Source organism: Pseudomonas sp. NPDC090208 (genome assembly GCF_044746785.1).
GTDB lineage: Bacteria > Pseudomonadota > Gammaproteobacteria > Pseudomonadales > Pseudomonadaceae > Aquipseudomonas.
Map to the genome: position 1 here is coordinate 1 of NZ_JBIVCU010000016.1, position 57,671 is coordinate 57,671.

At 62.7% G+C, this 57,671-nt stretch carries 43 protein-coding genes and 1 pseudogene (1 of these 44 running past the window's edge); 20 read left to right on the forward strand and 24 right to left on the reverse strand.

Features of this window, described 5'->3' with window-relative positions:
- Positions 1–1,080: 1,080 nt before the first annotated feature.
- Positions 1,081–2,208 (reverse strand): DUF2817 domain-containing protein, encoded by a 1,128-nt coding sequence (locus tag ACIPL0_RS23430; RefSeq protein ID WP_400603029.1) that lies wholly within the window; start codon positions 2,206–2,208, stop codon positions 1,081–1,083.
- A 278-nt stretch (positions 2,209–2,486) separates the two neighbouring features.
- On the opposite strand from ACIPL0_RS23430, the gene ACIPL0_RS23435 reads away from it, so the two are divergent.
- The 10 genes from ACIPL0_RS23435 (at position 2,487) to ACIPL0_RS23480 (ending at position 15,380) form a co-directional block, all read left to right on the forward strand.
- Positions 2,487–2,612: a hypothetical protein gene (locus ACIPL0_RS23435; RefSeq protein WP_400731613.1), complete on the forward strand. Its 126-nt coding sequence runs from the start codon at positions 2,487–2,489 to the stop codon at positions 2,610–2,612.
- Between the two features lie 810 nt (positions 2,613–3,422).
- On the forward strand, positions 3,423–4,247 hold the full coding sequence (locus ACIPL0_RS23440) for an energy transducer TonB (protein WP_400603028.1): 825 nt from the start codon (positions 3,423–3,425) through the stop codon (positions 4,245–4,247).
- 45 nt (positions 4,248–4,292) lie between these two features.
- Positions 4,293–5,000 carry a MotA/TolQ/ExbB proton channel family protein gene (locus tag ACIPL0_RS23445; RefSeq protein ID WP_400603027.1) on the forward strand — a complete coding sequence of 236 codons (708 nt, stop codon included), beginning with the start codon at positions 4,293–4,295 and terminating at the stop codon, positions 4,998–5,000.
- A complete protein-coding gene (locus ACIPL0_RS23450; protein WP_400603026.1) occupies positions 5,000–5,401 on the forward strand; it encodes an ExbD/TolR family protein in 402 nt (133 codons plus the stop codon). The genes ACIPL0_RS23445 and ACIPL0_RS23450 overlap by 1 nt, the downstream gene beginning before the upstream one ends.
- Before the next feature lie 198 nt (positions 5,402–5,599).
- Positions 5,600–8,332 carry a TonB-dependent receptor gene (locus ACIPL0_RS23455; RefSeq protein ID WP_400603025.1) on the forward strand — a complete coding sequence of 911 codons (2,733 nt, stop codon included), beginning with the start codon at positions 5,600–5,602 and terminating at the stop codon, positions 8,330–8,332.
- 199 nt (positions 8,333–8,531) lie between these two features.
- Positions 8,532–10,400 carry an extracellular solute-binding protein gene (locus ACIPL0_RS23460; RefSeq protein ID WP_400603030.1) on the forward strand — a complete coding sequence of 623 codons (1,869 nt, stop codon included), beginning with the start codon at positions 8,532–8,534 and terminating at the stop codon, positions 10,398–10,400.
- A gap of 1 nt (position 10,401) precedes the next feature.
- Positions 10,402–11,469, forward strand: a complete 1,068-nt coding sequence (locus ACIPL0_RS23465) for a microcin C ABC transporter permease YejB (RefSeq protein WP_400603024.1) — start codon at positions 10,402–10,404, stop codon at positions 11,467–11,469.
- A complete protein-coding gene (locus tag ACIPL0_RS23470; RefSeq protein WP_400603023.1) occupies positions 11,469–12,491 on the forward strand; it encodes an ABC transporter permease in 1,023 nt (340 codons plus the stop codon). Before ACIPL0_RS23465 ends, ACIPL0_RS23470 begins: the two co-directional genes overlap by 1 nt.
- A 21-nt stretch (positions 12,492–12,512) precedes the next feature.
- Complete coding sequence (locus ACIPL0_RS23475) at positions 12,513–14,108, forward strand: ABC transporter ATP-binding protein (protein ID WP_400603022.1); 1,596 nt, start codon at positions 12,513–12,515, stop codon at positions 14,106–14,108.
- 216 nt (positions 14,109–14,324) lie between these two features.
- A complete protein-coding gene (locus ACIPL0_RS23480) occupies positions 14,325–15,380 on the forward strand; it encodes a permease (RefSeq protein ID WP_400603021.1) in 1,056 nt (351 codons plus the stop codon).
- A 171-nt stretch (positions 15,381–15,551) separates the two neighbouring features.
- Here the strand turns inward: ACIPL0_RS23480 and mnmH are convergent, their stop codons facing one another.
- From mnmH to ACIPL0_RS23520, 8 genes are all read right to left on the reverse strand, one after another.
- The gene (mnmH, locus tag ACIPL0_RS23485) at positions 15,552–16,652 is read right to left on the reverse strand and encodes a tRNA 2-selenouridine(34) synthase MnmH (RefSeq protein ID WP_400603020.1); all 1,101 of its coding nucleotides are present in this window, start codon (positions 16,650–16,652) and stop codon (positions 15,552–15,554) included.
- Positions 16,652–17,686 carry a selenide, water dikinase SelD gene (gene selD / locus ACIPL0_RS23490; protein ID WP_400603019.1) on the reverse strand — a complete coding sequence of 345 codons (1,035 nt, stop codon included), beginning with the start codon at positions 17,684–17,686 and terminating at the stop codon, positions 16,652–16,654. Before selD ends, mnmH begins: the two co-directional genes overlap by 1 nt.
- Positions 17,687–17,864: 178 nt before the next feature.
- Positions 17,865–18,518 (reverse strand): ATPase, encoded by a 654-nt coding sequence (locus tag ACIPL0_RS23495; protein ID WP_400603018.1) that lies wholly within the window; start codon positions 18,516–18,518, stop codon positions 17,865–17,867.
- A gap of 111 nt (positions 18,519–18,629) precedes the next feature.
- Positions 18,630–19,778 (reverse strand): MFS transporter, encoded by a 1,149-nt coding sequence (locus ACIPL0_RS23500; RefSeq protein ID WP_400603017.1) that lies wholly within the window; start codon positions 19,776–19,778, stop codon positions 18,630–18,632.
- Positions 19,779–19,993: 215 nt separating this feature from the next.
- The gene (treS, locus tag ACIPL0_RS23505; protein WP_400731614.1) at positions 19,994–22,063 is read right to left on the reverse strand and encodes a maltose alpha-D-glucosyltransferase; all 2,070 of its coding nucleotides are present in this window, start codon (positions 22,061–22,063) and stop codon (positions 19,994–19,996) included.
- Between the two features lie 1,685 nt (positions 22,064–23,748).
- Entirely contained in the window at positions 23,749–25,092 is a 1,344-nt protein-coding gene (locus ACIPL0_RS23510) for a c-type cytochrome (protein WP_400601221.1), read from the reverse strand.
- Between the two features lie 11 nt (positions 25,093–25,103).
- Entirely contained in the window at positions 25,104–26,873 is a 1,770-nt protein-coding gene (locus ACIPL0_RS23515) for a GMC family oxidoreductase (RefSeq protein WP_400601222.1), read from the reverse strand.
- A gap of 36 nt (positions 26,874–26,909) precedes the next feature.
- Entirely contained in the window at positions 26,910–27,629 is a 720-nt protein-coding gene (locus tag ACIPL0_RS23520) for a gluconate 2-dehydrogenase subunit 3 family protein (RefSeq protein ID WP_400601224.1), read from the reverse strand.
- 735 nt (positions 27,630–28,364) lie between these two features.
- Between ACIPL0_RS23520 and ACIPL0_RS23525 the strand changes: the two genes are divergently transcribed.
- Positions 28,365–28,646 (forward strand): hypothetical protein, encoded by a 282-nt coding sequence (locus tag ACIPL0_RS23525; RefSeq protein WP_400601226.1) that lies wholly within the window; start codon positions 28,365–28,367, stop codon positions 28,644–28,646.
- An 11-nt stretch (positions 28,647–28,657) separates the two neighbouring features.
- Here ACIPL0_RS23525 and ACIPL0_RS23530 read toward each other — a convergent pair whose 3' ends face one another.
- The 3 genes from ACIPL0_RS23530 to ACIPL0_RS23540 form a co-directional block, all read right to left on the reverse strand.
- The gene (locus ACIPL0_RS23530; protein ID WP_400601228.1) at positions 28,658–29,146 is read right to left on the reverse strand and encodes a GNAT family N-acetyltransferase; all 489 of its coding nucleotides are present in this window, start codon (positions 29,144–29,146) and stop codon (positions 28,658–28,660) included.
- A 53-nt stretch (positions 29,147–29,199) separates the two neighbouring features.
- Positions 29,200–29,835, reverse strand: coding sequence for a LysE family translocator (locus ACIPL0_RS23535; RefSeq protein ID WP_400601230.1), 636 nt, complete (start codon positions 29,833–29,835; stop codon positions 29,200–29,202).
- Positions 29,836–30,102: 267 nt separating this feature from the next.
- Entirely contained in the window at positions 30,103–30,543 is a 441-nt protein-coding gene (locus tag ACIPL0_RS23540; RefSeq protein ID WP_400601232.1) for a carboxymuconolactone decarboxylase family protein, read from the reverse strand.
- A gap of 196 nt (positions 30,544–30,739) precedes the next feature.
- On the opposite strand from ACIPL0_RS23540, the gene ACIPL0_RS23545 reads away from it, so the two are divergent.
- Complete coding sequence (locus ACIPL0_RS23545) at positions 30,740–32,173, forward strand: PLP-dependent aminotransferase family protein (protein ID WP_400601234.1); 1,434 nt, start codon at positions 30,740–30,742, stop codon at positions 32,171–32,173.
- A gap of 671 nt (positions 32,174–32,844) precedes the next feature.
- Positions 32,845–33,006 (forward strand): annotated as a pseudogene (locus ACIPL0_RS23550) (PLP-dependent aminotransferase family protein); the annotation flags it as partial.
- Between the two features lie 774 nt (positions 33,007–33,780).
- Here the strand turns inward: ACIPL0_RS23550 and ACIPL0_RS23555 are convergent.
- Positions 33,781–34,203, reverse strand: coding sequence for a carboxymuconolactone decarboxylase family protein (locus ACIPL0_RS23555; protein ID WP_400601236.1), 423 nt, complete (start codon positions 34,201–34,203; stop codon positions 33,781–33,783).
- Between the two features lie 277 nt (positions 34,204–34,480).
- On the opposite strand from ACIPL0_RS23555, the gene ACIPL0_RS23560 reads away from it, so the two are divergent.
- Positions 34,481–36,064, forward strand: coding sequence for an aldehyde dehydrogenase (NADP(+)) (locus tag ACIPL0_RS23560; RefSeq protein ID WP_400601238.1), 1,584 nt, complete (start codon positions 34,481–34,483; stop codon positions 36,062–36,064).
- Between the two features lie 137 nt (positions 36,065–36,201).
- A complete protein-coding gene (locus tag ACIPL0_RS23565; RefSeq protein ID WP_400601240.1) occupies positions 36,202–36,540 on the forward strand; it encodes an FKBP-type peptidyl-prolyl cis-trans isomerase in 339 nt (112 codons plus the stop codon).
- Between the two features lie 193 nt (positions 36,541–36,733).
- On the opposite strand, the gene ACIPL0_RS23570 is transcribed toward ACIPL0_RS23565, so the two are convergent.
- The 6 genes from ACIPL0_RS23570 to ACIPL0_RS23595 form a co-directional block, all read right to left on the reverse strand.
- Positions 36,734–39,118, reverse strand: coding sequence for a response regulator (locus ACIPL0_RS23570; protein WP_400601242.1), 2,385 nt, complete (start codon positions 39,116–39,118; stop codon positions 36,734–36,736).
- Positions 39,119–39,186: 68 nt separating this feature from the next.
- On the reverse strand, positions 39,187–39,645 hold the full coding sequence (locus tag ACIPL0_RS23575) for a response regulator (RefSeq protein WP_400601244.1): 459 nt from the start codon (positions 39,643–39,645) through the stop codon (positions 39,187–39,189).
- 21 nt (positions 39,646–39,666) lie between these two features.
- Positions 39,667–41,889 (reverse strand): ATP-binding protein, encoded by a 2,223-nt coding sequence (locus ACIPL0_RS23580; protein ID WP_400601409.1) that lies wholly within the window; start codon positions 41,887–41,889, stop codon positions 39,667–39,669.
- A 260-nt stretch (positions 41,890–42,149) separates the two neighbouring features.
- A complete protein-coding gene (locus ACIPL0_RS23585) occupies positions 42,150–42,425 on the reverse strand; it encodes a DUF1652 domain-containing protein (RefSeq protein ID WP_400601246.1) in 276 nt (91 codons plus the stop codon).
- 289 nt (positions 42,426–42,714) lie between these two features.
- Positions 42,715–43,836 (reverse strand): DUF1615 domain-containing protein, encoded by a 1,122-nt coding sequence (locus ACIPL0_RS23590; RefSeq protein WP_400601248.1) that lies wholly within the window; start codon positions 43,834–43,836, stop codon positions 42,715–42,717.
- A gap of 26 nt (positions 43,837–43,862) precedes the next feature.
- Positions 43,863–44,891 (reverse strand): GlxA family transcriptional regulator, encoded by a 1,029-nt coding sequence (locus tag ACIPL0_RS23595; RefSeq protein WP_400601250.1) that lies wholly within the window; start codon positions 44,889–44,891, stop codon positions 43,863–43,865.
- A 104-nt stretch (positions 44,892–44,995) separates the two neighbouring features.
- Here ACIPL0_RS23595 and ACIPL0_RS23600 point away from each other — a divergent pair, with 104 nt between their 5' ends.
- Positions 44,996–45,550: a cysteine hydrolase family protein gene (locus ACIPL0_RS23600; RefSeq protein WP_400601252.1), complete on the forward strand. Its 555-nt coding sequence runs from the start codon at positions 44,996–44,998 to the stop codon at positions 45,548–45,550.
- A 1,228-nt stretch (positions 45,551–46,778) separates the two neighbouring features.
- Here ACIPL0_RS23600 and ACIPL0_RS23605 read toward each other — a convergent pair.
- The 4 genes from ACIPL0_RS23605 to ACIPL0_RS23620 form a co-directional block, all read right to left on the reverse strand.
- The gene (locus tag ACIPL0_RS23605; protein ID WP_400601254.1) at positions 46,779–47,843 is read right to left on the reverse strand and encodes a YncE family protein; all 1,065 of its coding nucleotides are present in this window, start codon (positions 47,841–47,843) and stop codon (positions 46,779–46,781) included.
- Positions 47,843–50,245: a TonB-dependent siderophore receptor gene (locus tag ACIPL0_RS23610; protein WP_400601256.1), complete on the reverse strand. Its 2,403-nt coding sequence runs from the start codon at positions 50,243–50,245 to the stop codon at positions 47,843–47,845. The genes ACIPL0_RS23605 and ACIPL0_RS23610 overlap by 1 nt, the downstream gene beginning before the upstream one ends.
- 142 nt (positions 50,246–50,387) lie before the next feature.
- The gene (locus ACIPL0_RS23615) at positions 50,388–51,368 is read right to left on the reverse strand and encodes a DUF4880 domain-containing protein (protein ID WP_400601258.1); all 981 of its coding nucleotides are present in this window, start codon (positions 51,366–51,368) and stop codon (positions 50,388–50,390) included.
- A 3-nt stretch (positions 51,369–51,371) separates the two neighbouring features.
- Positions 51,372–51,896, reverse strand: a complete 525-nt coding sequence (locus ACIPL0_RS23620) for a sigma-70 family RNA polymerase sigma factor (RefSeq protein WP_400601259.1) — start codon at positions 51,894–51,896, stop codon at positions 51,372–51,374.
- Between the two features lie 498 nt (positions 51,897–52,394).
- Between ACIPL0_RS23620 and ACIPL0_RS23625 the strand changes: the two genes are divergently transcribed.
- The 3 genes from ACIPL0_RS23625 (at position 52,395) to ACIPL0_RS23635 (ending at position 55,633) form a co-directional block, all read left to right on the forward strand.
- Complete coding sequence (locus ACIPL0_RS23625; protein ID WP_400601261.1) at positions 52,395–53,798, forward strand: sodium:solute symporter family protein; 1,404 nt, start codon at positions 52,395–52,397, stop codon at positions 53,796–53,798.
- Between the two features lie 67 nt (positions 53,799–53,865).
- Positions 53,866–54,819 (forward strand): 2-hydroxyacid dehydrogenase, encoded by a 954-nt coding sequence (locus tag ACIPL0_RS23630; RefSeq protein WP_400601262.1) that lies wholly within the window; start codon positions 53,866–53,868, stop codon positions 54,817–54,819.
- Between the two features lie 166 nt (positions 54,820–54,985).
- Positions 54,986–55,633 (forward strand): HAD family hydrolase, encoded by a 648-nt coding sequence (locus ACIPL0_RS23635; protein WP_400601264.1) that lies wholly within the window; start codon positions 54,986–54,988, stop codon positions 55,631–55,633.
- A gap of 626 nt (positions 55,634–56,259) precedes the next feature.
- Here ACIPL0_RS23635 and ACIPL0_RS23640 read toward each other — a convergent pair.
- Positions 56,260–57,147 carry a LysR substrate-binding domain-containing protein gene (locus tag ACIPL0_RS23640; RefSeq protein WP_400601266.1) on the reverse strand — a complete coding sequence of 296 codons (888 nt, stop codon included), beginning with the start codon at positions 57,145–57,147 and terminating at the stop codon, positions 56,260–56,262.
- Between the two features lie 141 nt (positions 57,148–57,288).
- Between ACIPL0_RS23640 and ACIPL0_RS23645 the strand changes: the two genes are divergently transcribed.
- Positions 57,289–57,671, forward strand: partial view of a peroxiredoxin-like family protein gene (locus tag ACIPL0_RS23645; protein WP_400601268.1) — the 5' portion only. It continues 286 nt past the right edge of the window; 383 of the gene's 669 nt are visible here — the first part of the coding sequence; the start codon lies at positions 57,289–57,291; its stop codon lies beyond the right edge, outside the window.

Consider the following 57,671-nt stretch of genomic DNA (forward strand, 5'->3'; position numbering starts at 1 on the left):
ACAGGGTGAGATGGAAGTCTCCCAACGGTCTGTACTGGCTAGAGTCAGATTCGGCTTTCCGTCCTGCCCACCCCATCAAGTCTAAGCATACAAGCCGGCTTGCTGGCGAACATGGCAGATCAGATACCGTGAGGCTGATTGACCTGACGCATTCGCCAGCAAGACGGCTCTCACGGCCTTCGGTCAGAAGCAAACAGCTGGTTTTGCGCCGCACCTGTAGGAGCGCGCTTGCCCGCGATGGCGGTGTGTCAGCCGGTACAGGTTTGTCTGGATTGACGCCATCGCGAGCAGAGCTGCCTCCCACAGGCAATTAATTGTGTTCCGCTGTTCTGTAGCAGCCCGGCTTGTCGGCGGTGGCGATCTTTAGGACGCCTTCGCGGGCGAGCCCGCTCCCACAAGGAATCTGTGTATCGCCGGCTTTTGATCTGGCTTTTGATCTGGCTTTTGATCTGGCTTTTGATCTGGCTTTTGATCTGTTTTTGATCTGGGGCCCCGTCCCAGAAGGCCGAACGCAGGCGATGCGTAGTGGGCCAAGCGGCATGGATGCCGCGAGAGCCGCGTGGGCCATGGATGGCCCATTCGCGGCGAGCCCACGGAGCATTGCCGGAGTGAGGGTATGCCGAGCCTAGGCGAGGCACCGTATGGCGGGGTAAGAAGCCCTTGGTTACTTGGGGCTTTTCCAAGTAACTCGCCGTGAGGCGAAACAGGCTGCGTTAGCAGCTACAGCGTCAGGCCAGACACACCGAGTGCACAGGTTTTACGACGACTTCGTCGCCGCTCGCAGGGCAAGCCAGCTCCTACAAGGGTCCGCGTAAAGTGCCGAGGGCGAAACAGGGCTGCGTTAGCAGACTCGGCGGAGTAACTGACACACCGAGTGCGCAGGTTTACGACGACTGCGTCGCCGGTCGCAGGGCAAGCCAGCTCCTACAAGGGGCCGCGTAAACTGCCGAGGGCGAAACAGGGCTGCGTTAGCAGACTCGGCGGAGTGTCAGACACACCGAGTGCGCAGGATTTACGACGACTTCGTCGCCGATCGCGGGCAAGCGCGCCCCTACAGGAGCTCGCAGGGCAAGCTAGCGCCTACAGGAGATCGGTAGCGCCCGGCTCGATCGTCGGCAACGCCGCCAACGCCCGCTCCCAGATATCCCGCGTGCGCAACCACACCACCGCCTGCCAGTCCGGGTCGGCCGGGTAGAACTGCTCCAACAGGCCGCGCTTGATACCGGCGCCGGTGGCATCCAGCGGATCGCCATGCATATGCAGCCAGTGATCGTCACGCAAATGCTCATGCACCGCCGGCCCCGGATACGTCCCGCACTCAATCACAAACGGCATCAGATACACACCCGGCAAAGCGTCCAGCAAACGCTGCGAGGTATACCCGGTGGACGTCGCCGCCACCCCGGTTTCACTGGTGCGATTGGCACCGGTGACCAACGTGAACAACCACGGCCCGAACAGCGCCCTGGCCTGATCCAGCGCCGGATAGGCCCGCTCGACAATGCTCATCAGCATCGGATGGCCGTAATCCCCGGCGCCGGTGTGCAGATCGAAACTGGCCACGACCTCGCGCCCACTGAGAAAACGCTCGGCAATGCTGCCCAACGTACGGTTCGACCAACTCGGCGCCGCACCGCCATAAAACAGGCCATCGGCAAATTCATACTGCCCGGCCTCGACCACCGACATCACCTCTGCCCAGCCACGCTGATCGATCTCGCTCTGCAAGCGTGCATCGGCACGATCCCGCAGCGGCCCGCGCAGTTCGCGGCAGGCGTAGATGTCATGAACATCCCGGTAGGCGGCGTTGACCGGCAGCGGCCTGGTGAAATCCAGATAGTTACGGTTCTGGTCGAGGTTGCCCTCGTTGACCCGGCGCATCCACGCCGTGCCCCACGGGTTGATCAGGTGAATCATCAGAACCGCCACGCCCTCGGGCAGCGCACGCCCTTTCAACGACTCCAGCCAGCGGCTCTGGCAATCGGAGCCGTAATAGCCCTCCACACCGTGGGTACCGCTCAGCGCCACCAACACCTTGCGCGCATCGGGATCGCCCAGCCAGGCGACGTCGGTAAACAGCGCCTCACCGAACGGCCCCGGCAGCGGATGGGCGTATTCGCTCAACTGCGCGCCTACCGCCGTCGCGGCAGCCAGAAAACGTTCGCGCAACGCGCTGAACCCGGGTTGCTGCGGAAAAAACTGACTCATCGAAATCCCCATGAACAAAGGCCGGAAACGCACCGGGACAACCGTCAAATGGCCGTCGCATCAAAAATGTTACAAACAGACATCTTTTTGGCACATTTCTTCCTTGTGGAACGCCAGTACCACAAAAAGACCCGCGCCTACCCAGCAAAACCGTGAGTCTACGCTGCCCATCGGTGCGCAACACGCACCAAAGTGCAGGAAACGGACAGCACCCTGTCCATTAACAGTGCAGGACGCCCCACCAAAAGTCCGGCGTCCGTCGATAAGGAATTCGATTCGTGTCCGATTTGTCGCTGTCCCGTCATCCGCTGCTCTGCCCATCCTCCTGCGCTCACGCCTCCTCGCTGTCCGACAAGTCCCGCTCGTTGGTCTCACTGATCATGCGTCTGCGTTCCAGCGTCTGATTCCTTAACTGCAGATTGACCCGACGAGCAGCGGAGACGCTTGCCCGTTGTTTTTCTTTTTTCGCTCGTATTCTTTCTTATTGAACCTGAACACTCGACGGGATATTGCCGACCGCCAGAACATATAAAAACAATCGGAACATTTCCGCCCGACACTTCAACAAATATTAAATAGCCATCATTTTCCGATGGACGCTTTAGCTCACCCTGGAAACTTCCAGTTTCATTAAATGACTGACAAGTCACACAAGCCCGGATAACACGCGATGCGGAATTGATAGTGGGTGCACCAATTCGAACCTTGAATATCGAGTTTGGTGCACGGTCATCGAGGTTTATAAACACGGCCCTCTGCGAAGTTTATTCGCCAGGTTCGACGGCATCGCTCGGCCCGTTTTTTTGTTTGTCGGCGAAGGCTGAATATCCAGAACAACGCATTTTTAGTGAGAGTCGATAAAAAATTACAGGAATGCGACATTCCCGCAAAAACGCCGGAAAATGCCAGAACAGACGCTTTTGCTGGCACAGCGGTTGCAATTTCGACGACAGGAACTGCCGGATTCTCCCAGGCAGGCCCGTTGCGTCATTGATGAAAGCCCACCTATTCATTTACCAGCACAACAACAATCAGGAACTTGCGATGCCGTCCCCATAACCCGAACTGCAACCCTTCTTCCGTTAACGAGCTGACGGTCTTACGCCGGCTCACAGGTGTTTTGCGCCATTGAATGTGCAGGCATCAGGCATTCGAACATTGCTGCAATGTTTGAACGGAGTCTTATTGCCCTTCAACACACCGAGGGAGCTTTAATGAATGACGCGGTAAAAACGAAAGCCGTACCCGACCCGACACTTGAACAACTTGTCAGTGACTGGTCGCGTATTCCTTTCAAGGAAAACACCTCACGGCCTGGTGGTTTGAACAGGTCGCACGTGCTGTTATTGATTGCCGCTTCAGTGCTTATTCACGGCGCCGTCTGGTGGTACATGCAAAGTGCTAAATCCGAAGTGCCGGAAGTTGCCCCGAAAGTGCCGGAGATGACGGTCGAGTTGAGCAGCCCGACACCTCCTGCGCCGGAGCCGCCGCCACCGGAACCTCCGCCGCCACCACCTCCACCTCCACCGCCGCCGGAACCCGAGCAGCCGGTCGAAGACCCGGACGCCCTCAAGCCGCCACCCAAACCGGTGGAGAAGCCGAAGGTGGAAAAACCCAAGCCGGTGAAAAAGCCGGAACCGGTGAAAAAACCAACGCCGCCAGCACCGTCCGTGCCCGCTGCGCCGACCCCGACTGCGCCCCCGGCAGCCGCACCGACACCGCCGGCTCCTGCCGCGCCGGCAGCACCGGTCAAGGAAACCGCTGCGGTTTCGGGCCTGGCCAGCCTCGGCAACCCGCCACCGGAATACCCCGGCGCGGCACTGCGCAAGGGCATGGAGGGTCGGGTGATCCTGCGCATCAAGGTGCTGCCCAACGGCCGCGCCGGCAGTGTCGAGGTGACCAAGTCCAGCGGCAAGCAGGTGCTGGACGATGCCGCCATGGAAGCGGTGCGCAACTGGAAGTTCATTCCGGCCAAACGCGGCGACACGCCCATCGAGGGCTTCGCCACCCAGACCATCGATTTCAAGCTGCCGGAATGACCCGGCCAGCCACTGACAACTTTCATTAGCAGGTGAGGTGTAACCATGAACGAATCGCTGTCTTCCATGATTGTTCCCGGCGTGCTCTGGGCCCTGGTGTTTTTCTCCGTGCTCAGCTGGGCGCTGCTGTTGATCAAGTCGGCGCAATACCTGCGCCAGAAGACCCAGAACAAACAGTTCACCAAAGCGTTCTGGACCGCCCCGGACCTGCTCACCGCCGCCGAGCACGCCACTCAGTACCCCGGAGCCCTGGCACGCATCGCCAACAGCGGCTTCGAAGCCATGGCGGTCGAGGACACCCCACGCACCACCCAGCAACTGGCCCACACCATCAACCGTTCCGACCGCCTGGAGCGCAACCTGCGCCAGCAGATCCAGAAAGAACGCCGGGCCCTTGAGGCCGGTCAGGCGATTCTCGCCAGTATCGGCAGCACCGCGCCTTTCATCGGCCTGTTCGGCACCGTGTGGGGAATCATGGAGGCACTGCAGAGCATCGGCGCCAGCGGCTCGGCCAGCCTGGAAACGGTGGCCGGCCCGATTGGCCATGCGCTGATCGCCACCGGCGTCGGCATCGCGGTCGCGGTGCCTGCGGTGCTGATTTACAACTTCTTCCTGCGTCGCCTGAAACTTGCCGTGGCCGACATGGACGACTTCGCCCATGACTTCGATGCCCTCGCCCAGCGCAGCGCTTTCGCCGTCAGCCGCCAGCCGATTGCCCACAAGCAGGCTCACTCCGTGCGGGAGGCGATCTGATGTCGTTCTCCACTCAAGACAGCGATGATGTGCTCAGCGAAATGAACGTCACGCCGCTGGTGGACGTGATGTTGGTGTTGCTGGTGGTGTTCATCGTCACCGCGCCGCTGATGACCAACGCAATCAAGGTCAACCTGCCGAAAACCGACGCCGTGGCTCCCGCCGAGAAAAAGGATCCGGTGGTGGTCAGCGTCGATCAGGACGGCAAGTTCTATCTGGCCAAGTCGGAAATCGCCCCGGAATCGCTGGAAGTCAGCCTCAAGGACGTCAAGGCCAAGGACCCGGAAGTGCGCGTCCAGTTGCAGGCCGATACCAGCGTCAATTACGGCCAGGTGGCCAAGGCGATGGCCTCCATCGAACGCTCGGGGATCACCAAGATTTCGGTGATGACCAGCAAATGACCCACCGATGACGCAAGGGCTGCGCCCGGCGCAGCCCCGTACACCCTACTCCCGATGACACAGCCGGCCGCGCCATTTCGGCGCGGTGGGGAGCGGCTTGCTTGAAGAAAGTGGATTTCCCGACCGCCACAACCGCGTCGGAGCAACGAGGGCTCACAAGGCCATTTCAATCACATCTGGAATAAGTCGGAAATTACCATGCTGATGAGTTTTCCCGGTTTTACCCTCAAGCCCCTGGTCCTGGCCGTACAGCGGCATCCACGCGCATTGATCTGCGCGCTGGCCGTGGGCATGAGTCCGGTCTATGGGGCTGAAAGCAGCGAAGGGGCGGCGGATGCTGCCAGTGAGACAGCACCTGCAACAGCCGCTGCCGCAGAGCCGGCTACCACCCAGCTCAAACGGGTGGAAGTCACCGGTTCGGCGATTCGTCGGGTCGACGCGGAAACGGCCGTGCCGATCACCATCATGCGCACCGAAGACCTCAAGAAACAGGGCGTGACCACCACCGCCGAAATCGTTTCACGCATCACCGGCAGCAACTCCATCGACAACGCCGCCGGCTCCATCGGCAGCGCCACCGGCGGCGCCTCGTTCGCCGACATGCGCGGCATCGGCGCGAACAAGACGCTGATCCTGCTCAACGGCCGCCGCCTGGCCAACAACTCGATGTCCGGCACCCACTCGCAGGGTGGTGCGGTGGACCTGAACACCATCCCGTTCGCCGCCATCGACCGGGTCGAAGTGCTGCGCGACGGCGCCTCGGCCCTGTACGGCACTGACGCGATCGGTGGGGTCATCAACTTCATCACCAAGAAATCCCTGACCGAAGGCAACCTGTCCCTCGGCGGCAGCATGGCCGACGCCAGCGGTGGCGGCGGCACCAAGGACATGAGCGGCAGTTGGGGCTTTGGCGACCTGGAGCAGGACCGCTTCAACGTCATGGGCGTGTTCAACTACGCCACCCAGCAAAACCTCGATGCCAACGACCGCACCTTCGCCAGGGACTACGTGCCGGGTCGCGGTCTGGACTCGACCTCCCCTACCCCCTTCCCGGGCAACTACAGCCAGAATGGCGGCCCCAGCACCAACCCGCTGGCATCGAGCAACTGCAACGGCCCGAACCTGATCCCCGGCCAGGGCAACTGCAACTACAGCACGCGCAATTCCATCGACCTGGTCCCACAGACTGAAAAGACCTCGTTTTTCGGCCGTGCCACCGGCAAGCTCGCCGATGACCATAACGTCAGCCTCGAATATTTCTGGGCCCGCAACAACAACGCCACCACAGTCGCACCGGCACCGTTGACCGGTGTCAGCCTGCCCAACACCTCGCCGTTCTATCCGGGCAACGGCATCACTCCATTGCCGAACAATTTCACCCTCGACCCGAACGATCCGGTGGACATCCGCTGGCGTGAAACGGCTGCCGGTGATCGTCAGCAAAAAGACCAGAACACCGCGCAACGCTTGCTGCTGTCGTTCGACGGTAATGTCTCGGGCTGGGATTACAACGTCGGCGCCTCCTACAACCAGAGCAAGGTGGTCAACAGCGTGAGCGGTGGCTACGCCAGCGACGCCGCCATGACCAACGGCATTCTGAACGGCATCCTCAACCCGTTCGGCCCACAGACGCCGGAGGGTCAGGCCTACATCGACGCCGCCCAGTACCACGGCGCGTTCAGCACCGCAGTGGGCCGGGTCAGCGCACTCGACGGCCGCATCAGCCGGGAAATCGGCGACTGGTTCGGTGCCGGTGAAGCAGGCCTCGCCCTGGGGGGCGAATACCGCAAGGAGAAATTCCACCAGAGTATCGAGGCCTTCGCGGGTGATCTGGACAGCCTCGGCGTCGACCCGGATGGCAGCGTATCCGGTGACCGCAGCATTCAGGCGCAATACGCCGAGCTGAACGTGCCGGTACTCGACAGCCTGGAACTGTCGGCGGCAGTGCGTCACGACAAATACAGCGACTTCGGCAGCACCACCAACCCGAAATACTCGTTCCGTTTCCAGCCGTTCAAGGAGCTGGTGGTCCGTGGCGCCTACAGTGAAGGCTTCCGCGCGCCATCGCTGTACGAGCTGAACAACCCCAACTACACCACCTACAGCGTCGGCAAATACAACGACCCGCGCCTGTGTACCGGTGGCGTGGTGCAACCGGGCGGCAACGCCGGTCGTGACTGTGGCCTGCAGTTCTACAACCGCACCGGCGGCAACAAGGATCTGCAACCTGAAACCGCACGCAACGTGACCTTCGGCTTCGTCTATCAGCCGGTGCGTAACCTGTCGGTGGGCCTGGACTTCTGGTGGGTCAAGATCGCCAACCAGATCGAAGAGTTTCCCGAGTCCTCGGTGTTCGAGAACCCGGACCTCTATGCCGACCGCATCGTACGCGCGGCCGACGGCTCCATCGACCATATCGTCACGGGCCTTGCCAACCTGGGCAAGGTCAAGACCAACGGGGTCGACGTCAGCCTCGACTACCTGTTCCCGAACACGCCGTACGGCCAGTTCGGTGCCAACCTGCAAGGCACCTATGTCGACCGTTACGACTATCAGGAAACCATCGGTGGCGCGTACATCGACCGGGTCGGCGACTATCAGGGCACCGGCGTTTCGGCGCGCTGGAAGCACAACCTGACCGGCACCTGGAACCTGGGGTCATACCGTGCCTCGATCACCAACCGCTTCACCACCGGCTATTACGACCAGGACCGCACCACCAATTCACGGGTCGCGTCCTACTCGGTGTGGGACCTGTCGGCGGGTTACACCTTCGACAAGGCGCTGGATATCGATGTCGGCATGAAGAACATGTTTGACCGCAACCCGCCGTTCTCCAACCAGACCGATAACTTCCAGACCGGCTACGACCCGCGCTACACCGATCCACTGGGCCGCACGCTGTTCGCACGCCTGAATTACCACTTCTGAGCCTCCCCCGACGCGCTCACGCTCCGGCGCGTCGGGCCTCCTCTGCGAAATCGCGCCCCCGGCTTGCAGGTCTCATCCACCTTCCCCGGCCGGGGGATTTTTTCGGCGCTGCATGAACACCGAGGATTCATCGAACATGTGCGGTTCCCCTCTTTCATTGCGACGCCTGCTGCCTGGCATCGCGCTGCTGTACACGGTGATGTTTTTCATCGCCCTGCTGGCCGACGTGCCGCTGGCGGTCGCCACACCGGTCCACGCCCTGACCGTGTACGGCGAGGCCCCGAAGTACCCGGCCGGTTTCCGGCATTTCGATTACGTCGATCCCTATGCGCCCAAAGGCGGCTCGCTGAGCCGTGCGTCCGAGGAAATCGGCCAGTACAACTACCTGACGCCCTACGTCGATCAAGGCATTTCCGTGAGCCAGATCGACGCCTGGGTCTACTCGCCGCTGGCCTATCGCTCGCTGGACGAGCCCTACACGGTCTACGGCCTGGTGGCAGAAAAACTGGAGCGAGACCCGGGCAACCTGTGGGTGCGCTTCTATCTCAATCCCAAGGCACGTTTCGACGACGGCACACCGATCACCGCCGAAGACGTGCTCTACACCTTCAATACCCTGATCACTCAAGGCAGCTTCAGCTATCGCCCGCTGTACGGCGACGTCAAGGACGTGGTCATCGAGGCGCCGGGGCAGATTCGCTTCGACTTCAAGAACAACCTCAACCGCACGTTGGCGCTGGACCTGGCGAGCATGCGCATCGTTCCCGAGCACTGGTGGAAAAGCCGCGACTTCAGCAAGGGCGGCGGTTTCGAAGCGCCGCTGGGCAGCGGACCCTACCGCGTGTCGCGGGTCGATCCGGGGCGCAGTGTCAGCTTTCAGCGGGTCAGGGACTGGTGGGCCAAAGACCTGCCGGTCAGTCGCGGGCTGTACAACTTCGACAACCTGACGGTGAATTTTTACGGCGACACCGACGTCGCCCGGCAACTGGTGCAGGCCGGCAGCTTCGATTTCAACCGCGAGTTTTCCTCGTCCGGCTACGTGGTCGGCTACAGCGCGCCTAGCCTTGCGGACGGGCGGCTGCAAAAAACCATTCTGGCCAAGCAGCGCCCCGTGGCCGGGCAAGGTTTCGTGTTCAATCTGGACCGGCCGATGTTTCAGGACCGCCGGGTGCGTGAAGCGCTGGCGATGCTCTGGGATTTCGAATGGGTCAACGGTCAGATCATGCGCAATTTCTATGTGCGCGAGCAGAGCTACTTTCCGAAAAGCGACATGGCCGCCACCGCGCTGCCGGATGCGCAGGAGCGGAACATCCTTGAACCGCTGCGCGGGCAGATCCCCGATGAAGTCTTCACCCAGGTCTGGCAGGCGCCGAAGACCGACGGCAGCGGCTACATCCGCGACAAGCAGCTCAAGGCCCTGAAGCTGCTGGCCGACGCTGGCTGGCACGCGCGCAACAACCGCCTGGTCAACGCCGCCGGGCAGCCGCTGGAGTTCACCTTTCTCGACGGTCAGGGCGGTTTCGAGCGGTTGGTGCTGCCGTACAAGCGGGTGCTGGCGCAGATCGGCATCACCCTGAATTTCCGCCGTATCGATTCGGCGCAGTACATGAACCGGCTCAACGCCCGGGACTACGACATGATCGTGGTCAGCCTGCCGAACAACGGCAACCCGATCCTCTCCCCCGGCCGCGAACTGTACAACCTGTTCGGCTCGCAAAGCGCCCGCCAGGTCGGCAGTTCCAATGCCATGGTCCTGCGCGATCCGGCGGTGGATCGCCTGATCGACGGCCTGGTCGCCGCCAACAGTCGCAACGACATGCTGCATTACGCCCGCGCCCTGGACCGGGTGCTGCTGTGGGGTTTCTACATGATTCCGAACTACTACTCCCAAGGCACCCCCGTGGTGTTCGCCAACCGTTTTGGCCGGCCGAAAGTCGAGCCGATCTACGACATCGGCCTGGAAAGCTGGTGGCAGGTCAGCCCCGTTGCGCTGACCAATAGCGAGATGACCGCGCGCCTCGCGCCGCAGGCCAGCGTGACCACCACCGCACAAACGGAGGGCCGTTGAGATGCTGGCGTATACCTTGCGGCGTCTGCTGCTGATCATCCCCACGCTGTTGTGCATTCTGCTGGTCAACTTCTTTATCGTGCAGGCCGCACCCGGCGGCCCGGTGGAACAGGCCATCGCCCGGGTTCAGGGGCTGAGCCCGGCGGGTATCGGCGGTGGTGGCGGCGAGATGGCGGCGGCCGGCACCCTGAGCCATAGCGCCCAGGGCCTGGACCCGGCGCTGGTCGAAGCGATCAAGCACCAATACGGTTTCGACAAGCCGCTGCACGAGCGCTTGTGGCTGATGCTCGCGCACTACGCGCAGCTGGATTTCGGCGACAGTTTCTTCCGTGGCGCTACGGTCACCGGACTGATCCTGCAAAAGCTGCCGGTCACCCTCTCCCTCGGCCTGTGGGCGACCCTGATCACCTATCTGGTGTCGATCCCGCTGGGCATCCGCAAGGCGGTGCGTCACGGCAGCCGCTTCGATGTCTGGAGCAGCTCGCTGATCGTCGTCGGCTACGCAGTGCCGGCGTTTCTGTTCGCCATTCTGTTGATCGTGGTGTTTGCCGGCGGCAGCTACCTGAGCTGGTTTCCGGCCCAGGGGCTGCTGTCGGATGACTTCGACAACCTGTCAGCCGGTGGCAAGCTGCGCGATTACCTGTGGCACCTGGTGCTGCCGGTCAGTGCGCTGGTGATCGGCGGTTTTGCCACCCTGACCATTCTGGTGAAGAACAGCTTCCTCAACGAAATCAGCCGCCAGTACGTGGTCACCGCAAGGGCCAAAGGCCTGAGCGAACGCCGCGTGCTCTACGGCCATGTGCTGCGCAATGCCCTGTTGCTGGTGGTGGCCGGCATTCCCCAGGCGCTGATCGAGGTGTTCTTCGCCGGCTCCCTGCTGATCGAAACCATCTTCGGCCTCGACGGTATCGGCCGCATGAGTTACGAGGCGGCGGTCTCCCGCGATTACCCGGTGGTGTTCGGCAGCCTGTTCCTGTTCACCCTGTTCGGTCTGCTGATCAAGCTGCTGGGCGACCTCTGTTACACGCTGGTCGACCCGCGTATCGACTTTTCCGCGAGGAGCGCCTGATGTTCGAGCTGTCCATTCAAGGCCGGCGCCGCCTGGCGCTGTTCAAGGCCAACCGGCGCGGCTGGTGGTCGCTGTGGATCTTCGTCGCGCTGTTGGTGGTTTGCCTGTGCGGCGGTCTGATCGCCAACGACCGGCCGTTGCTGATCCGCTACCACGGCAATCTGTATTACCCGACCCTGCACCAGTATCTGGAAACCGACTTTGGCGGTGAATTGCCGTTCGAGCCGGATTACGCCAGCGATTACGTCCACAAACTGATCGAAAACCAGAGCGGCTGGATGCTGTTCGCGCCGATTCCGTTCAGCGCCGACACGGTCAACTACGACCTCAAGGAACCCTCGCCCAGCCCGCCCAGTGCGCGCAACTGGTTGGGCACCGACGATCAGGCACGGGACGTGATGGCGCGGGTGCTGTTCGGCATGCGCGTATCGATGCTGTTCGGTTTGCTGCTGACCGCCATCAGCACCGTGATCGGCATCTTCGCCGGCGCGATTCAGGGCTATTACGGCGGCCTGGCCGACCTGTTCGGCCAGCGCCTGCAGGAAATCTGGTCGGGCCTGCCGGTGCTCTATCTGCTGATCATCCTGTCCGGCTTCGTCGAGCCAGGGTTCTGGTGGTTGCTGGGGATCATGGCGCTGTTTTCCTGGCTGGCGCTGGTGGACGTGGTGCGCGCCGAGTTCCTCCGTGGCCGTAACCTGGAATACGTCAAGGCAGCCCGCGCCCTGGGGCTCGGCGACGGCGCGCTGATGCTCAGGCACATCCTGCCCAACGCCATGACCGCCACCCTCACCTACCTGCCGTTCATTGTTACCGGCGCCATTGCGACCCTGACCGCGCTGGATTTTCTCGGCTTCGGCATGCCGGCCGGCAGCGCCTCGCTGGGCGAACTGATAGGCCAGGCCAAACGCAACCTGCAAGCGCCATGGCTGGGCCTGACCGCGTTCTGTGCGCTGGCACTGATTCTGTCCCTGCTGGTGTTTATCGGCGAAGCCTGCCGTGACGCCTTCGACCCGCGAAGCTGAGGAATCCCGATGGAAAACAGCATGAACACCGCCAACGACACGCTGATCGACATCCGCCAGTTGCGGGTCGCCTTCAACGGCCATGAGGTGGTACACGGTATCGACCTGACCATTCGCCGTGGCGAATGCCTGGCGCTGGTCGGCGAGTCCGGCTCCGGCAAGTCGGTGACGGCCCACTCGATCTTGCGCCTGCTACCGGCAAAGACCACCCGCACCCAGGGCAACATCTGCTACGACGGCATCGATCTGCTGAACGCCAGCGATGCGCAACTGCGCAGCCTGCGTGGCAACCGCATCGCGATGATCTTTCAGGAGCCGATGACTTCGCTCAATCCGTTGCAGCGGGTCGAACAGCAGATCGGCGAAATCCTCGCCCTGCACAAGGGCCTCAAGGGCCAGACGGCGCGGCGTCGTACCCTGGAATTGCTCGAACTGGTGGGCATACACCAGCCGCAGGAACGGCTCAGGGCCTACCCGCACCAACTTTCCGGCGGCCAGCGCCAGCGGGTGATGATCGCCATGGCCCTGGCCAACGAACCGGACCTGTTGATCGCCGACGAGCCAACCACCGCGCTGGACGTGACCGTGCAGGCGAAGATTCTCGACCTGCTCAAATCGCTGCAGGCGCGGCTAGGCATGTCGCTGTTGCTGATCAGCCATGACCTCAATCTGGTGCGCCGCATCGCCCAGCGGGTCTGCGTGATGCGCAATGGCGGAATCGTCGAACAGGGCGACTGCCAGACCCTGTTCAGCCAACCCCAACATGAATACAGCCGGCAACTGATCAATGCCGAGCCGGACGGCCAGCCGGTGCCCAGCGCCCACCGGCAAACCCTGCTCAGCGTCGATGCGCTGAAAGTCTGGTTTCCCTTGCCAAGGCCGCTGTTCAGCCGCCAGCGCCAGTACATCAAGGCGGTGGACGGGGTCAGTTTCGAACTGATCAAAGGCAAGACCCTGGGGATTGTCGGCGAATCCGGCTCGGGCAAGTCGACCCTGGGTCAGGCGATCCTGCGCCTGATCGATGCCGAAGGCAGCATCCGTTTCGGCAACAAGGAACTGAGCCTGCGCAGTCAGCGCCTGATGCGACCGCTGCGCAAGCGCATGCAGGTGGTGTTTCAGGACCCGTTCGGCAGCCTCAGCCCGCGCATGACCGTGCAACAAATCATCGCCGAGGGCCTGCTGACCCACGGCATCGGCACGCCGGCCGAGCGCGAGCGCACGGTGATCCGGGTGCTCGGTGAGGTCGGTCTGGACCCGGACAGCCGCCATCGCTATCCCCACGAGTTCTCCGGCGGCCAGCGCCAGCGCATCGCCATCGCCCGGGCGCTGGTCATGGAGCCGGAGCTGATCCTGCTCGACGAACCCACCTCGGCGCTGGATCGCACCGTGCAAAAGCAGATCGTCGCCCTGCTGCGCGACCTGCAAGTGCGCCATGGCCTGACCTATCTGTTCATCAGCCACGACCTGGCGGTGGTCCACGCGCTGGCCCACGATCTGATCGTGGTGAGGAACGGCAAGGTGGTCGAGCAAGGTCCATCGCGGGACGTGTTTGCCCGTCCGCAACAGGCGTATACGCAAGAGTTGCTGAAGGCGTCGGGGCTGGAGTTCAGACCGTAACAGCGACGATTATGCCATCACCCTTCCTCTGTAGGAGTGAGCTTGCTCGCGATAGCGGTAGGTCAATCATCGCTGTGTTGGCTGACCCAACGCTATCGCGAGCAAGCTCACTCCTACAGGGAACACCTCGGCATTCCGACACACATTGCAACAACTACTACACTGAAACCCGGTCGCGACTCCTCATGCCTTGTCTCTCATGCCCGGGTACTCATCATGTCTACACTCCCGCTCACGTCTGAACGCCATGGCTGGTCTTTCTGGTGGAAACCGCTGCTGTTTCTGCTGGTGGCCGCTGCCGGCCTGTATTACGTCAAATGGTCGCCGTATTACCTGAAGTCATTCGTGGCCGCCGACACCCACAACATTGGCAATTCGATCATCAACGACAACCCCGCCAACCCATGGGCCGCCGCGTTGGCCTATGCGCAGGTGTATTTCCTGGCGATCTGGAAGGCCGCCGTGCTGGCGGTGATCCTCGGTTCGCTGCTGCAGGTGCTGATCCCCCGGGACTGGCTGTTGCGCATGTTCGGTCGTGCCGGCCTCGGTTCGACCGTGCGTGGCGGCCTGTTTGCTCTGCCCGGCATGATGTGCAGCTGCTGCGCGGCGCCGGTGGCCGCCGGGCTACGCAAACAGCGGGTGTCGGTGGGCGCGGCACTGGCGTTCTGGATCGCCAACCCGGTGCTCAATCCCGCCACTCTGGTGTTCATGGGCTTCGTGCTGGGCTGGGGTTTCACCGCCCTGCGTCTGGTGGCCGGCATCGTGCTGGTGGTCGGCGTGTCGCTGGTGGCGCAGCGCATCTCCCGTCCTGAAATGCTGCCCGAAGAAGCCGTGGAAGCGGTGGCCGAAGCCGAGATGCCGGCCCAGGGCGACCTGCTGGTACGCTGGGCGAAAACCCTCTGGCAATTGTTCTGGACCACCATCCCGATCTACGTGGTCGCCGTGTTGGTGCTGGGTGCCGCGCGGGTCTGGCTGTTCCCCCATGTCGACGGCGCGATGGGCAACAGCCTGCTGTGGCTGGTGCCACTGGCGATTGTCGGCACGCTGTTTGTCATTCCAACGGCAGCGGAAATCCCCATCGTGCAGACCCTGATGACCCTCGGCCTGGGCACCGCCCCCGCCGTGGCGCTGCTGATGACCCTGCCGAGCGTCAGCCTGCCGTCGCTGCTGATGCTGCGCAAATCCTTCGACAGCAAGGTGTTGGTGACCGTGGGTGTGTTGACCATGGTGATCGGGGTGATCAGCGGATTGATCGGGGCGGCGGTGCTCTGATTTCGCCCCCTGTAGGAGCTGGCTTGCCCTGCGAGCGGCGGGGCACCCGTCGTAAAACCTGCACACGCGGTCTTTCTGGCACGCCGCGTATACCGATTTTACGACTGCTACGCAGCCGCTCGCAGGACAAGCCAGCTCCTACAGGGGACCGCAGGCCCCAATTCGTTCTGGTTACCTGGCCTTGCGCTGCCTCAGATACTCGACCACCGCCTGCCGGTCCCCGGCAAATTCGATGCGCTCGCGCTTGGCGTCGCGCTGGTAGGCGTACATCGGGTCGTAATACTCGCTGAGCATGGCGCTGATCCAGCTGCGATGTCCGTCGACTTCACCGCTGCGGGCCTGTTCTTCCAGGGCTTGATCCATGATCGCGGCCAGGCGCTGATAGCGCTCGCCGCCCAGGCGCCGGACGATCCCCGCCAGGCTGTGTTGCAAACGTTCGGCATAGGCAGCAAAACCACTGTCCTCGCCTTGAACGGCCACGAACTCGGCGCACAGGTCGATCACGTAATCCTTGAGAATCCGCTCCACACGGCTGGCGAAACTGTCTTCCAGCCATACCAGCGGCGCCACCTGCATGCTCCGATACAACGTCAGCGGCACCGCACGACTGCCGACGATGCGGCCTTCGTCCTCGATCACGAACTGATGCAAGTGGCGGGCGCGTTTCTTGAGGATGTCGATGGCCAAGGTATTTTCAAAATCGATCTGTCCCGGTTGCGCCGTGGCGCGCTTGCCGAAACTGGAGCCACGGTGGTTGGCATGGCCTTCCAGGTCCAGGGCGTTGTCCAGTTGCGGCAGGATTTCGGTCTTGCCGGTGCCGGTCATGCCGCCGAGCAGCACGAAATCGCATTCGGCCACCGCCTGCTCGGTGGTGCCGATCAAAAAGTTGCGCAAGGCCTTATAGCCGCCAATCACCCGCGGGTACTGAATGCCCGCCTCGTCCTTGAGCCACTGCTGGGTGATCTGCGAGCGCAGCCCGCCACGAAAGCAATACAGATAGCCGGCGGGATGACGGCGGGTGAAGTCGGACCAGGCGTCGATGCGTGCCTGCTTGAGCGCACCGGACACCAGTTGATGCCCCAGTTCGATGGCGGCCTGCTGGCCCTCCTGTTTGTAACAGGTGCCGACCTTCTGCCGCTCGTGGTCATTCATCAGCGGCAGGTTGATCACACCCGGAAAGGCGCCCTTGGCGAACTCGACAGGGGCGCGTACGTCCATCAGCGGCAGGTCGTGGAGAAAGATGTCGCGAAAATGAGCGCTGTTGTCGCGCATCAGAGCACCTCGACAGCGAGTCGCTGTCGTTCCACCAGCTCGCCGATAGGCGCCAGATCCAGCCCCAGTTCGCCGGCCATCGCCAGAAACGCGGCCTCCTCGTCCGGTTCGACGGCGACCAGCAGGCCGCCGCTGGTCTGCGGGTCGCACAGCAACAGTTTCTGCGCTTCGCTGAGGGCGCCGATACGTTCGCCGTAACTGTCGAAATTGCGGTGGGTACCGCCGGGAATGCAGTTCTGCTCGATATAGAAGTCGACGCTGCCCAGACGCGGTACCGCTGCGCCGTTCAGGCGTGCCGTGAGCCGGCTGCCATCGGCCATTTCCACCAGATGGCCGAGCAGGCCGAAACCGGTGACATCGGTCATCGCCGTGACCCCGGCCAGTTTCGAGAAACGACTACCTGGCTTGTTCAGCGTACACATCACGTCACGGGCCAGGCCGATGTCTTCGTCGCGCAACAGGCCCTTTTTCTCGGCCGTGGTCAGAATGCCGATGCCCAGCGGTTTGGTCAGGTACAACCGGCAGCCGACGGTCGCGGTGTCATTGCGCTTCATGAAGCGCTTTTCCACGAGCCCCGTGACCGCCAGACCGAAGATCGGCTCCGGCGCATCGATGGAATGCCCACCCGCCAGCGGGATACCGGCAGCATCGCAGACCGCGCGACCGCCACGGATCACCTCGCGGGCGATCTCCGGGGCCAGCACGTTGACCGGCCAGCCGAGAATGGCGATGGCCATCAGCGGATCGCCGCCCATGGCGTAAATGTCGCTGATGGCGTTGGTGGCGGCGATGCGACCGAAATCGAACGGGTCGTCGACGATGGGCATGAAGAAATCGGTGGTGGAGACCACGCCCTTTTCGTCGTCGATGGCATACACCGCCGCATCGTCACGGGAGGCATTGCCGACCCACAACCGCGGATCGAGGTTCTGCGCACCGCTGCCGGCGAGAATGGTTTCCAGGACTTTCGGCGAAATCTTGCAGCCACAACCGGCGCCGTGGCTGTATTGGGTAAGACGAACGTTGTCGTTCATGGCAGGCCTCTGCGTATCGAGGCACTGAAGTCTATCAGAGCATTGCAGGGTCGGCCTTTTGCCAGACCACACACATTTGCTGTAGGAACCGGCTTGCTGGCGAACGCGTCGTGTCAGGCGCAATTGATGTTGCTGACCCACCGCGTTCGCCAGCAAGCCGGCTCCTACAAGGTTCGGCTCAGGATTGCGCCTTGATCAGGGTCTGCAGCGAGGCGTCGAATTTCTCCAGTGCATTGACCTGTACGTCGCGCTGACGGTTGATCTCGGCGGCGATCTCCGGGGCGCGCTTGGTGTGCGCCCAGATTGGCGACATCGACTTGGCATCGCTGCCTTCGGCCTTGCCGATGAACTTGAAGTCACTGTCGAAGAACTCGGCGACGATACTGGCCTGCACGTCCGAACTGCGCTCGGTGATCAGCTTGCTGCGGGTGTCCAGCAGGACGATCACGTCGGGCCGGGCGGCCAGTACGCTGTCCAGGTTCTCGTAGAAGGCCACGCTGGCGAACTGTTTTTCCAGCGTCTGGGCGAAACCGTTGAGGACCATTTCCGGGTCGGAACTGTTGACGTAGGCATCGGTGATACGCGAGTCGGTCAGCCCCGCCGTCACGCCATGGCGCGCGGCGTCGTTATAGCGGGTCAGATAAGCCAGATTGGCCTTGGTGTTTTCGGTGAACACCACGCCCACGCTCTGGGTGTGCTTCAGCGTTTCGCTCGACTGGCCGGCAGCACGGGCCTGGCCGTCCTGTACATTGGAATAACGCGGCGCACCGGGCACGGCACATCCGGCCAGGGCGGCAAGCAAGGCAAGGGCAGCAACGATTCGAAGGCTCATGGACTGTTCTCCGGGACAGGCTCAGTTGGCGTGGTGCCATCCTGAAGCCCGCAGCGGCAAAGCTGAACTTGAGCGAATCGATGGTGAACATCGATCAAAGCAATAGTGGGCTCAGAGCCGCGCCATTCTGCGCGCGCTCAGCACCTGCGCCAGCATCAGCGTGCCGACGCACAGCAGAGCCACAGGCAAGCCCAGCCCATGGGCGACGAAGCCGATCAGCGCCGGGCCGAGCAAAATGCCGGTATAACCGATGGCCGTGATCGTGGCGATGGCCAGCCCCGCAGGCATGGCGGTTTGCGCACCGACCACGGCACAAAACAGCGGAAAGGTATTGGACAGGCCCAGACCGATCAAGGCAAAGCCCAATAGAAACAACGGCCACCACGTCAGCAGGATCGCCATGGCGAAGCCCACCATCACCAGCAGCCCACCGGCAATCAACAAGGTGGCTGCACCAAACTGACTGCGCAAACGGTCGCCACAAAACCGCCCTGCCGCCATCGCCAGGGAAAACACCGCGTAGGCGCCACCGGAAATCGTCGTATCGACCTGGCGCTCGGTATGCAGGAACACCGCACTCCAGTCCAGCATCGCGCCCTCGACCAGCAGCGCGATGAAACACAGCACGCCGATGACCAGCACGCTGCCGGTGGGTCGGGCGAACGGCGCTGCCGGGTCGTCGGCGCCGTAGGGCAACAGGTGGCGCGCATGCCAGAGCAACAGCCCGGCGATGATCGCCACCACCACGCACACCGCCGGCAGCGGCGCCAGACCGTTCCACAGCAGCACACTCATCAGCAATGCGCTGGCGATGCCGCCGAGGCTGAACAGACCGTGGAAGCCCGACATCAATGGCCGGCCATGGTCCTGCTCGACAATCAGCCCCTGCACGTTCATCGCCACATCGATACTGCCCAGCCCGGCGCCGAACAGCGCCAGGGTCAACGCCAATGCAGCAAACGCGGACAGACTGGCCAGCAACGGCAGCATGGCGCAGATCAACAGACCACCGGCCAGGGCGACGAAGCGACAGCCCTTGCGCGTGGTCAGTACGCCCGCCAATGGCATCGCCAGCAATGACCCGGTGCCGAAACACAACAGCAGCAGGCCCAGTTCCGCATCCTCGATACCGGCCCGCTCCCGGGCGAACGGCACCAGCGGCGCCCAGGCTCCCAGCGCCATGCCCGAGAGCAGAAAGGTCAGGCGGTAGCTCCACAGGTGAATGAGCGTGGGTGTGCGAACGGTTTGGGCGATGGACAAGGGGAACGGCCTTACGGATTTGAAATGAAGTGAATGCAACGGCTTGCGTCAACACTGCGCTGGCGCGGCGGATATTGTGGGAGGGAGCCCTGCTCGCGAAGGCGGTGGTTCTGCCAGCACAGTATCGACTGGCCTGACGCATTCGCGAGCAGGGCTCCCTCCCACGGGGTTTGCGTCGCCCAATGACCTTGGACTTACACCCACCCGCCAGAACCTTACATCATCGGCGCCGCCATGCTCACCACGCGCAACGCCAGCCCTTCATAGGCATCAAGGCTGATGGTGAATTCGCCCTCTTCAGTCAGATCACCTTCGACCCGCTCATTGATGATATCCACCACCGGCCCCGGCGCGATGCCCGGCAGGTGCAGGGTCTCCACCAGCGCCTCCGGGCTGAAGTTGAGAGCAGTGATCTGTGTGCCCTTCCCGGCCGGCAGTTCGTGAACCATGATCAACAACCCCGGATGTTCGACATCGGGGATCAGGATCTGCCGACTGGCGGCGATGTCGTAGGCGCGGCGCACGGCGAGGATCTTCTTTAATTGTGAAGCAAAAGAGTCTGGCCGCTGCAGTTGTTCGACCAGGCTGCCGTACAGCGACTTCGGCCTCGGCATGCCACCGGCAGAACGTTCCGCGTAAGGGTCCAGATCAACCAGATCGTACGCGCCGCGATGAATCCAGCGGGTGTCGCCATCGCCCATCAAATGCGCGACCTGCTCGGACGGCAACGGCAAGGCGCCGACCAGATCCCAGCCGGACAAGGCAAAAACGCCCGGCTGCATGGCGTTGAACATCACCAGCAACAGGTGAATGTGCTGGATCTTGTGAATGTCGGCGGCGCTGATGCTGTCCAGATCGCGGATACCCAACGCCGCGGTGATGATGCTCGCGGTTGTGCAGGACACGCCGTTGGTGACGAACTTGAGGTTATACGGCGCGTGCTCGCCGGCCAGCCGCTCGTACATCTCCTCGCGGATGTGCTCGCGCAGGATATTCCCCGGGAAGGTCTGGCCCTGATACAGGTACTGGTCGTGGGCGTGCAGGGTCCAGAAATGCACCAGCTCCAGGGTCAGTTCATCGTGGTTCTGCAGCGCGTGGATCAGTGACGCTGGGTCGATGCCGAAATCGTGGACCTGGCGCAGCATCAGGCGCAGAAACTCGGTGCGGCCGGTGAGCAATGCGTGCTGGTAGGCCGGCCGGGTAATGAAGTCGTAGGACAGGTCGGCGCCGCCGTGGGACATCGCGGCGATGTCATCGATGGTCAGGTTCAGCTCCTGAAAGCTGAAACCGCCAGCCTTGCGGATCGCCCCGGCCAGCAACTGATTGCCGGTGATCGACAACGGATGGCTTTCCGACCACGCCGTGCCCTCAGCCTTGCGCTCGACCCCGAGGAAGCCGTTGGCGTCCAGGCGCAGCACCCGCGCACCCATCACGTCGATGGCATGCAGGGCGTCGCCGATGATCATCTGTTGTGCGGCGAAACTGGGGTCGAGCCAGTTCAGCGACGGCTGGCCTTCCTTGAAATAATGCAGGTAGACCCAGCGCCGCGCCTTGCCGTCGACACCCGTGATTACCGGGGTGGTGCTCCAGTCGGTTTCCTTGACGCCGGGCTCGAAGAAGATCACCCGCTGCAACTGGCCGACGATGTAATGCTTGTCGCGCAGCGCATCGACCGTGGCCGGCAGCAGATTCACCGCATCGCGCCCCGGCGGCACTTCGGGCAGCAATGGCCAGTCTTCCTCGCGAATTTCGACCATGTGGTACAAACCCGGATAGTCCTCGTAGGCCAGCTCGGCCAGACGAAAATCCGCGCCCTTGCCGGTGTGGGACGGAATCACGTCATCGACGATCACCGCGTTGTGCGCGGCGGCGATACGGCTGAGGTTGAGGAATTGCGCGTCGGTGCCCAGATCGGCGTCCACTTCAAAGCTGATGCGGTCGAAATTGCCGTCGATGCTCGGTGTGCGCTGGCGGCCCTTGAGGCCACCGGAAGCTTTCAGCGGGCCGTTGTGGATGCCCTGGATGCCGATTTCAGAGAGCGCGTGCCAGAGTTTTTCATCGCCCAACGCTTCCAGCACCGAGCCGCCCTCGCGGGTGATGATCGACGCCGGGTAGGCGGTGAACCACACCGAGGCGATGGCCGAGGCATCGCGGGGGCGCGCTTGGGCGTAGGGTCGCTGCCAGAGGCGGCCCTGACCGCCATAGAGTTTTGCGCGCTGTTTTGCGGCGTTGAGCATGGATTGCTCAACCAGCCATTCCACGTACTGCTTGTCCGGGGTGGTCATAGGGTCCAGGGTTCCGTCTTCAAGGGATGGGAGAACTCGCCCGGAGCGCGCCTGGCACTGTCCGGGACGATCCTGTCTACGCCGTTGCTACTGTCTATGAGCGCGGACGAGCACAAACGTTCGGTCCCGAGTACGAGCCTTGTTTTCACCTGCGGCACCTTGTAGGAGCTGGCTTGCCCTGCGACCGGCGACGCAGTCGTCGTAAAACCTGTGTCCTCGGTGTGTCTGGCGTATTACTGGTCTGCTAACGCAGCCTGTTTCGCCTGACGGCGAGTTACTTGGAAAAGCCCCAAGTAACCAAGGGCTCTTCACCCCGCCATACGGCATCTCGCTGATGCTCGATGTTCCCTCACTCCGGCGACGCTCCGTGGGCCCGCCGCGAATGGGCCATCCATGGCCCACGCGGCTCTCGCGACATCCTGTCGCTCGGCCCACTGCGCATCGCCTGCATTCGGCCTTCTGGGACGGGGCCCCAAGATCAAAATCCAAAGCAAGATCAAAATCCAAAGCAAGATCAAAAGCCGGCGAAACACAAAAACCTTGTGGGAGCGGGCTTGCCCGCGAGGCGTCCTCAAGATCGCCACCGCCGGCAAGCCGGACTGCTACAGCGATTGTGGATACACCACAAAACAAAGTGGGAGGGAGCCCTGCTCGCGAAAGCGGTGGATCAGTCAACACAAGGCTGTCTGGACTCACGCCTTCGCGACCCTCGTAAACTCGGATCCCTCCCACGGCCTGCGGCCAGAATCAACAGCAGCAGGTGTTCACGGGTCCGTAGCAGCCCGGCCTGCCCGCGAAGGCGTGTTGTCAGATGCAGCCAACATCCCTGAACAAACAACAATCCACTGTGGGAGCGAATTCATTCGCGATGCGAAGGCTCAGACAACACATTGGGTGCGGTCGTGCAGGCCTCTTGCGAATGCATTCGCTCCCACCGTTTTTCAGGGTGTCGGGCAAATTTCAGCATGCCGCCAGAACCCGCAGCCGTCCGGTGAATAACCTTTGCTTCTGGCCAAAGGCTATGGGAGGGAGCTCTACACGCGATAGCGTCATTCCAGACAACTCTGTGCCGATTGACCCACTGCCATCGCGAGCAGAGCTCCCTCCCACTGGGAATTAATTGTGTTCCGCTGTTCTGTAGCAGTCCGGCTTGCCGGTGATGGCGATCTCAAGGACGCCTTCGCGGGCGAGCCCGCTCCCACAGGGAGTGTGTGTCGCCGGCTTTTGATCTGGCTTTTGATCTTGGGGCCCCGTCCCAGAAGGCCGAACGCAGGCGATGTGGAGTGGGTCGAGCGACAGGATGTCGCGAGAGCCGCGTGGGCCATGGATGGCCCATTCGCGGCGGGCCCACGGAGCATCGCCGGAGTGAGGGCATGCCGAGCCAAGGCGAGGCACCGTATGGCGGGGTAAGAAGCCCTTGGTTACTTGGGGCTTTTCCAAGTAACTCGCCGTCAGGCGAAACAAGGCTGCGTTAGCAGACTCGGCGGAGCGTCAGACAAGCCAAGGACACAGGTTTTACGACGACTTCGTCGCCGGTCGCAGGGCAAGCCAGCTCCTACAGATACAGCGCAAAACCACCCGTAGCAGTCCGGCTTGCCGGCGGCAGCGATCTCAACAACGCCAACGCCGGCAAACCGTGCTGCTACGGAACTGCGGACCTTAACGGCCCGCCTCCAGGAACCCGGTTACTGCCCGTGCTCACCCTTGAGGTCATCCCGCACGGCCTTGATCTGCTGAGCAGACACCGCACTGGCATGGTTCGACCAACCCTGGCGCAGGAAGGTCGCCAGCTGCGCCGCCTCGGCATCGTCCAGACGATAGGCGAAGCCCGGCATTGGCAGCACCGATGGCGAACGCTCGGTCGACGGGGTTTGCGTACCCGCGAGGATCACCTGAATCAGCGCCGTCGGATTGTCCGCGTTGACGACCGAAGCGCCGTCCAGTTTCGGGAACACCCGTGGCGCGCCATTGCCGGCAACGAAGTGGCAGGCACCGCAGTTGTCCAGATACAGACGCTCGCCCAGATTCAGGTCCTTCGCCGCCGTCAGTTTCTGCGTGGTGGCGTCGCTGCGTTGCACCTGATGCTGATAAACCGGCTGGCCGCCCTCAAGGGATTTGAGGTACGCAGCGATGGCCTTGAGGTCGGCATCGGTCATGTGCGAGGTGCTGTTGGCGACCACGTCGGTCATCTCGCCCGCCACCGAAGCCTGGTCATTGCGACCGCTGCCCAGGTAATCGACGATCTCGTCCTGAGTCCAGTGCTTGACGCCACGCAGCGCAGGCACCGCCCAACCGTTCAACTCGGCGCCAGTCAGGTAGGCAGGCGACGAGGCATCGAGGCCTTTCTCCTGCATGGTCAGCGCCCGTGGCGTGTGACACGAACCACAGTGGCCCAGCCCTTCCACCAGATAGGCGCCGCGCGCGATCTGCGGATCGACGTTCACCGCAGCCGCCTTGATCGACGCCCCGGCCGCCTCAGGCGATGGCGAGAACAGCGCGCGCCAGTACGCCAACGGCCAGCGCAGCGACAGCGGCCACGGGATGTCATTGGCCTTGTTGGCCTGTTTGACCGGCGCGACACCGTGCATGAAGTAGGCGTAGAGCGCCTGGGTGTCTTCATCGGTGGTGCCGGCGTAGGAAGGGAACGGCATGGCCGGGTACAGCGCGCTGCCGTCATGACCGACGCCACGGCGCACGGCGCGTTCGAACTCGCCGTAAGTCCAGCCGCCAATGCCGGTTTCGCGGTCGGGGCTGATGTTGGTGGAATAGATCGTACCGATCGGCGACTTGATCCCCAGGCCACCGGCGAAAGGCTTGCCGCCACCGTGAGCGATGTGGCAGGCCACGCAGTCACCGGCACGGGCCAGGTATTCGCCCTTGGCAATCAACTCGGGCGTGACCGCCTGAGTCATGACTTCAGCGGCATTGCCCGAACGGTTCAATACGCCACTGAACAGCCAGGCCGCCAGCGCGCCGACCACACCCAGAACAACCAGCACCAGCAGGGTACCACGGACATTCAACTTCATTTTCGCGCTCCTCACGCCTGCACCAACGGGCCCGGGTTCTTCAGATACTGTTCCTTGATGGCCTGGGCCGAGAACAGGGTCAGTGCGCCGATCAGCGCAGTCGGGTTGGCCTGGAAGTTCTGCGGGAAGGCGTTACCGCCCGGCACGAACACGTTGTGTACGTCCCAGCTCTGCAGGTAGCGGTTCAGGGCACTGGTCTGCGGCGAGTCGCCCATGACCGCGCCGCCGACGTTGTGGGTGGACACGTATTTGGTGATGTCCCAGTGCGAATCCATGGCCAGGAAGCTTTCGGAGTAGCTGTCCGGACCCAGCTCCTTGGTGATGTCCAGGACGATCTTGCGCAGGTGCTGTTGCAGCTTCAGCTCGTTCTGTTTCCAGTCGAAGGTGATGCGCAGCAACGGCAGGCCCCACGGGTCCTTGTAGGTCGGATCGAGGTCGACGTAGTGATCGCGATAGGACATGCAGCCGGTGGATATGCTGATCTTCATCGAACGGCCATACCAGTCGGCCATGCCGTCTTTCCAGCCCTGGCCCCACTCCGGCGTGCCGCTTGGCAGCGAGGTGCCGATCGGCGTGCCGGTGGCTTGCGAGCTGTGGATCTTCGCGCCGCCGATAAAGCCCAGGGACGGACCGTCGAAGTTGCCCGGCGAGACGTCGTTGAACATCTGCCCGGTGGCACCTGCGGTGGCGAAGGGGTTGAAGTGCTTGTCCTTGAAGAACAGCGTGGCGCCGCCGTTGCTGAGGAACGCGTAGTTGCGCCCGACCGTGCCTTTGCCGCTGACCGGGTCGTACGGTTTGCCGATGCCGGAGAGCAGCATCAGACGCACGTTGACGAACTGGAAGCCCGCCAGTACGACGATTTTCGCCGGCTGGAACACGATCTTGCCGTCAGCGTCCGCGTAGGTCACGCCCTTGGCGGTCTTGCCATCGGGATGCAGTTCGACCTTGAGCACGTTGGCGTTGACCCGGTAGTCGAAATTGTCCATGCGCTTGAGCGCGTCCAGCACGCAGGTCTGCGGCGAGGCCTTCGAGTAGTTCAGGCACGGGTATTTGCTGCAGTAGCCGCAGTAGTTGCACGGCGCGAGCTGGTTGCCGTACGGGTTGGTCCACGCCCGCGAGACGTTGGCCGACGGGTTGGGGAACGGGTGATAACCCAGCTTGCGCGCCGCCTCGGCGAACATCGAGTTGTTCAGGGTGTCTTCAAGGGCCGGCAGCGGATACGGGTTGGAGCGCGGCCCCTCGAACGGGTCGCCGCCGACCAGGATCTGGCCGTTGAGGTTGCCGGTATTGCCCGACAGGCCGCAGATCTTGTCGAACTTGTCCATGTAGGGTTCGATTTCTTCCCACGTGAACGGGTAATCCTGAATCTGCATGCCCTCGCCCAGAATGCCCGGCGCATAGGCCTGGTCGGCGTAGGTCTTGAGCTTGATGTCGGTCGGGGTCGGACGGATCAGCACGCCGGTCCAGTGCAGGCCCGAACCGCCAACGCCGGTGCCGGGCACGAACGCGCCCCACTTGCGGGTCGGCAGCGCCGTGCTTTTCAGGTCGTGACGCACGGTCAGCGCGCCGTCCTTGGGCGTGACCATGATCTTGTTGCGCACGCCGTAGGCGTACTGGTCGGCCGGTTTCGGGTAGGCGAAATCGGCGTTGACGCGATCTTCACCGCGCTCCAGCGCACGGACTTTCAAACCCGCCTGGGCGAGCTCAATGCTCATCAGCGAGCCGGCCCAGCCCAGGCCGACGACGACAACGTCGACTTCGTCATTGGTAATGTCTGACATATAAAACCTTGAATGAATTCGGGTGACGAATGAGGGTTAGCCGCGGCTGCCGTTGAGGCTGACCGGACCGAGCGGGTACGGCACGTTGTGCTGCGCGACCCATTCCAGATAGCTGGCGCGGGCGCCGGGGAAGCCGATGGCGATCCACGCTTTCATGCCCTTGTTGCCGCCGTAGATCGGGTCGGCGAGGTAGCCCTGTTGGGCCAGCGAGAGCATTTCGTGGAAAAACACCTTCGATTGCAGGATGTCTTCGCCGAAGGCCTTGAAGTCGATGTCGCCGGCCTGGACTTTCTTCAACACCTCGATGCGGGTGCTGCTGTCCAGCGCGGCGAAGTTGCCGTGGTGCGCGCTCTGGCACCAGGCGTTCACCGCAGCGATGCCCTTGCGGTAAATCTGCTGCGGCACATAGGGAATCTGGTAGCCGAGGGTCTTTGGAGCGTTGAGATCGAACGGGCCCTCCAGATAGATCTCGCTGCCCAGGTCACCGGCCAGTTGCTGGTCCATGAACACCGGCACGTTGGTTTCCAGCGCGCCGGGGGCCTTGCCGCCGGCAGGAATCAACTGATCGCAGGCAGCCATGATGAAGGCCCATTCAGCCGGGCTGAAAAAGGTCGGCGCGTAGCTCAACAGGTCTGGCGCGATCATCTCGGCAGCCGCCGCCGCGCTCAGCCCCTTGACGGTCACACCGAGCGCGGGCAACGCAATCAGCGAGGACAGCAGAAACTTCCGCCGGGATGTGGGTTTCGATAACAACATGTACAGGCCACCTATGACTGCTCACAAGAAAGTCCCGGACAAGGGCAATGCGCCGTCGGCGCCGTCGATCCTGTGCAGACACGGATAACCGCCCACGTGACCGCAACGGCGGCACGTCACCTTTCAGGCAGACACCCACCCGCCTCGCCTTTTCGCGGGCAAAGCTTCGCCAACCCCGTTCCAATGGCACGAACGAAGGAGGCAGCCGTCCGTCATCGGAGTGCTGGCAAGGGTGGTTTCAGTCGGGGGCTGGCAGGCTGAACGTCTGCTCTGATTGTCGTTGTGTGCGATCGAGGCGGCCGGTTCGCGTGTGCGAACCGACGCGACATTGCGTGGTGATACGAACGATCACTTGCTTATCACGGGTTGTATGACATGTTATCAGAAGTATTTTGAAATGTAACCGTTGTTAGCCTGCTATGTGTCAAGAGGTAAAAGTGTCACACCATAGCAACATGTTGTAGGCAAAGGTTTTTTTGGTATTTTTTAAATATTCGATTGTCTGCCAGCTATAGCGACAGCAGAGCAATCAATCAAACCTGTCATACAAGCAAGGTTTCGATCGGGCGGAAAGCCACCGCCGAACGCGGCTACAGCGCGGTGACTCGCGGCTGTCTTCGTGGTATTTGAACGCCATCAACTTGTTGAAACTGGATATGCAGACTCTCCCCCGCCAGTCGGCGGAAATACGCTCCGGGTCTGCTTCGCCACAACCCTGCAGCACATGGAGGCTCAATGGGGCTGGATGAAAAACTGTCGGATGATGCAGGCTCGGCGCCGCAAAAAGACTGGTTCTCAAATGAGGATCTTGCCCGCATCGACGAGCTGATTGGCAAGCTGCAGACCAGCGACACCCGCGAAGGCATTTCTCGATACCACGCCATGGCCGAGGGGTATCTGCTGGGGCTGCTGGATTGTTACCACGTCAGCGCCGAGCACCACGACGCGGTGCGGCAGCACCTTCACAACCTGGCCATCGCACGACTGAAGGTGGTGAAGGTGAAAGCCCGCAAGTAACGTTCTGACCGTTATAGCGACAAGGCGTAAAAGCGCGTATCGACGACCATCAGCGGGAAGCTGGCCGGCAGGCTGTCTGGCTCGATGAGTTCGAAGCCATGCTTCTCGTAGAAACGATGGGCCGCCAGAAACTTCGCAGTGGTGCCCAGGTAGATCCGCTTCACGCCACGTGCTTTCGCAGCCTCGATCAGGCTGTCGAGCAACTGCCGGGCCACGCCGAATTCACGCCCGCGCCAGTCGGGGGCGACGAACATTTTCCGCAGCGCCGCTTCGCCGTTGCCGATGTCCTTGAGACCGATGGTGCCCACCATCTCGGCGCCACTGCGTGCCACCCAGAAGTCGCCGGTGCCGACCTGGTAGAACGCCGGAATCTGCATCAGGTCAGGCTGATCCTGCGCCGTGATCGCAATCCCGAATTCTTCGCGCTGGATGGGCACGATCAAGTCCACGATGCCTTGCTCGTCCCCCGGTGCGTAACGGTCGATGCGTATGTCGTGCATGGTCGATGGCTCTCCTTTGGCCGATTATCGTGTGGTCAGGTCGTGCTGCGCGATCAGGCGCCGAGGAATTCGTGATACCCGGAAAGAATCACGTACACCGCGAAATAGCAGAAGATCGCTGCCGAGACCCAGTAGGAATACTTCAACAGCCGGTCGCCGAGCAAGCGTCCACCGTGGCTGGCGGCGAAGCAGATAAAGGCGCACCAGGCGACGCCCGCGCTGAAGAAACCGGAGAGGAACAACGCGGTGCTCAGGTTGCCATGGCCGCCTGCGCGGGAGATCAGCGTACCGCCGACAGCGGCGAACCAGAGGATCGCGGTGGGCGACGACACGGCGAGGAACACGCCGCGGGAAAACTCGCGCAGGCCCGAGCGGTTATCGGCATCGCCGGCCAGTGCCAGACCGCCGTGGCTACCCACCGCCGAGAGGACCATCTTCACCGCAAAGCCGATCAGCAACAGCGAGCCACCGAGCCACAGCGCCCAGCGCACCCATTCGTATTGCAGGAGTACGGTCATGCCGGCCAGCGCCAGCACCGCGTAGAACAGGTCGCCGAAACAAGTACCCAGCCCCAGCCAGAAACCTTGCAGATAACCCCGCTGCATCGCCAAGGTGATCATGGCGATGTTGGCCACACCGATGTCCAGGCACAAAGAAAGACTCAGCAGAAAACCGCTGGTGAACTCCATTGATTCAAATCCATTGCTAGCTGTTTTGAGGGGCTATTGAAAAAAACAGCGCGCAGGATAACGGGAATGTGCAGATTCGGGGAAATCAAGGCTGGGTTGTCGAGAGGCTGGGGCATTGCGTAGGAGCAAATTGGCGGTATGGACCTGTGGGAGGGAACTCTGCTCGCGATAGCGGTGTGTCAGTCTCCCTTGTCGGGGCTGAACGGATGCTATCGCGAGCAGAGCTCCCTCCCACGGCCTTCGGCCAGAATCAGAGGCAGCGTGCGCTTATACATTCGGCTGCTTGCGAAAACTCACGGCGATGCGGTTCCAGCAGTTGATGGTGGCGATACCGACGGTCAGGTCGACCACTTCGCGCCCGCTGAACTGTTCACATAACTGCGCATACAGCACGTCCGACTCGTGGGGGCGATCCAGCAGCGTCACGGCGTCGCACCAGGCCAGCGCGGCGCGCTCGCGTTCGCTGAACAGCGCGGAATGACGCCACACCACCAGGGCGTGCAGGCGGCGCGCGCTTTCGCCGTTCTTGCGCGCCTCGGTGGCGTGCATGTCGGCGCAGAACGCGCAGTCGTTGAGCTGGGAAACCCGCAGCTTGATCAACTCCATCAGGCTGCGTTCGACACACAGGTCGAAGTTGGCCGCCTCCAGCAGCATGATCGCCTTCAGGGCATCGGGCGAAGCGGTGTAGTAATCCAGGCGCGGTTCCACGGCGATGACCTTTCACAGGGCGATTTCTGACGCTTCACCCTAAGCCCTCATCAGCCTGACGGACACCGCCAATCCCGGGAATTTTCCCCGGACCAATCGGCGAATAGACCAATTCCGGCTTTTTTTGCAGTGCAGCTATACCACTTGCCGGAGCCCTGACTAGAATCCCCGATCATGCTTGCGCGGAGAACGGTTCGTGGAACTTCATATCGTCATTCAGGGCCGCAAGGATCTGGCGAATCAGCTCTATGAACAATTGCGCGACAGCATCGAGTCCGGGCGCCTGGCTGCCGGCGTGCAACTGCCGCCCAGCCGGCTGCTGGCCGCGCAACTGGGCCTTTCGCGCAAGACCATCTCCGACACCTACAGCCGCCTGACCTATGAAAACTATCTGGTCGGCAAGATCGGCAGCGGCACCTTCGTCAACACCCTCAGCGCGCCGACCCAGCGCCGACAGATCACTTCAGACCTGGCCAGCCTCAGCGTGGTGAAAAAGTGGCAGGCCATTTCCCTGCCCCTGCGCCACCCGACGCTGGAAGGCACGTTGCGCTGCGACTTTATCGGCGGCGCCACCGCCAAGACGCAGTTTCCCCATGACGAATGGCGCCGCTGCACCCAGTACGCGCTGCGGCAGATGTCCAGCGCCCGGGGTTTCTACAGTCAGCCGGAAGGGTTGCCGGCGTTGCGCAGCGCGATTGCCGGGCACATCGCCTTTGCCCGTGGGGTGAAATGCACCGCCGACGACGTGCTGGTGTGCAACGGCGCCCAGCAGGCGCTGGACCTGATCGCTCGCGTGTTGCTCGAACCGGGCAGCACCGTGGCCATGGAAGATCCGGGCTACACCCCTGCCCGCCTGCTGTTTGCTGCCCAGGGCGCCAACGTCGTCAGCGTGCCGGTGGACAGCGAAGGCATCGTCGTCGAGCAGATTCCCGATGATGCCCACGCCATCTATGTCACGCCGTCACACCAGATGCCCTTGGGCATGCCGATGAGCCCGGCGCGACGCGAAGCGTTGCTGGAGAAGGCGCGCAGCATCGGCGCGATCATCATCGAGGACGACTACGACAGCGAATTCCGCTACGAAGGCCGGCCGACCGATTCGCTGCAGAGCATGGATCAGTTTGGCGTGGTGGCTTATGTCGGCACGTTTTCCAAGACCCTGCTGCCGGAGTTGCGCCTGGGCTATGCGGTGCTGCCCGAGGCGATTCTCGAAGCGGTGATCAAGGCCAAGCAGTTGACCGACTGGCACACCTGCACCCTGCCGCAATGGGCGCTGACCAAGTTCATCAACGAGGGCTTGCTGAACAAGCACATCCGCCGCTGCCACGGCATTTACGCCGGCCGCCGCGAACGCATTCTCAGCCGGCTGGCCGGCGACCTGGCGCCGTGGCTGGAAGTGATCCCGTCGACGGCGGGGTTTCATATGGCAGTGATGTTCAAGGTGCCGGTCAACCTGCCGCTGTTGATCGAACTGGCACGCAAGGTCGAGATCGGTCTGTACCCGCTGGACGGCTTCTATTGCGACGCCGAACCGCGTAGCGGGTTGATGATGGGCTTCGGCGCCATCGAAACCCTAGACATCGACCCGGCGCTGGACCGGTTGCGGGATGTGTTGGTACAGATCACTTGATGATGGGGCCCTGCCGTGGCCCCTGTGATCGACACAAAACCCTGCGGGTGGGAGCTCTGCTCGCGAATACGTCAGGTCAGGCGGCACAGTGTTGTCTCAACCACCGCCATCGCGAGCAGAGCTCCCTCCCACGGGTCTGATGTGATCTGCAGAATCTCTGCAAGGCGCAACCCCATAGCAGTCTGGCTTGCCGGCGTCGACATTCTCCAAGGCAACAACATCAGCAAGCCAACCACCGTTTTTCTGTGGGAGGGAGCCCTGCTCGCGAATACGTCAGGTCAGGCGGCACAGTGTTGTCTGAACCACCGCTTTCGCGAGCAGAGCTCCCTCCCACGGGTCTGATGTGATCTTGAGAATCTCTGCAAGACGCAACCTCGCAGCAGTCCGGCTTGCCGGCGTCGAGATTCTCCAAGGCAACAACATCAGCCAGCCGGCCACCGCTTTTTGTGGGTGGGAGCTCTGCTCGCGATTACTTCAGGTCAGGCGACACGGTGTTGTCTGAACCACCGCTTTCGCGAGCAGAGCTCCCTCCCACGGGTCTGATGTGAACTTCAGAATTTCTGCAAGACGCTACCTCGTAGCAGTCCGGCTTGCCGGCGTCGACATTCTCCAAGGCAACAACATCAGCAAGCCACCGTTTTTCTGTGGGAGGGAGCCCTGCTCGCGAATACGAACTGGCACGCAAGGTCGAGATCGGTCTGTACCCGCTGGACGGCTTCTATTGCGACGCCGAACCGCGTAGCGGGTTGATGATGGGCTTTGGCGCCATCGAAACCCTCGACATCGACCCGGCACTGGACCGGTTGCGGGATGTGTTGGTGCAGATCACTTGATGATGGGGCCCTGCCGTGGCCCCTGTGATCGACACAAACCCTGCGGGTGGGAGCTCTGCTCGCGAATACGTCAGGTCAGGCGGCACAGTGTTGTCTGAACCACCGCTTTCGCGAGCAGAGCTCCCTCCCACGGGTCTGATGTGATCTTGAGAATCTCTGCAAGACGCAACCTCGCAGCAGTCCGGCTTGCCGGCGTCGAGATTCTCCAAGGCAACAACATCAGCCAGCCGGCCACCGCTTTTTGTGGGCGGGAGCTCTGCTCGCGAATACGTCAAGTCAGACGGCACAGCGTTGTCTGAACCAGCGCTTTCGCGAGCAGAGTTCCCTCCCACGGGTCTGATGTGATCTTGAGAATCTCTGCAAGACGCAACCTCGTAGCAGTCCGGCTTGCCGGCGTCGACATTCCCCAAGGCAACAACATCAGCAAGCCAATCACCGTTATTTTGTGGGAGGGAGCTCTGCTCGCGAATACTTCAGGCCAGGCGGCACAGTGTTGTCTGAACCACCGCTTTCGCGAGCAGAGCTCCCTCCCACGGGTCTGATGTGATCTTCAGAATTTCTGCAAGACGCTACCTCGTAGCAGTCCGGCTTGCCGGCGGTGACGTCTGAAGCTAACAACGCCTGCAAGCTAACCACCGCTTTTTGTGGGAGGGAGCTCTGCTCGCGATTACTTCAGGTCAGGCGGCACAGTGTTGTCTGAACCACCGCTTTCGCGAGCGGGGCTCCCTCCCACTTGGGTCATATGTTCATCTGCGACAACTGTTCTGGCATTCCCTAAAGGCTCACCGTCAACCGGTTCCAGCTATTGATGGTGGAAATCAGCAAGGTCAGGTCGACCCGTTCGCTTTCGCTGAAGTGCTGCGCCAGCCAGGCGTAATCGGCGTCCGGCGCATGGGTGGCGGCGATGCGGGTGACCACTTCGGTCCAGTTCAATGCTGCCCGCTCGCGCTCGCTGAACAATGGCGAGTCGCGCCACACCGCCACGCCGTACAGCTTGCGTTCCGCCTCGCCAAGCAGATCGGCTTCGCGGGTGTAGCGCTCCACCGACGCCGCGCAGCCGTTGAGTTGCGAGGTGCGCAGTTTCACCAGTACCGCCAGCGTCGGCTCCAGCGGCAGGCGGTTGACCGCCTGTTCCAGCGCTTGCATGGCCTTGATCGCGAGCGGCGAGGCCTGCTGATAATCCATCCGGGGTTGCATGGCGACACTCGCGGCAAGAGACAGGCTGCCACAGTAGCCCGCTGCGAGCCCTCCCCCAATAGCCAATCCCCGGAAAGATCGAGTGGCCATTACCACCACGTTCACTCGTCGTCCGTCACCCGGCGCCAACGCTGGTTGCGGGGGCAAAAATGCAGTTGTATGATGTCTGTTAACACTCGATAAGCCTTCCGGCTATCGTCGCCACGCTTCACACACCCGAACTTTACGTCAGGCGCATTGCCTGACCGATTCGCCCCAAAAATAACAGGAGAAGCAGATGCCTAACGTTCTCGGCCAGAACTTCATCGGCGGCGCCCGCAGCGGCCTCGGCGAAGCACGCCACAAAAGCCTCGATGCCACCACTGGCGAAGCCCTGCCCTACACCTTCCACCAGGCCACTGACGGCGAAATCGAAGCCGCAGCCCTGGCTGCCAAAGAAGCTTTCGGCGAATTCCGTCAGCTGAGCCCGGCTCGCCGTGCCGAATTCCTCGACGCCATCGCCGACGAACTGGATGCCCTGGGTGACGATTTCGTCGCACTGGTCTGCCAGGAAACCGCACTGCCAGCCGGCCGTATCCAGGGCGAGCGTGGCCGTACCAGCGGCCAGATGCGCCTGTTCGCCAAAGTCCTGCGTCGCGGCGACTTCCTCGGTGCGCGCATCGACCTGGCCCTGCCGGATCGCAAGCCGCTGCCACGCGTCGACCTGCGCCAGCAGCGTCTGGGCGTCGGCCCGGTTGCCGTGTTCGGCGCCAGCAACTTCCCGCTGGCCTTCTCCACCGCTGGCGGCGACACCGCCTCGGCCCTGGCGGCAGGCTGCCCGGTCGTGGTCAAGGCCCACAGCGGCCACATGGCCACAGCGGATCTGGTCGGTCAGGCCATCGTTCGCGCTGCAGAAAAAACCGGCATGCCCAAAGGCGTGTTCAACATGATCTTCGGCAGCGGCGTCGGTGAAGGCCTGGTCAAGCACCCGGCCATCAAGGCGGTCGGTTTCACCGGTTCGCTGCACGGCGGCGATGCCCTGTGCAAACTGGCGGCCGCGCGCCCTGAGCCGATCCCGGTCTTCGCCGAGATGTCCAGCATCAACCCGGTGGTCCTGCTGCCAGGCGCACTGACGGCCCGTGGCGCTGCCATCGCCGGCGAACTGGCCGCTTCCGTGGTCATGGGTGCCGGTCAATTCTGCACCAACCCGGGCGTGGTCATCGGCATTCGTTCCCCTGCCCTGACCGCGTTCACCGAGCAGCTGCAAGAGCACATGGGTGGCCAGGCGCCGCAAACCATGCTCAACGAAGGCGGTCTGCGCAGCTACAGCAAAGGCGTGCAGAAACTGCTGGCACACCCGAGCGTCACCCACCTGGCCGGCAAGCCGCAGGAAGGCCGTCAGGCTCAGGCGCAGCTGTTCAAGGCTGATGTCAGCATGCTGCTCAACGGTGACGAGCTGCTGCAGGAAGAAGTGTTCGGTCCGACCACCCTGCTGATCGAAGTGGCCGACGACGCCGAGCTGAAAGCGGCCCTGCAAGCCCTGCGCGGCCAGCTGACCGCCACGCTGATCGGAGAAACCGCCGACCTGCAGAAATACCAGTGGCTGGTACCGGTGCTGGAAGAGAAAGTCGGTCGCATTCTGGTCAACGGCTACCCGACCGGCGTCGAAGTCTGCGACGCGATGGTCCACGGCGGCCCGTACCCGGCGACCTCCGACGCCCGCGGCACCTCCGTCGGCACCCTGGCGATCGACCGCTTCCTGCGCCCGGTCTGCTACCAGAACTACCCGGACAGCCTGCTGCCGGCCGCGCTGCAAAACGCCAACCCGCTGGGCCTCAAGCGCCTGGTCAACGGCGAGTGGAGCAGCGACGTCATCGCTTGATGACCGCCTGATCCACTGAACGAAAACGGCGCGCCCTCTACAGGGCGCGCCGTTTTTTTGCCTGTCGGTCGGCATTGCCAGCACTGGCGCCGGCCTTTAGCATCGCTGCCTGCTTATGTTTCCACGGAACCGACACCATGAACGACGAATTACAGATCATCGACCTTGAAGAAGGCACCGGCAAGGCGGCGGTCAAGGGCGCGCTGATCACCACCCAGTACACTGGCACGCTGGAAGATGGCACCGTGTTCGACTCCTCCTGGAGCCGCGGCAAACCGTTCCAGTGCGTGATCGGCACCGGGCGCGTCATCAAGGGATGGGATCAAGGCCTGATGGGCATGAAAGTCGGCGGCAAGCGCAAATTGCTGGTGCCGGCGCACCTGGCCTACGGCGAGCGCTCCATGGGGGCGATCACCCCGAATTCGAACCTGATTTTCGAGATCGAGCTGCTGGAAGTGCTGACGCGGGATGATTGATCGGGGCGCAACGCCCTCACCGAGAATCCCGCGACCACTGTAGGATCTGGCTTGTCCTGCGACCTGCCGGGAACCGGCAGCAAAACCGGTAAACGCGGTGTGTCAGGATTGCATGGTTGTCAGTATTGACGACTGCTTCGCAGCCGGTCGCAGGACAAGCCAGCTCCTACAGGGATATGCGTCATCCGCCCGGCTAAACAACCTTCTCCGCCAGCACCCGCGCCAGCTTGTGCGCCAGTTCTTCTTCCTTGTACGGCTTTTGCACGATCAATTGCTGGTCGACATCGAGAATGTCGATGTCGGCGAATCCGGTGATGAACATGATCGGCAGGTCCGGGTGATCGCGGCGGACGATCTCGGCCAGTTCCGCGCCGGTCATGTTGGGCATGGCGAAATCGGTGAGGATCAGGTCGATCACAGGCTCGATCTTCTTCAACGCTTCGTCGCCGCTTTCCGCCTCGACCACCGAATACCCCAGCGACGCCAGCATCATCGCCGTTACCGCGCGCACGTTGGCGTCGTCGTCCACCAGCAAAATGGTGCGATGCAGCGCATCGCTGCCGACATGGCCCGGCACGTCCGAGTAACTGGTCGGGGCAATGGCGGTCTGGGCGATGCTCGGCAGATAGACCTTGATCGTGGTGCCGGCGTTTTCCGCCGTGTCGATGCTCACCCCGCCCCCCGACTGCTTGGCGAAACCGAACACCTGAGCCAGACCCAGACCTGAACCCTTGCCCACCGCCTTGGTGGTGAAAAACGGCTCGAAGGCCTTGGCCAGCACGTCGTCGCTCATGCCACAGCCGGTATCGCTGACCGACAGCACCACATACGTGCCGGGGTCGGGGTCTTCGGGCCGTTGCGGCAGACGGTAGACGATCTCGTTGCAGGTGCTCAGATGGACCTGCCCGCCCTGAGCCATGGCGTCGCGGGCGTTGATCGCCAGGTTGAGGATGATCATCTCGGTCTGGGTCGGGTCGACCAGCGCACTCCACAGATCCTCGGCCAGTTCCGCCTCCACCCACACGCTGCCGCCCAAGGCACGCCCCAACAGCTCGCGCATGCCGTTGATGGTGTCGTTGAGGTTCAATGCCACCGGTTCAAGGCGCTGCCGGCGGGAAAACGACAGCAGCTGACTGGTCAGCTTGGCGCCACGCTCGCCGGCCTCGCGAATGTTCTGCAGGCGCTGCGGGGATTTGGTGAACACGCCTTTTTCCAGATCCCGCGAGAGGAAGTTGGCGCTGGTCAGGATCACCGTCAGCAGGTTGTTGAAGTCATGGGCCACCCCGGCGGTGAGCTGGCCGACCACCTCCAGCCGCTGCATCTGCTGCAAGGCTGCTTCGACCTGCTGGCGTTCGCGGATCTGCTCACGCAGGCGCTTGTTGGTCGCCGCCAGCTCATCCATCACCGCCCGCTCGCTGCTGATATCGCGCACTGCGGCGTACATCATTCCTTCGTCGGGCACGATGGTCCACGACAGCCAGCGATAGCCGCCGTCGGCATGACGCATGCGGTTGATGAAACGGGTGGTGACGTTGCCCTGAGCGATGCTCGCGGCTTCACGCAGGGTGGCCTCCAGATCGTCAGGATGAACCAGCTCGCGCAGGCGCTGGCCGTTGAATTCGCTGCGCGCCCAGCCCAGCGTCGCTTCCCAGGCCGGATTCAGGGCGATGGGGGTCAGGTCGAAACGCAGCACACCGAGCAGTTCCCGCGACAGCTCCCAGGTCCGGTCACGCTCGCGGGTCCGTTGCACCACCCGTTCGCTGAGGATGTCGTTGAGCTGGTGCAATGCCTGCGTGGCACGCTTGCGCTCGCTGATGTCCTGCATGACCCCGGTGAAGCGGATGCACTGACCGTCTTCAAACAGCGAACGGCCGTTGGAAAACACCCAGCGCTCGCCCACGCCCTCCAGCAACAGGCGGTGCTCGATCTGAAAGCCGGTGTCGGCAGCCAGTGCCGCGGCCACTTTGCTCTGCAACAGCGCCCGGTCTTCCGGGTGGCAGTGCTCGAACATGAACGCCATGTCGACCTCGGCATCGGCCACCAATCCGTACAGCGCCTTGCAGCGCTCGTCCCAGATCAGCGTGTCGGTGCGCGGGTCGTAGGTCCACACGCCCATGTCGGCGGCATCGATGGCCAGGTGCGCACGCACTTCGGCATCCTGCAGGGTGCGCTCGGCGCGCACGCGCTTTTCCCGCTCGCGCACCTCGGAGATCGCCCTGATGACCGCCTTGGGCAGCATCTTCAGGTTCTGTTTGAGCACGTAGTCGATGGCGCCCATGCGCATCATCTCGACGGCGTGCTGCTCGCCGAAAATGCCGGACAGGAAAATGAACGGAACCTGCGGCGCCAGCCGCAGCGCGCACTCCAGCACCTCGGCACCAGAGGAGCCCGGCAGCAGGTAGTCGCTGAGGATCAGATCGAAGCGCTTGTCCAGCAGCTCACGCTCCACTTCCCGGTGGTTATAGACCAGCGTGGCTTCGATCCGCAGACCGGCGCCTTCCAGGGTGAGCAGGGTCAGCTCGGCATCCAGCGAACTGTCTTCAACCAGCAGTATTTTGAGCAGCGACGAAAATGGCATGGACGAGGTCGACAGTGGCAATGGAACCGACGCGGACTGTTCAAGGCAGCGCGCCGGTCAGGGGGGCATCAGCTCGGGCGACGTGTCAGCCGCAGCGAACCCGGTGGGGGTTCGTTGAGTACAGCCCAGAACACGCCGAGATCGGAGATGGCCGTGACGAATTCCTTGAATTCGACCGGTTTGACCACGTAAGCGTTCACTCCCAGCGCGTAGGCACGCTCAAGGTCGGGTTCCTCACGCGACGAGGTCAGCATCACCACCGGAATGCTGCTCAGCTCGGCGGTTTCGCGGATCACTTTCAACACTTCCAGGCCATCGAGTTTCGGCAACTTCAGGTCCAGCAACATGACCGCAGGATTGCCCAGCGGACGATCCTGATATTGTTCGCGGCGCAGCAGGTAATCCAGTGCTTCGGCGCCGTCGCGCACCACGACCACGTCGTTGGCCAACTGGCTGCGCTCAAGGGCGACCAGGGTCAGTTCGACATCGTTGGGATTGTCTTCGACCAGAAGAATGGGTTTAAGCATTTTGGGCGTCTCCTCGGACACTCAAAGGGTTACGGTGAGACTGCGCTTGGGCAGCGCAAAATAAAAAGTGGCTCCCTGCCCCGGCTCGCCTTCAGCCCAGACCGAGCCGTCGTGGCGTTCGATGATCCGGCGCACGCTGGCCAGACCGATGCCGGTGCCTTCGAATTCCTCCATGCGGTGCAGGCGCTGGAACACGCCGAACAGCTTGCCGGCGTATTGCATGTCGAAACCGACGCCATTGTCACGGATCGACACCACGATGCGTTTGTCTTCTTCGCGGCTGCCGATCTCGATCACCGCCCGGGCCTCGTTGCGGCTGTACTTGATAGCGTTGGACAGCAAATTGCGCATCGCCAGGTGCAAGAAGGCGGCGTCGGCGATCACCACCGGCAGCCGCTCGGGGATCAGCCATTGCAAGTCACGGCCGTCGTAGTCCGGCTGCATCTCGCGGCGGATCGCTTCGACCATGGCGTTGAGGTCGACCTCCGAATAACGCATCGCCGAGCGCCCCATCTGCGAGAAACTCAGCAGGTTGTCCACCAGAGTGCCGGCAAAACGTGCCGATTCGCCGATGTTCTCCAGAAAGCGCACACCACGGTCGGACAGCTTGTTGCCCTCGCTGTCGCCCAGCAGCTCGGCGTAGCCGGCGATGTGTCGCAGCGGTGCGCGCAGATCATGGGACACGCTGTAGGAGAAGGCTTCGAGTTCCTTGTTGGACTTTTTCAGCTCTTCGGCCAGCGCGGCCATTTCCTCGGCCTTGCGCAGAACGATACCGAGCACGGCGGCGCGCAGTTCGATCACGCCCTCGGTGTCGAGGTCGTCCCAGGGTCGGGAAAAACCGCGCACTTCTTCCTGCCACAGGTCGAAGCTGTGACGCGGCGTCAGTGCGCCGCCCGGGCTCAGCGTTTTTTCGGGTTTGCCGGCCCAGTTGACCACTCGCGCCTGCTCGGGGCGGAACCAGACGATGAAATTGGAGTGCAGCTCGGAAATGGCCATCGCCAGCACGCCGCTGACTGAGGTAGCGAGTTGCGGCAAATGGGCGATGTCGCGGCTGACGTTGTCGGTCTGGAACACCTCATGACTGTCGCGCTGGCTCAGCCATTCGCTGAGGGCACGCAGCGCTTCGGGTTCTGGGGTCGCGCCATAACGCTCGATGTTGTCGCCGGAAATCACTGCGGCACCACTGGCTTCGACAAACGCCAGCAACACGTCCGGCATCGAACGCAGGCCGCCGATCACGCTGTCCAGATCGGCCATGGCGGCCAGCATCTGCACGATCTGCCGGCGCAGGCTGAGCATGCGCCGGGTGCGTGCCTGGGCTTCCTTGGTTTCGATCTGCAGCGAGACCACGCTGCCGAGCAGTTCGCAGGCGGTGCGGGTCTGGAAGCTCACCGGACGCGGGGTCGCGTGGTGGCAGGAAATCAGCCCCCACAACTGGCCGCGCACGACGATGGAAATCGACATCGACGCCAGCGTCTGCATGTTGCGCATGTACTGCAGGTGCACTGGCGAGACGCTGCGCAGAGTGGCGAAACTCAGGTCCAGCGGCTGGCCGGTCAGCGGATTGTCGACGGGCACCAGTGGCGACGGCTGATAGCCGGCATCCTCGATGACGCGGATACGGTTGGCCAGGTACAACGCCCGGGCCTGGGCAGGAATGTCTGACGCCGGAAAACTCAGGCCCAGATAACTCGGATAGCCTTCGCTGGCGATTTCGGCATTGACCAGACCATGGCCGTCGGCGTCGAAGCGGTAAGCCTTGACCCGGCCGAAACCGGTGATGCGGCAGACTTCTTCCACCGAGCGCTGACAGAGCGCCTCGATGCTTTCGTCCTCGGTCATCTGACCGATGAAGGTGCGCATCAGCGGGTAGACGTTGCCGTAGGCCGATTCCATGTCGCTGGCCGGTTCGAATTCAGCGATTAGCACGCGGTCATGGCGGTGCACCATCATGGCCATCGGCACGCCAGCGCGGCTGCCTTCAAGAAAGCGCACATCGCCGACATGGAACGGGTTCTGGTCGTCGGCGGGCAACGCCGCCAGACGCTCAAGCAGGCGCTGGCTGTCGGCGAACACGCTGTCGAGGATGCGCCCCAAAAGGGCTTGAGGTGTCAGACCGAGCCAGTCGATCACATTGGCGCTGACCTGGATCAGCGTGCCGGCCGCTTCATCGATCACCAGCAGGAAGCCTTGGGGCTGGATGCTGCCGGGAATCCGGATCGGCTCACGGGCGCAGGTGTCCATCGCGCTTGAGAGGCTTTCCTGATCGATGTTCAGCGTCAAATCCGGATCTCCTTGGGACGCGGTGCCGTCTACGGCAAATGCCCCGACAACCTGGCAGTGAATGAGTCGGGCGGGTGAACCGGCGGCTCTCCAGGTTCAGAACATGGCCGCCCCTGCAGAGTTCCGGAACGCGATATACGCACCGCTTTATTCTGGCGGGTCGCGCAGCAGACACCGACTCGCCGTTACTGTCAAGCTGACATCATACGACCCGAAAGGTTTCACCCCTGCCCTGCGGCCAGCTTGTGCGGCAGCGGCGAACCGAACGGTACGCCGCCGGTGCGCAGGTCGTAACGCAGCTCGGCCACCAGCTCCGCCACCGCGCGGGTAGTGTTCAAATGGGCGATCGATACGTTGTTCAACAGCATCGCCACCTCGCCGGTATCGCGGTCGAACACCTTCACCATCAATGCGCCGTCCGGTAACGGCGTGCATTCACAGGCCAAGGGTAAAAAGCTGCATTCCAGCGTCCTGCGCAGTTCGGGGGTAAACAGCATGCTCATTCCTCCCTGATTGATCGGTCGCGGACGCACCTCTGCCGCCGACGTCCGGACCGTGTTGCAGTCTAGACCTGCGCGACGGCAGCGGCGTTCATTCCGGTGGCAGTGTGCGCTGGCTCACAGATTGACCGATACCTCGCTTGACCACCCACCGCTTCGTGGCCGTGCAGCTACAGGACCCTCTGTAGGAGCGAGCTCTGCTCGTGATAGCGATTGACCGCTAATGCAGAGTCGTCAGTGATGACGCCATCGCGAGCAGAGCTCACTCCTACAAGGAGCGTGGCGCTTATTTCAACTTGCCTGACGCCCGCGCCATGCAGCGTACCCGGCGCTCTTCCACGCGCTGGGCGAACCAGGCGGTGGTCAGCTTGCGGGTGATCTTCGGGCTTTCCAGGACGATGCCCGGCAGGATCGCCCGTGGCAGCGGTTTGCCGGCGGCCTTGTCGGCCAGCGCAAAGACCTTGCGGTACAGCTCGGTGCTTTCGAAATCCGCCGACTCGCCCTTTTCCAGCTGACTGCGGATGGTCGGGTTACGCATGTCCAGTTGCGTGTGCAGGCTGCGCACCGCCAGTTCGGTCTGGCCCAGGGTCGGGCTGAAGCCGTAGTTGATCAGGTCGCCATCCAGCGCCAGGCGCTTGCCCGACAAACGTGCCACCGCGCTCTGGAACGCTGCGTTGCGGCTGGCGTACCAGCCGGCGTTGAAATCGGCGAAGCGGTACAGCGGCTTGTCATAGCTGACCGGATACCCCAGCAAATGGGCGATGCCGAAATACATGCCACCGCGCCGGCTGAACACCTCATGGCGAATCGAGTCTTCGACCGGATACGGATAGCCGCTCGCCTGGCGCTCGGCGAACTCGATGCTGACCTGCATCGGCCCGGCCGTGTGTACCGGGTTGAAGCTGCCGAACAGCGTCTTGCCCAGCGGCACCATGCCGATGAAGTCATCAAACAGCAGGCTCAGGTCCTTTTCCGTACGCGCCGCATCCAGCCGCTGGTTGTAGGTCTTGCCGTTCGGTGAGCGGATGTCCAGGGCGCTGCGCACCAGCAGGTTGGGCACATGCACCTTGCCAGCGCGGCGATCGATCTCGTCGCGGGCGATCTTGCCCATGTTCGGCACGGCGGGGTCGACCTGGTAATTGGATTCCTGCTCGGTCACCGCCAGCACCGAACAGAGGTTGACCAGGCTGGGATCGATCTTCTGCGTGTCGAAGGCGGTCTGAATGTCCGTCGCCCAGCCCTGGCGGTCGGCAACGCTGGCCGGCAGCAGGCGGACGATCTCGCTGCGCACCAGTTCCGGCGCCGGAGGTGGCGTACGGTTTTGTGAGGTGCCGCAACCGGCCAGCACGGTCATGACCAGCACAGCGGCCAGCGCAGAAGTATGACGGGTGAATCCTTTCACAGGCATGTCGCCTCGCTATAAATAGATGATGTTCACGCCCGTGGCGCGACCGTTGCCGTACTGACACCGAATTTGCCACGGTATTCGCTGGGCGCCAGCCCGGTGATCTTGCGGAACGTCGAACGGAACGCCGCTGGGTCCTGATAGCCCACGGTCCAGGCAATGTGATCGACGGTGCCGTTGGTGAACTCCAGTAACTGCCGGGCCTTGCCCACCCGCAGATGCTGGCAGTACTCGGTTGGCTTTAGCCCGGTCGCTGCCCGAAAACGCCGCAGGAACGTCCGCTCCTCAAGCCCGGCGCACCGGGCCATTTCCGCCAGCGAGACATCCACCGCGCCGCTGCTCTGCAACCAGTGCTGGACCTTGAGAATCGCCGCGTCGCCGTGGCCGAGAATCGGCGCAAAATGGCTGCCGTACTCGCGCACGCTGTCGCGGTGTTCGATTACCAGAAAACGCGCGGTATCGGTGGCGATGCTCGGCCCGAGCAGGCGATCCACCAGACACAGGCCCAGCTCCGACCAGGCCATCAGACCAGCCGTGGTGATGATGTCGCCATCATCGATGATCGGCTTGTCGGCGTTGATTCTGATGTTGGGAAAGCGCTCGCCAAGCGGCTCGGCCTGGGTCCAGTGAGTGGTCGCCGTGCGCCCGTCGAGCAGGCCGGTCTGCGCCAGCACGAAGGCCCCCAGGCACACCGCGCTAATGGTCGCGCCCTCGCCGTGCCGGGCCAGCACCCACTGCGACAGGCCGTGCATGGCCTGGGTGTCGGGCAAGCCGCTCAACGATGGCGGAATCAGCACGGCGTGCAACGGGCCGCCAGCATTGGACGGATCAGCGCCGGACAGGCTGTCGTAGATCCGTTGCGGTTCGCAGGTCGGTTTGTCGGCCCGCCAGTGGCTGACCCGCAGGCGCGGCAGCGAACGTGCGCCCTGTTCATCGACCATACGGTTGGCGACTTCGAACAGGTCGGTCAGGCCATGCACCGCAGCCGTCTGCGAGCCGGGATACATCAGCAGGCCGATTTCGGCAGTACTCCGTTCGACGTGCCTTTCAGTGCTCATTGTCAGTTTTGCCTCGCTTAATGTCGGCGCAGCCAATCCTCGCGCGGTCGCACAGGGCCAATACTGGCTCCACACAACGCAATCCCCCAACCGAGGCAGCAGACATGTCCAAATCAGCGCTCATCGTAATCGATATCCAGAACGACTACTTCCCCGACGGTAAATGGCCGCTGGTCGGCATCGACGCCGCCTCCGACAACGCGGCGAAGATCATCCAGGCCACCCGCGACGCAGGTGAACTGGTGGTGCATATCCGTCATGAATTCCTCAACCCTGAAGCGCCGTTCTTCAATGTCGGTTCGAAAGGTGCGGAGATTCATCCGAAAGTGATCAACCGGCCTGATGAAACGGTGGTGCTGAAGCACTACGTCAACTCGTTCCGCGAAACCGAGCTGAAGCAGGTGCTCGACGGTCATGGTATCGATGAGGTGGTGATCATCGGCGCGATGAGCCACATGTGCGTGGACGGCACTACCCGCGCGGCGGCGGACCTGGGTTACAAGGTGACGGTGGTGCATGATGCCTGCGCGAGTCGTGATCTGGAGTTCAACGGCACCCGCGTGCCGGCGGCGCAGGTGCATGCGGCGTTCATGGCGGCGCTGGGGTTTGCCTATGCGCAGATGGTGACGACCGAGGCGTTCTTGAGCAGGGCGGCTTGACGCCGTAGCAGCACGGCGACCTCCTGTAGGAGCTGGCTTGTCCTGCGAGCGGCGAGGCACTCGTCGTAAAACCTGTGCACTCGGTGTGTCATTTGGATTGCTGAGTCTGCTAACGCAGCCCTGTTTCGCCTCCGACACGTTACGCGAACCCTTGTAGGAGCTGGCTTGCCCTGCGACCGGCGACGAAGTCGTCGTAAAACCTGTGAATGCGGTGTGTCTGGCTGACCGCTTTAGCTGCTAACGCAGCCCTGTTTCGCCTGACGGCGAGTTACTTGGAAAAGCCCCAAGTAACCAAGGGCTCTTTACCCCGCCATACGGTGCCTCGCTTCGGCTCGGCATACCCTCACTCCGACGACGCTCCGTGGGCACGCCGCGAATGGGCCATCCATGGCCCACGCGGCTCTCGCGGCATCCATGCCGCTCGGCGCCACTGCGCATCGCCTGCGTGCGGCCTTCTGGGACGGGGCCCCAAGATCAAAAGCCAGATCAAAAGCCGACGGAACACTCATTCTCTGTGAGAGCGAGCTCACCCGCGAAGGCGTCCTCAAGATCACTACCGCCGGCAAGCCGGACTGCTACAGAAGTTTCACCGCGATCTATGTAGGAGCTGGCTTGCCCTGCGACCGGCGACGCAGTCGTCGTAAAACCTGTGCACTCGGTGTGTCTGGATGATCGCTGTAGCTGCTAACGCAGCTTGGTTTCGCCTCACGGCGAGTTACTTGGAAAAGCCCCAAGTAACCAAGGGCTGCTATCCCCGCCATACGGCACCTCGCTAATGCTCGGTGTTCCCTCACTCCGGCGACGCTCCGTGGGCCCGCCGCGAATGGGCCATCCATGGCCCACGCGGCTCTCGCGGCATCCATGCCGCTCGGCCCACTGCGCATCGCCTGCGTTCGGCCTTCTGGGACGGGGCCCCAAGATCAAAAACCAGATCAAAAACTGGCGTAACGCAGATTCCCTGTGGGAGCGGGCTCGCCCGCGAAGGCGTCCTCAAGATCACCACCGCCGGCAAGCCGGGCTGCTACGCGTGGTTTTGCGCGCTCCCACGGATGTATGGACGTCAAACAAGGCTGAGGTCACTAAAGATCCTTGTGGGGGGGAGCTCTGCTCGCGATGGCGGTGGCTCATCCGGCACAGTTTTGTCTGGACTGCCCCCGTCGCGAGCAGAGCTCCTTCCCACAGCCTTCGGCCAGAAGCCTGACCTGTTTCAGCCAGGAAATACCAGGCGCTATGGCCGTTGTTGCAGGGTGATGATGTTGAATGTGTCGGGCTGGAACACCGGGTCTCCTGTCGTGGCTCCATCGGCGCTCAGGGGTTGGCTGTAGTTCATGCTGAACAGGTAGACGCGCCCATTGATGCTGTCAAAGACCATGTTGTGCGCCCAGGGCTGGGTGCCGATGCTCGCCAGTGGCTGCAATGCACCGCCCGGCTCGTTGTTGAAGACGCGTAGTTCGGCATCGGCGCCGCTGGGTGCGAGCACCTGACGATGGCTCGGGTCGAAGGCCAGTGCGTTGACCGCCCGTCCCACCCGCGCAGTGGCTTTCAATGTGCCGTCGTTCAGGCTGGCCGACAGCAGTGTCGGCTGCCCGCCGCGACAGGCGACGAACAGCTGTTGTGAAAGCTCGTCGGCCACCACCGCGCTGGGTCGGCTGCAACCCGCGAATTTCCAGTAGTTGACGGTCTGCAGATCCGTCCCGCTCAACACCGCGACCTGATCCTCGTCACGCATCGGCACGATAAAGCGACCGTCCGCCAAACCAATTGGCGCGTCCAGCTTGCGCGCAGGAAGCTTTACCGAACCGGTGACGGTGTCCTGCGCCGGATCGAACAGATAGACCGTCGATTCGTCCCCACGTCGGCCGGAGGTGACGGCCACCCGCTTGATCGCTGGCAGGTACACCAGGTTGTTGAGGTTGCCCGAATCGAGCGCAATTCGTTTCAGCACCTTGAGCCGACGGGTATCGACGACGCTGAGCGAGCCGTCCATGTTGGCCACGTAGGCCCGGTGCAGGGACGGCACGAACGCCACGGCATTGGCCCCTACAGAGTCAGCCAGGGTGATGGTCTCCCGCTGCCGGTTCACGTCGAACACAGTCAAGCCGTTTTCTCGTCTGGCGATGTACAGGTGCGGCTGCTCGGGATCGAGCGCGGCAAAACCCCAACTGTGCCCCGAGCCCTTTAGCACATGTCGAGAGACGGTCTGGTACGCCGCTCCACTGTCTGCCATCACGCTGCCCGGGATCAGCAGCGCAAGACAAAAACCGGTCACGCCACGCAGGGTGTTTTTCATCATCAGAACTCCACCGTCGACGACAGGATGAACTGGCGCGCATCGCCCATCGACACGAAATAACGGTTGGCGCTGGAGGTGTAATAGGTGCGGTCGAACAGGTTCTTCACGTTGAACTGGAAGTTGACCTTGTGATCGGCCATTTTCGTGTCGTACGAGGCAAAGGCGTCGGCCACGGTGTAGGACGGCAGCGTGAACGAGTTGGCCGAATCCCCGGCGCGGTCGCCGACGTAATGGGCGCCTCCACCCACCCGCAGGCGGTCACCGCCGATGATCGAGCCGACGTCGTACACCGCCGACAGCGCCGCCGTGCGACGGGCCACGTTCCACAGCTGATTGCCCTTGTACTCCGGGTCTTTGGTGGTCTCGGCGTCGATAAAGGCAAAGCTGCCGATCAGGCTCAGGCTGTCGGTCACCTCGCCGGTGAGGTCCAGTTCAACCCCTCGGGAACGGGCCGCGCCGGAGGTGCGCCAGTCGGTGTTCTTGGTCACGTCGTTGTACTGCGACACCAGCACGTTGCGTTTGTGGATGTCGAACAGCGCCAGCGTACCCGTCAGTCGGCCCGGCAGGTCGAGCTTCGCGCCGATCTCGTAGGACTTCGCTTCCTCCGGCAGCACGCTGGAGTCGATCACGCTGCCCGAACTCAGCGGTGCAATGGTCGAGGTCGGTTTCAGCGACTCGGTGTAGCTGGCGTACAGCGACAGCTCGTTGCTCCACTTGTACACCGCCCCCACTCGCGGCAGCCATTTCTGACCGTTGATATCGGTGTTGGCCTTGAACGGACGACCCCGGCCGGCAATCTGGTCGTAGGTCTGGTAGCGCGCCCCGGCGACCAGAATCCACTGGTCGTTCAGGTGAAACGCGTCCTGGAAGAACACCGATTCGGCACGCAGCTTGTCGGTCTGGTCGCTGTCGCTGGCCGACACCGTGGCCGAAGGCGCTTCGGTGCCATAGACCGGGTTCAGGTAGCTGAACGAGGTGGTCGTGTTCTGCCGCAGCAGGTCCGAGCGGAAGATCTTGCGCTTCTCGTCGTCGACGCCGATCTGCAAATCGTTCTGGAAGCCCGCGATATCGAACTTGCCGTCGAGCATGGCGATGGCAAAGCTGTCGGTGCTGACCGCGCCGTGGGTCGCGTCGTTGCTGCGGGTCAGGGTGCCGGTGGTGGTGTTCACGCCGCTGACGCGCAGCTGGTTGGCGTCGTAGGTCTCTCTGTTCCAGCTGTAGCCGAAGTGCCCTTTCCAGTTGTCGTTGAACTGGTGGTCGAGGCTGAACTGGGTCAGGTCCGAACGGCCTTCCATGTAGTTGAACGGTTCGTCCAGCCGGCGGCTTCGCGGAATGTCCAGCGGATGGTTGGTGCGCGGGTCCAGCGCGGTGCCGCGATCGAACGGCGTCAGGAACTCGCGGTGCTCGTAGGACAGCACTGCCTGGGTGTCTTCGCCGTAATAGGCCAGCGACGGCGCGAACAGGTTTTCCCGGTGGGTGCCGTAGTTGCGCCAGTAATCTTCATCTTCGTAGTCGGCGACCAGACGGTAGGCAAACGGGGTGTCACCGATGGGACCGGTGCTGTCCAGCGTGCCGCCACTGCCATTGCGCCCGTGGGCGTAGCCGGAAGCCCGTGCAGTGATCGCGTTGTACTGCTGCATCTGCGGCTGTTTGCTGACCACGTTGACCACACCGCCCGGGTCCATGATCCCGTACAGCAGCGACGCCGGGCCCTTGAGCACTTCGACGCTGTCGGCGGCGGCGTTGAAACCACGGCCCTGCACCAGCGGCATGCCGTTGTGCATGATCGAGCCGTCACGGTTGCCACCGAAGCCGCGCTTCATGATGGTGTCCTGGGTCGAGGCCAGCGTGTTGCCCTGGGTGATGCCGCTGACGTTGGCCAGCGCATCGTCGAGGTTGCGCGGCTTCTGATCCTTCAGGGCCTGGGCCGGCACGATGTTGATGCTCTGCGGGATGTCCAGATTCTGCGTGTCGCTGCGCATGACCGAGGACGTGCGGGCCGGCTGATAGCTGACGCTGTTCTCGGTCGAGCCATTGATGTTGACCTCGCCGAGGTTGATCTCGCCAACAGGTGCGGCGTGCAGGATGTAGCTGCCATCGGCGTTCTGCGTGGCGGTGATGCCGCTGCCCTGCAGCATCTTCGCCAGCGCCGCCGACGTCGAATAGCGGCCGTGCAGGGCCGCGCCGCTGCGGCCGTCGGTGAGGCTGGCGGCGGAAACCAGCTCCACTCCGCTGGCGGCCGCGAACCGCGCCAGTTGGGCAGTCAGGGGGCCGGCCGGAATGTCATACGTGGCTACGCTGCCGCTGTCATCTGCCTGTGCTGGCAGGTTGCAGACGAGCGTTCCGAGGGCAATGGCGAGGGCGGCTGCGACGGGGCGCAAGGCAAAAGTACGAGGGTTCATGCAGGGTTCCGGAACAGAGTTTAAGAATCACTTTCCTCTACACCGATCCAGCCTCGAAAAAGGGGAACCCGATTGTTGGAAATTCGCGATTATTTTTTGCCGTCCTGGCGCCTGGGCTCATCCACCGGCCGGCACTGTCGTCTCACACCGGCTGCTGCACGTTGATCCACCAGGGCAACACGCGGTTGACGCTGACCGGCAGCGCCTGCTGCAACATCGTCAACGAGCGCTCCAGGTTTTGCAGCGGGAAACTGCCGACCACGCGAATGTTCGCCACCTCCGGTGCATGGCCCAGATGGGCATGGGTGTAGCGCCCCAGCTCGCGAAGCACGCTCTGCAACGGCACGCCATCGACGATCAACAAGCCTTTGATCCAGGCGTCTGCACCGGGGAGGAACGCCTGTGGCGTACCGATGATGCGGTTGTCGATCAGCACTTCCTGCCCGGCTGTCAGGGTGGCGCTGGCCGAACCGGCAGTACTGACGACCCGAGCCACACCGCTGACCAGCCTGACACGGGACTGATTGCCCTGGCGCTGCGCCGACAGGGTCGCGCCCTGGACGTACACCGTGGCGACGCCCAGCTCCAGCCGGGCCTGCGTGGTGGCTGCAGTCTGCCAGTAAACCTCGCCGCAGCGCAGTGTCAGGGTCGTGCAACCGGCAGCGAAACCGGCATCCACGGCGCTGTTGCTGGCCAGCCAGCCGCGGCTGCCGTCGGCGAGGGAAAACGCCTTGATTTCGCCAACCCCGGCCGTGTAATCGGCACCCAGTCGGTCGAAGGCGTCGGCGAGGTAGTCGCTGCGCCCGCTGAAGGACATCCCGCAAAGACCGGCGGCAGAGAGCACGCCCATGGACACCAGCAACTGACGGCGACTGACAGGGCGCGCCCGTTGCGGACGCAACAATTCGAACGCGCGGTCACGTTCGCCGTCCTGCTGCAATGGCGAAAAGCGCGCACTGATGCGTTCGACGTAGGCCCACGCCTCGGCATGGGCCGGATGATGATCCAGCCATGTGCGCCAGGCAGCGTAATCGGAGTCGGCGACATCGGCGGCGCGAAGCTGCGCATACCAATGCGCGGCCTGTTCAAGGACTGCGTGGCTGAGGCGTTCGGCAGCAGGCACGGGTCAGGCTCCCGACACGTCGGCAAGTTCCAGTTCCAGCGCCAGGCACTCAAACATCGCTTGCGCCATGTACTTCTTCACCATGCGCTCGGACACGCCGATATCCTCGGCGATCTCGGCATAGGTCAACCCGTGGATCTGCGCGAGCAAAAAGGCCCGCCGGGCTCTGGCTGACAGCTTGCGCAGCATGGCATCGACGCGGCACAGCGCTTCGAGCACGCTGGCCTGGTATTCGCTGTCCGGCACCAATTGCGGCGCTAACGCGGCCATCGACTCGGCCCAGGCCTGTTCCATCTGCCGGCGGCGCCACTGGTCGACATACAGCCCCTTGGCGACGGTACACAGAAACGCTCTCGCATCGCTTGCGCTGGCAAAGGTGCGCGGCTTGAGCAGCAATCGCATGAACGTGTCGTGCACCAGATCCGCCGCTTCGACGCTGACCAGCGAATGCCCTATCCGTTTATGCAGAAAAGAATGCAGCCATCCGTGGTGCGCTTGATAAAGCTGATCCAGGTTGTCGGCACTCATCTACACCATCTCGCGGCCGGAAATACTCAAGCGCGGGATACTAATAAAACAGATTCTCATTTGCAATGAAAAGCCTGCGGCTTGATCGCGGCATCGACGGCCCGCTTCCAACGCCCCATCGAATGACCGGCGTGGAACCGCCCGCGTCGATCAACGGCACTTGATTCGAAACTGTGCAAGCGTACGATTGCTTGGCGTTGTACGATGACGTATAACGGAGCTTCGTATTGAGTTGCCTTTTCAACGCTGATCACGAGCCTCTAATAAAAATGAAAAGATCCACACACTTTCGCCATGCGCGCAGCGTATTTACGCCCTTTCTCTCCTCACAGGCCGCCAGACGGCTGCGTCACGGAACGCAATAGCGCTCCCCGCCCGATGTCCCGTTGCTGCACCTACCCTTGCTGAATCAGCACGTCGTCTGACAACGTCCTGCTGCACGGCACACACACGCTCGACCACCATCCACGCACCCTGACCGCAGGGGACGGAGAGAACATGGACCCAAGAATAACAATCATCCTTTGTCTGACCGCCGGCTACTTCATCGTCATGTCCTACATCGGCTACAGCGTGCGCAAGCATGCCAAGAGCAGCGATGGCTTTACCGGAGGCGGCCGCAGCTTTCCTCCGTTTCTGATCGGCGCCCTGCTGCTGTCCGAATTCATCGGCAGTTCGGTGAGCATCGGCACTGCACAAAAGGGTTTTGAAGCCGGCATTTCCGCGGCCTGGAACCTGGTCGCGCTGTCCATGGGCTTCCTGCTGCTGGCGCTGGTGCTGGCGAAGAAGTACCGCGAGACCGGCCTCAACACCATCTCCGGCATCCTTGCGCAGAACTACGGCCAGGGCACCCGCTACGCGGCGTCGGTACTGACCATCTGCGCCCTGAGCATTGTCTCGGTGGCGCTGTATGCCAGCGGCGGCGCGGTACTGGCGGCCGTGTTGAACATCGACAAGACCCTGGCGATCCTGCTGGTCGGCGTGATCACCGTGTTCTACGTCAGCGTCGGCGGCATGCGTTCGGTGGTCTACACCAACTTCGCCCACTGCCTGATCAAATACGTCGGCATCATCCTGGCCCTGACGTTCGCCCTGCAGGCCACCGGCGGCATCGGTGCGATGCAGGCCAAACTGCCGGCCAACATGTTCGACGTCACCGGCGTGGGCTGGGGCCAGATCTTCGCCTGGATGATCGGCGGTATCGGTTCGATCTTCGCCACCCAGTACGTGATTCAGGCGCTGGTCAGTACCAAGGATCACAAGACCGCCAAACGCGCGTGCTTCTATGTGTCGTCGCTGATGATCCCGTTCGGCATCATGGCCGCCCTGATCGGCATGGCCAGTGCGTACCTGTATCCAGGCATCAAATCCATCGACGCCTTCCCGGCGCTGATCGCCCACATGCCGACCTTCTCCGCCAGCCTGGTGGTGATCGGCCTGGCCGGCGCGCTGTTCGGCGGCATCTCGGCCAACACCCTGGCTTCGGCCACTCTCGCCCTGAAAGACTTCTACGATCCGTTCTTCAACAAAGAAAAGAATGACCAGAAGTCGGTGATCTTCATTCGTCTGGCCATCGTCGTCATCGGCTTCCTGCCGCTGATCCTGGCGCTGTACGCCGACAAGATCCTGCTGATCGCCTTCCTCGGCAAGGCCCTGCGCGCCACCCTCGCGGTCATCGTGCTGATGTGCTTCTATGCGCCGAAGTTCGGTACCGGTCGCGGTGCGCTGGCCGGCGTGATCCTTTCGGTGATCTCCACCATCGGCTGGTTCCTGGCCGGCAACCCGTACGGCATCGACAGTTCCTACTTCGCACTGTTCGCGCCACTGCTGACCATGGCCATCGCCGAACTGCTCAAATCCGGGCGTTCCGAAGCCCAGCCGGTGTTCGATAAAAACGGCTGACGATCCCTTTCGTACCTGCAACCCAGGTGCGGTTTCAGTGACGAGGCCGCACCGCAAGGAGGAAACAATGAGCGACAAGAAAGCCGACATTCTGGTCTGGGGCCCGATGCATGCGGCATTGACGCAAAACCTGAACCGCGATTTCACCGTGCATAACCGCTGGGAGATCAAGGACCTCGACGCCTGGGTCGCCGAGCATGGCGCCAGCGTGCGTGGCGTGGTCACCAGCGGTGTCTACGGCACCGACAACGCCCTGCTCGACCGCCTGCCGAACCTGGAAGTGATCAACAGCTTCGGCGTCGGCTATGACGCCAACGACACCGCGTACCTGGCGCGCCGAGGCATCAAACTGAGCAACACCCCCGACGTGCTCAACAACGCTGTCGCCGAAACCGCGCTGGCGTTGATGCTGTGTGTGTCGCGGCGCATCAGCGAAGCCGAGCGCTTCGTCCGTGCAGGCCAATGGGCCACCGGCAAATTCCCGCTGGGCAATGACCTGTGCGGCAAGACCTGCGGCATCGTCGGTCTGGGCAAGATCGGCAAGACCATTGCCCGTCGCGCCGCCGGTTTCGACATGAACATCGCCTACTACCGTCGCGGCCAGGCCTACGCCGACGTGACGTACACCCACTACGACGACCTGCAGGCGCTGGCCAAGGCTGCGGATTACCTGGTGGTCATCGTGCCGGGCGGTCCGGAAACCGAGAAACTGATCAACCGCGACGTACTCAAGGCCCTAGGGCCGAAGTCGTACCTGATCAACGTCGCCCGTGGTTCGGTGGTCGACGAGCAGGCACTGGTAGCCTCGCTGCTGGAAGGCGAAATCGCCGGCGCCGGTCTGGATGTGTTCGAAGACGAGCCGAATGTACCCGCCGAACTGCTGACCCTCGACAACGCCGTGCTGACCCCGCACATCGGCAGCGGCACCCACGAAACCCGTCAGGCCATGGCCGACCTGGTGTTCGCCAACGTCAGCAGCTACTTCAACGACGGTTCGCTGGTCACCGGCGTTCAGTTGTAAGCCTGTATTTGCGCGGGCCTGACGCGCGTTGTTGTCAGGCCCCGCCCCTTCCTTACCGCCCTCCTGTACGACCGCAGGTCAGAGACCGAGCGCGAGCGCCAACTTTTCCGGATAATGCCGGTCCAACCGCCCCGAACACGAAACAGGCAACACGGGAGAGACCTGCTTGAACATTGCCGGCGTCATCTTTGACTGCGACGGAACTCTGGTGGACAGCGAACGACTGGCCGCCGGACTGCTGCGCGACATATTGCAGGAACATCAGGTAACGCTGAGCCTTGAAGAAGTGCTGCAACGCTTTCGCGGCGTGCAGTTCGCCCTGTGCATGGAAGGCCTGTGCCGCGACTACCCGTGGCTGCCGAACATCGAAATCGTCAACACCTTCAGGGCCCGCACTCTGCCGCTGTTGCAGGAGCATCTTGAAGAAATGCCCGGCGCCGTGGATTTCGTGCGCAACCTCAACCTGCCCAAATGCGTCGCCTCCAATGGCCCGCGGAACAAGATCGAGGCCTGTCTGAGCACCGTGGGCCTGCTTGATGTCTTTCACGGCCTGATCGTCAGTGCCTATGAAGTCCAGGCCTGGAAGCCGTCGCCGATCCTTATCGAACACGCCGCCGAACTGCTGGGCCTCAAGGCCGAAGACTGCCTGCTGGTGGAAGACAGCGTGCCCGGCGTGATGGCCGGACTGGATGCTGGCGCCCAAGTGGCCGGCTATGGCGGCGACACCGACTTCTCCGCCTTCGCCGACCATGCCAACTTCCACCGGGTCAGGGACTTTGCCGAACTGCACGCGCTGGTGCAGCGGATCAGCTGAAGCTCCCTGCGATGTCGCGCCACCTCCCCCTGTAGGAGCGCGCTTGCCGGCGATGGTGCCCTTGAGATCGCTGCCGCCGGCAAGCCGGACTGCTACAGAAGGTTCACCGCCAGACCTGTAGGAGCTGGCTTGCCCTGCGACCGGCGACGGAGTCGTCGTAAATCCGGTAAATGCGGTGTGTCTGGCACTGCCAGTGCTGTAGGTTTTGCTGCCGCTTCTCGCTAGGTCGCGGGCAAGCCGCGCTCCTACAGGCCTGCGGCCAGAATCAAAAACGTCTGCGCACACCGCGCCGTAGCACTCAGGCTTGCCGGCGGTGGCGCCCTTGAGATCGCTGCCGCCGGCAAGCCGGACTGCTACAGCACGCACACCGCGTATTTGTAGGAGCTGGCTTGCCCTGCGACCGGCGACGGAGTCGTCGTAAATCCGGCAAATGCGGTGTGTCAGGAACGCATAGTCGTCAGCTTCTACGACGACTTCGTCGCCGCTCGCGAGACAAGCCACGCTCCTACAGGCCTGCGGCCAGAATCAAAAACGTCTGCACACACAGCCCCCGTAGCAGTCCGGCTTGCCGGCGGTGGCGCCCTTGAAATCGCTGCCGCCGGTAAGCCGGGCCGCTACGGCGCGTATCAGATGTCTTTCAGGCACTCGGCGAGGTAATGCACAAAGGCCCGGGCGGAGGGTTTGGCGGCGCGGCCGGCGGCGAACAGGGCGTTGACTTCGACCGGCTCCAGCGTCCATTCGGGCAATACCTGCACCAGTTCGCCCCTTGCCAATTCCTTGCGGCAACCCCAGGTGCCGGTCGAGGCGATTCCCAGCCCTTCCAGCGCCGCCGCTGTCGAGGCTTCATTGACGTTGACGGTCAACCGCCCATCAACCCGGACGGAGGTGGTCTGGCCGTCCCGTTGAAACGTCCAGCCCAGCGCACCGGCAGCCGCAGGCCCGACAATGATCGCGTGTCCGGCGAGATCGGCAGGCGTGCGCGGCGTGCCGGCCTGTTGCAGATAGCCCGGGGACGCCACCAGCAAACGGGTCGACAGGCCGATCTTGCGGACGGTGGCGGTGGAGTCCGTCAGCACGCCGAAACGCAGCGCCACGTCCACGCCATCCACCACCAGATTCTGCCGCTGATCGGTCATGATCAATTCGATGCGCAGCTCGGGGTGCTGCGCCATGAACGGCGGTAACCGCGGAATGACTTCGCGCACGGCGAAACTGGCAGCCACGCCGATGCGCAGCACGCCGCGCAGCTCTCCGGTGCCCCGGGCTGCATGATCGGCCTCTTCCAGCGCCGCCAGAATCTGTTCCACCCGGACCAGATAATCGGCGCCCGCCTCCGTCAGGCTGACCGCGCGCGTGGTACGGGTCAGCAATGCCGCACCGACCTCCCCCTCAAGGCTGGCGATGATGCGTGAAACAGAAGGTTGCGACAGTTGCAGTTCCCGTGCGGCAGCCGAGAAGCTGCCGGCATGTGCGACACGGACAAATAGGCGAAGGGCAAAAAGACGGTCATTCATACGTCCGGCAAATATATCTTAGTTGCCCACGCCGTCTACCCCCACTCCGGCGAAAGATGGAAATTAGCCCCAACGCAGCACGAGACCCGACGCTGCCGACCGATCCATCCCTGACTCATCATTGTTCGCCTGGAGTTCACCATGTCCCTGCAAGCCCGCCTTGACGCCTTCAAAGCCGACCTCGAATCTGGCCAGCCGCCCTACAACGTACCTCGTCCGGTGGTGGACGCCATCCACCGCGCCACCGAAGAATTGATCGCCACCGGCCAAGCCGAACGTGCCCTTAAAGCGGGCGACAAGGCCCCGGACTTTTCCCTGCTGGATGTCGACGGCAACACGGTCGATTTCGCCAGCCTGCTGGCCAGGGGGCCGGTGGTGCTGACCTTCTATCGCGGCGTGTGGTGCCCGTACTGCAACATGGACCTGCAAGCCCTGGAAGAAGCCCGCGCCGACATCGAAGCCCGAGGTGCGACCATGGTGGCGATTTCCATGCAGACCGCGCTCAACAGCCGTAAAGCCATCCG

Coding starts and splice junctions, on each gene's coding strand:
- ACIPL0_RS23430 (WP_400603029.1), bottom strand. CDS start 2,208: ATGAGTCAGTTTTTTCCGCAGCAACCCGGGTTCAGCGCGTTGCGCGAA.
- ACIPL0_RS23440 (WP_400603028.1), top strand. CDS start 3,423: ATGAATGACGCGGTAAAAACGAAAGCCGTACCCGACCCGACACTTGAA.
- ACIPL0_RS23445 (WP_400603027.1), top strand. CDS start 4,293: ATGAACGAATCGCTGTCTTCCATGATTGTTCCCGGCGTGCTCTGGGCC.
- ACIPL0_RS23450 (WP_400603026.1), top strand. CDS start 5,000: ATGTCGTTCTCCACTCAAGACAGCGATGATGTGCTCAGCGAAATGAAC.
- ACIPL0_RS23455 (WP_400603025.1), top strand. CDS start 5,600: ATGCTGATGAGTTTTCCCGGTTTTACCCTCAAGCCCCTGGTCCTGGCC.
- ACIPL0_RS23460 (WP_400603030.1), top strand. CDS start 8,532: ATGTTTTTCATCGCCCTGCTGGCCGACGTGCCGCTGGCGGTCGCCACA.
- ACIPL0_RS23465 (WP_400603024.1), top strand. CDS start 10,402: ATGCTGGCGTATACCTTGCGGCGTCTGCTGCTGATCATCCCCACGCTG.
- ACIPL0_RS23470 (WP_400603023.1), top strand. CDS start 11,469: ATGTTCGAGCTGTCCATTCAAGGCCGGCGCCGCCTGGCGCTGTTCAAG.
- ACIPL0_RS23475 (WP_400603022.1), top strand. CDS start 12,513: ATGAACACCGCCAACGACACGCTGATCGACATCCGCCAGTTGCGGGTC.
- ACIPL0_RS23480 (WP_400603021.1), top strand. CDS start 14,325: ATGTCTACACTCCCGCTCACGTCTGAACGCCATGGCTGGTCTTTCTGG.
- mnmH (WP_400603020.1), bottom strand. CDS start 16,652: ATGCGCGACAACAGCGCTCATTTTCGCGACATCTTTCTCCACGACCTG.
- selD (WP_400603019.1), bottom strand. CDS start 17,686: ATGAACGACAACGTTCGTCTTACCCAATACAGCCACGGCGCCGGTTGT.
- ACIPL0_RS23495 (WP_400603018.1), bottom strand. CDS start 18,518: ATGAGCCTTCGAATCGTTGCTGCCCTTGCCTTGCTTGCCGCCCTGGCC.
- treS (WP_400731614.1), bottom strand. CDS start 22,063: ATGACCACCCCGGACAAGCAGTACGTGGAATGGCTGGTTGAGCAATCC.
- ACIPL0_RS23510 (WP_400601221.1), bottom strand. CDS start 25,092: ATGAAGTTGAATGTCCGTGGTACCCTGCTGGTGCTGGTTGTTCTGGGT.
- ACIPL0_RS23515 (WP_400601222.1), bottom strand. CDS start 26,873: ATGTCAGACATTACCAATGACGAAGTCGACGTTGTCGTCGTCGGCCTG.
- ACIPL0_RS23520 (WP_400601224.1), bottom strand. CDS start 27,629: ATGTTGTTATCGAAACCCACATCCCGGCGGAAGTTTCTGCTGTCCTCG.
- ACIPL0_RS23525 (WP_400601226.1), top strand. CDS start 28,365: ATGGGGCTGGATGAAAAACTGTCGGATGATGCAGGCTCGGCGCCGCAA.
- ACIPL0_RS23530 (WP_400601228.1), bottom strand. CDS start 29,146: ATGCACGACATACGCATCGACCGTTACGCACCGGGGGACGAGCAAGGC.
- ACIPL0_RS23535 (WP_400601230.1), bottom strand. CDS start 29,835: ATGGAGTTCACCAGCGGTTTTCTGCTGAGTCTTTCTTTGTGCCTGGAC.
- ACIPL0_RS23555 (WP_400601236.1), bottom strand. CDS start 34,203: ATGCAACCCCGGATGGATTATCAGCAGGCCTCGCCGCTCGCGATCAAG.
- ACIPL0_RS23560 (WP_400601238.1), top strand. CDS start 34,481: ATGCCTAACGTTCTCGGCCAGAACTTCATCGGCGGCGCCCGCAGCGGC.
- ACIPL0_RS23565 (WP_400601240.1), top strand. CDS start 36,202: ATGAACGACGAATTACAGATCATCGACCTTGAAGAAGGCACCGGCAAG.
- ACIPL0_RS23570 (WP_400601242.1), bottom strand. CDS start 39,118: ATGCCATTTTCGTCGCTGCTCAAAATACTGCTGGTTGAAGACAGTTCG.
- ACIPL0_RS23575 (WP_400601244.1), bottom strand. CDS start 39,645: ATGCTTAAACCCATTCTTCTGGTCGAAGACAATCCCAACGATGTCGAA.
- ACIPL0_RS23580 (WP_400601409.1), bottom strand. CDS start 41,889: ATGGACACCTGCGCCCGTGAGCCGATCCGGATTCCCGGCAGCATCCAG.
- ACIPL0_RS23585 (WP_400601246.1), bottom strand. CDS start 42,425: ATGCTGTTTACCCCCGAACTGCGCAGGACGCTGGAATGCAGCTTTTTA.
- ACIPL0_RS23590 (WP_400601248.1), bottom strand. CDS start 43,836: ATGCCTGTGAAAGGATTCACCCGTCATACTTCTGCGCTGGCCGCTGTG.
- ACIPL0_RS23595 (WP_400601250.1), bottom strand. CDS start 44,891: ATGAGCACTGAAAGGCACGTCGAACGGAGTACTGCCGAAATCGGCCTG.
- ACIPL0_RS23600 (WP_400601252.1), top strand. CDS start 44,996: ATGTCCAAATCAGCGCTCATCGTAATCGATATCCAGAACGACTACTTC.
- ACIPL0_RS23605 (WP_400601254.1), bottom strand. CDS start 47,843: ATGATGAAAAACACCCTGCGTGGCGTGACCGGTTTTTGTCTTGCGCTG.
- ACIPL0_RS23610 (WP_400601256.1), bottom strand. CDS start 50,245: ATGAACCCTCGTACTTTTGCCTTGCGCCCCGTCGCAGCCGCCCTCGCC.
- ACIPL0_RS23620 (WP_400601259.1), bottom strand. CDS start 51,896: ATGAGTGCCGACAACCTGGATCAGCTTTATCAAGCGCACCACGGATGG.
- ACIPL0_RS23625 (WP_400601261.1), top strand. CDS start 52,395: ATGGACCCAAGAATAACAATCATCCTTTGTCTGACCGCCGGCTACTTC.
- ACIPL0_RS23630 (WP_400601262.1), top strand. CDS start 53,866: ATGAGCGACAAGAAAGCCGACATTCTGGTCTGGGGCCCGATGCATGCG.
- ACIPL0_RS23640 (WP_400601266.1), bottom strand. CDS start 57,147: ATGAATGACCGTCTTTTTGCCCTTCGCCTATTTGTCCGTGTCGCACAT.